We start from the raw sequence: 56068 nt of genomic DNA on the forward strand, positions 1-56068 counted from the left end.
ATTCGATGTGCTGAAAGCGTGTGGGTATCGTTGATCATCCATGGCCAACGAACGACTGTCATTGACCCGTGATTTCAACGGCCCATTCGTTCACGGTGCGGACCGGTTGGAGCATAGCGCCAAGCAGCAAGCAGATAGCGCCGATCGGCGCACGGAGCTTGCTGCCGATCGAACAGTCATGGCAGCGGAGCGCACCTACGCAGCCTGGGTCCGTACCGGGCTTGCCGCTCTAGCCGCAGGAATTGGCGCCCGCGCATTGCTTGAGAACATCGTGCCCGGCTGGCTTGCCGGTGCGACCGCAACCGTCCTGATCCTGTTCAGCGGCTTCTGCTTCGTTGCAGCGGTCTGGCGTGAAATGATTCCTATCGCCCCACCGCGGCCCGACACTCAGCGACTGCCGGCTTGGTTGCTGATCTCTGTGAACGGCTTCCTAGCGATTGCCGTCTTGGCGGCACTCGTCGGGATTTGGCTGCAATAACCGGCGTGACTATCGCCATTTTACGGATTCTGCTTGCATGACCACGCCGCAACTTATGTCGATTGGCCTGCTGATTGGCATGATGGGCCTCTTTCTTTGGGGCCGATTTCGCTATGATGTCACGGCCATCATCGCCCTGCTTGCCGGGCTGTCGCTGGGATTGGTGAAGCCCAAAGCGGCATTTACTGGCTTTTCCGATGACATCGTTATCATCGTTGGATCGGCGCTGGTGATCTCATCGGCAATGCAGCGTTCCGGCCTAATCGAGAGCGCGCTCGGGATACTGGCGCGGCGCGTGACACGCGTCCGGTCGCAACTCGTGGTGCTGACTACGGCAGTCGGGGTATCGTCCGGGCTCGTAAAGAACGTCGGTGCCTTGGCTATGCTGATGCCGGCAGCCGTGCAGACGGCGAAGAAATCGGACACTAGCCCCTCGGTGTTCCTGATGCCGATGTCGTTCGCTTCGCTCCTTGGCGGGTTGATGACCCTCGTTGGTACGTCGCCGAATATTATTGTCAGCAGAGTACGAGAGCAGATGACCGGTGAGCCGTTCGGCATGTTCGATTATCTGCCAACGGGGCTGGGCCTGCTTGTGGTCGGCCTCATTTTCCTGCGTTTCGGCTACCGCCTCCTGCCCAGGGAACGCCGCGCAGCGCCGACAATGGGCGAAGCTCTAAACATCACGGACTATGTCACTGAGGCGACCATCCAAGACGGATCGCCCGCTGTCGGCGAAACGGTTGAGTCCTTCATCGACCGTCATGATAATGAGGTGACGATCGCCAATGTTGTCCGTGACGATGTGCGCACGAGCATTACGGCCGAGTTCCTTCTGGCTGCCGGCGACACGCTGATCTTGGGCGGTGACCCGGATACGCTTGAGCGTGTCATTGCGGGTGACCACCTAGCACTTGCCGGACAGCATCGTGACCTACCGGAAGGCAGCGAAGATGATGAGGTTGGCGTCATTGAGGCGGTCATCACCACCGGCTCCGTGTTGGTCCGCCAGTCCGCTGGACGACTGCGGCTTCAGCAACGCTATGGCGTCAATCTCATCGCGGTATCGCGCGCCGGCAAACGGCTGACCAAGCAGCTCAGCGAGACCGTCTTGCGCGCCGGCGATGTCATTGTTCTTCAAGGACCCCTCACACTCTTGCCGGAACGCATGCGTGACCTCGGTACGCTGCCGCTGGCAGAGCGTGCCCTGCGTCTGGGAAGTTCGAAGCGTCGCTTCCTACCACTTATCATCCTCGCGGTGGCGATGACCGTAACCGCGACCGGCTATGTGCCTGTGGCCGTCGCCTTCTTCGCCGCTGCCGGTCTAATGATGGCGACCGGAGCGCTACCGCTGCGAGATGCCTATGATGGCGTCGAATGGCCAATTCTCATCATGCTGGGCGCGCTCATTCCGGTCAGTGAAACCCTGCGCACCACCGGCGCGTCGGATGTACTCGCGACCTCGCTTGCCCATCTGGCGGCCTCCTTGCCGCCATGGGGCGCGGTCGCCCTGATCCTCGTAGCGGCGATGGCTGTGACGCCGTTTCTCAACAATGCCGCGACGGTCTTGGTGATGGCGCCAATCGCGGCGGTGTTCGCGCATGACCTCGGATATCGCCCCGAAGCCTTCCTCATCGGGACCGCTATCGGGGCAGGATGCGATTTCCTGACGCCGATTGGGCATCAGTGTAACACCTTGGTTTTTGGTCCTGGGGGCTACCGCTTCAGCGATTACGCCCGGCTGGGCGCACCACTATCGGTTCTGGTGGTCTTGGTTGGTACGCCTCTAGTGATGTGGACTTGGCCACTGCACTGATCGCCGGGTACTGTTGATGGGCAGCATGGCCAAGCCGCAGGCGTTCGAAGATACTGAATGGCGTCCGTGGCGAGGAAGCGTACCGGGCGGCTCGGAAGGTTGTGGCACCGCAGATGTAGCAGGCGTAGGCGGCTTCATGCGTTTTTTCCACTCGCGGGCAGCCATGCCCGTTCTCATCGTCCTACTGCTTGCAACAATCACGGCAGCTGGACTGGCGACGTCTTGGACGCTGTCGATTGTGATGTGGCTTTCGAGCGCCGTTCTCGCCGCAGCCCTGTTTGCAACCTTGATGCAGGACGCCGACTGACATGGCTTCAGCGCCACTGATCGATAGCGCAGCTAGTCCACCTGGATCTGGTCGGGTGGCGCCATCGTGGCTCCGTAAAGCTTTTCGATCCAGCGAAGCTGCACTCATCGTGCTGGCCATCATGATCGGCAGTGCAGCCGGATTGCTCAGTGTCGTCCAGGGTACGCTCGCACAGGCGATGCAGCATCTGCTTTATGCCTTGTCGCCGGATGAAAGGCTGAGTGCGGCCACGACGATCCCTTACCTTGCTCTACTTGCCCTGCCGGCTGGTGGAGCCGTCCTCGCACTCTTCTCTTGGGTTACTCATGCTCGCCGGCGCCGGATGGTCGACGCTGTAGAGGCGAACGCCCTTCATGGTGGTCGCATGTCATGGTCCGACAGCCTCGTTATCTCCGGGCAAACGATCCTTTCCAACGGCTTCGGTGCGTCTGTGGGGCTTGAGGCGGCGTATGCGCAGTTGGGAGGGCTCGTCGCCTCGCTCAGCGGCAACTGGTTTGCGTTACGCAGGTCCGATCTGCGCATCTTGGTCGGCGCCGGAACGGGCGCCGCCATCGCAGGTGCATTCGGGGCTCCATTAGCTGGGGCCTTCTATGCCTTTGAGATCGTAATCGGGGCCTATACGATATCAGCGCTGGCACCTGTCGCTGCGGCGTGCCTGGCGAGTGTCCTTGTGGCGCAGGCGTTTGGTGCTCAACCGTATCTGGTTGCGGCTAATGCAGGCGAACAGATCGAGACGTTCCACTACCTTCTCTACGCCGGTCTTGGGGCCTGTGCCGCTGGCGCTGGTATACTGCTGATGCGGGCTGTTGCGGAGATGGAAGCAGCTACACGCAAACTGCCGATACCCTCGATTTGCCGGCCGATATTGGGCGGTCTTCTGCTCATCCCTCTGGCGATGCTCACGCCGCAAATTCTCTCTGCTGGTCACGGCGCCCTCCACCTCAATCTTGAAGCCGAGGTATCGCTGCGCTTCCTCGCCGCCATCTTCGTCGTCAAGTGCGCGGCCTCCATCATCTCACTTGGCTTTGGCTTCCGCGGTGGCCTGTTCTTCGCATCCTTGTTCTTGGGCAGCCTGCTGGGTCACCTGTTTGCTGGTTCACTCGAATGGATTGTCGGATCGCCTGTGATCGACCCGCACAATGCGGCCCTGGTGGGGATGGCCGCATTAGCGGTCGCCGTAGTTGGCGGGCCGATGACGATGGCGATGCTAGTCCTTGAGGCGACCCACGACTTCTCCCTTGCCGGCGCGGCCATTGCAGCATCGCTGGTCTCGTCCACCATCGTCCGCGAGCTGTTCGGCTATTCCTTTTCTACGTGGCGCCTGCATCTCCGGGGCGAAACCATCAAAAGCGCCCGCGATGTCGGCTGGGTCAGAACGCTTACAGCGGGCAAGATGATGCGACGTGTCGAAAGGGCTACGCCGTGCAACACGACGATCGCCGAGTTTCGTCGGGCGTTTCCGCTTGGTTCCACAAGTCGGGTCCTACTAGTCGATGACCACGAAAATTATGGCGGTATCGTACAGACTGCCAGTGCATTTGCCGAAGAGGTCGATCAGAAGGCACCGATCGGGTCGCTGGCGATCCACACGGGTCTCGCCCTTACGCCGGATTCAGACATCAGAAGCGTCATGACTACGTTCGATACCGAAGGTGCGGACGAACTGGCGGTAGTTGGAAGCGACGGGGCAGTTCTCGGCATCCTCTCCGAGAGCTATGCGCGACGCCGCTACGCAGAGGAATTGGACAAGGCGCAACGTGAGTTGTTTGGAGAAAGCTGACCAGCCGGCACGCAGCAAACGCTTCGTCCTACCGGTCTCGCTTAAGCCGGGCTTCGATTTTGACCCAGAACATGCCGCATCGCAGACCCATTCCGGCGAGTTGGGCGCCATGTACTGACATCAGCTCCGCACCGCGGCGAAACTGTTCAACCGGCACGGATATGGCGACGAACAGCCCGGCGTAGAGCAGCTGCGACATGATCGAGTGGATCACGACGGCGACCCCCAGCACTATCAGGCGGGCAGGCACGGAAGGCCGATGCGGCGCCGGATCGGGGCCTGTAATGAGCTAGGCGTAAAGGCATCCTGCTGCGACGAAATGGAAGTGCACCAGGTAGTGGAGCGCACCTGCCCTCTCTAAAGCAGCCAGTCCGCTTTCCTTCCCATTGTCGGCATTCAGCGGCCCGATATGTAGAAAACCCAGTCGTAATCACCATTGTGCGACAAACAAGTGCTTTCCGACACTCTCGAGACGTCGTGTCGACCTAGCCCAGCGTCATGCCGAATATACCGGACACGGACAGCGGGGCGCAGGTTTCACCGGAATCCTCATTTTTGCACCTGAACGACAGCGCCCGGCATCATCGGGTCGCCCGGAGCAATGACGAGGTAACGGCGCATGTCGCCTTTCGCGTCGCTGACGATCTGGCGGAGCGGTCCGAGCGTGTTTACTATCGCGCCGCCCGCCGGATTGGTCATGAACTTCGCCAGAGGCTGGATCACGCCGCTGCCGTCAGCGTGGGAGGATAATCCAAGGACATAGGGCATCTTTGGGCTGAGGCCCGCAACCGCCGCCTGCAAAATCTGGACCTGGCCTTGATCGAATAGCGTGACCTGGCTGCGCCCAGTCCCGGATAGAGTCAGCTGGATCTTCATGCCGGCCTGCGCGAGCGGCACCAGGTTTGCACGGCCATCGCCTACCGGCACCGCGCCGGGAACATATGCCACGCCTTGCGGCCCCTGACCGATTGGAATCGTCGCGATGACGGTGTTGCTTGCTGTGTCGATCGCCGCGACCGCATCGGCGTTCTCCAGCCCGACATACATCCGCGTGCCGTCGCCCGACGGCCATAGGCCGTGCGGGAGCGCGCCGACCGGGATGCTCGCCACCTGCACGAAGTCAGTGGTGCGGAACACCTTCACGACATTCTCGGTGCCGACCGTCACAAAGGCGAACTGGCCATTCTTATTGCGGGCGATATTGACGTGGTTGGTGATCGCGCCGGTATCGAACGTCTTGAGCACTGCGAAGGGTGGCTTGGCGTCGAACACCATGACCTTGCCGACGTCCTTGAGCGTCAACCAGACCTGCTTACCGTCGGGCGTCGCGGCGATGTCAGGGCAGAACGGGCTCGCCTGCTTGACGCGACCGACGATCTTCTTCGAGGCGGTGTCGATCACAACTGTCTCGGGCGAGAAGCTCGAACAGACGTAACCGTATTTCCCGTTTGGCGAAAAGATCGTCATGCCGGGGCCATTAGGAACGGGGATGCGCGTGGTCGGCGCGAAGGTCTTACCGTCGAGCACCTGGATATAATCCTCGCCGCGCACCGCGACCCAGACTTCGCGACCGTCGGGGCGGAAGAACGCTTCGTGCGGCGATCGGCCCACATAGGTCGTGTGCTTCACGGCATTGGTCGCAGTGTCGATGAACGTCACCGAGTTCGAGCCGATCGATATTACCGCCAGCGTCTTGCGATCGGGCGAGAAGCCCATGCCGTGCACGAGCAGCTGCCCCTTGTAGAGCGGGCTGAGATTGGCCGGGGTCTGGTCGCCGAGCTTGATGACGCCGAGCAGCGTGTTGGTCGACGGATCGATCACCGACACGGTGTTGGAGAACTGGTCCGAAGTGTAGAACCGGTCGTGCGCGCTAACAGGGATGTCGGGGGTCGCGTTCGGTACCTGCTGCGCAAATGCCGGGGCCGAAAAAGACAGGGCAGCACAGGCGGTTAAGGTAAAACGCTTCATGGACGGTCTCCGTGATGGGGGTGACCGGTCGCGGTCGGTTCGGTGTGAGGCAGCAACGCGCCGCCTTCGGATAGGATGCCCTGCATCACCGCGATTTCCTGACGCTGTTTGACGATGATTCCCTGGGCGAGCCGGCGCAGGCGTTCATCCTTGCCGAACCGCAGTTCGACTTCGGCCATGTCGATCGCGCCCTGATGATGCGGGATCATCATTTTGGCGAAGTCGCGATCGGGATCGCTCGAATAACCGGTCATCATCGCGCCGTGCATCCGCGCCATCGCCGCATCCATTGCGGACGCGAAACCGTCCGTTTGCGCTAAAGCACCCGTCGATACGGACACGGCTATCGCCGTTAGCAAAGCCGTGCGAAATTTCATCGTCATGCCTTTAGTGTTCCCATTTATGACACGCGAGCGATCAACGCCGAGCGTGACAGCGTAATGATCGCGGCGCAGCCGTCGATCCAACGCATAAGCATGGTTGTTCTGATCATCTAACAAGAACGGTAGGCGATCTATGATCGCGTTTTCGTATTGAAACCATCGCGACCATGCGTTGGACGCAGGGGACATATCGGTCGATCTAACGGCATCGGACTGGCACGATCACCCGCCGGATCCGCGATAAGGATCAAACGATGAAAGCTGCGATCGTTTTGGTTGCCGCGATGTTGGCCTCCGTAGCGCCAGTCCCGGTGATCGCTCAGGCCTATTGGGCTGCACCTGCGGCGGACGACTTTCCCTACGATATCAAGGCGGTTCAGGCACCGTGGTCGAAGGCTGATATCGACCTCAGCCATCATGACCGGATCTATGTGTCTGACCCTACATCGACGAAGATCGTTGTCATCGATCCTGCAGCGGGCAACGAACTGGGACGCATCGACCTCGCCAAAAGCGCGATAGCTGAGCCCAGCTTTTCCAGCCCCAGAGTCCAGCACCTGGCTGCAACGCGTGACGGGCGGACCCTGGCGGTATCGGCATCAGCGCAGCACAGTGTGACGCTCGTAGATCTGGCCACGAACACGGAACGAGGCCGGACCGTGTTCCAGACGTCGCCTACCGCCGTCGCGTTTACGCCCAATGGGCACGAACTCTGGGTTTCGCTCGGCGATGAACATGCCATCGCGGTCGTGGATCCTAAGACCGCGCGGGAGATCACCCGCGTACCAGCAAGTGGCGGAGCGGGCGCGACCATCCTGTCGCCAAACGGACGCTATGCCTTTGTATCGCTTACTGAAAGGCCGTCCATCCTGGTTGTCGACGTCGAGGATCGGCGCGTCGTCGGACACGTTGCCAGCAACGGTGCAGGTGCGGGAGCAATCGCGGTCTCGCCAGATGGCAAACAGATCTGGGCAACACGCCGCGAGAGCGGCACGACCACGGTCTTTGCTGCCAAACCGCCGTTTGCGGTACACGAAGTGATAAACACTGGTCCAGCGACGGGCGCGGTCAACTTCGCCCAGCGCGCAGACGATTCCTTTGCCTATGTCAGCGTTGGCGGCGATCAACCTGCAATCAAGGTCTATAGAACCGACAGCCTGGAGGCTGTGGCAACCGTCCCGCTACAAGCGGCTCCGAGTGCGGTTTGGCCGTCGGGCGATGGTACGAGGATCTATGCCAGCCTGGCCGGAACCAACAAGGTCGCTGGGATCGACACGCTGACGTACACCACCGTGTCGACGATCCCGATCAGTACGGATGCGCAAAGCCTGATCTACGTTCCTGGTGCCGTAAGATCAGGAAAAGGTCTCGCCAATCTGGTGCCATCCGGGCGCGATGCGGCGCTTGCCCTGGCGGCGCGTTAATCGGTCTCACACCGTCTGTAATCTTCCAACGAAAGCCCTTTCCAAAATGACCAAGCCCCCCGTCAGGATCGCGATCAGCGGTGCCGCAGGACAAATTTGCTATTCGCTGCTCTTCCGGGTCGCGCAGGGTGACGTGTTCGGACCGGACCAGCCCGTTATCCTTCAACTGCTCGACGTGCCGCAGGCGCTGGACGCAGTACGCGGCGTGGTCATGGAACTGGAGGATTGCGCGTTTCCGCTGCTGGCAGATGTGATCATTACTGATGATCCGATGGTGGCTTTCAAGGACATCGATGCGGCCATGCTGGTCGGGTCTCGTCCCCGCTCGAAGGGCATGGAGCGCCGTGATTTGCTCGCTGCCAACGCAGCGATCTTCAAGACGCAGGGCGCAGCGCTGGACGCAGTGGCCAAACGCGACGCCAAGATCCTGGTCGTCGGCAATCCCGCCAACACAAATGCCTGGATCCTTGCGCAAAGCGCGCCGGGTTTCCCTGCCGAAAACATCACGTCGATGATCCGCCTCGATCACAATCGCGCGCAGGGACAGCTTGCGGCCAAAGCGGGTGTCGGTGTCGATGCGATTACAAAGCTCGTCGTCTGGGGAAACCATTCGCCGACGATGTTTGCCGACTGGGGGAATGCCGAACTCGATGGCCAAAAGCTTGCCGACCGTATCGGAAACGAGGCCTGGTACCGCGAGACCCTGATCCCCACCGTTGCGCAGCGCGGCACCGCGATCATCGAAGCACGGGGTGCGTCCTCGGCCGCATCGGCCGCAAATGCGGCGATCGACCATCTGCGCGATTGGGTGCACGGCGCAGGCGACAATTGGGTGTCGATGGGCGTGGTGTCAGACGGCTCCTACGGTATCCCGCAAGGGCTGGTGTGCGGCGTGCCGGTGCTCTGCAAAAGCGGTGGCTATGTGCGTATCGAAGGACTGATCCTCGATCCATTCCAGCGAACGATGCTCGATCGCACGATTGCCGAACTGGTCGATGAACGTGAGGCGGTTATCGACATTCTGAAATGACCAATCTGTAATTATGATTGAAACGACCATAATATTTGGTTGGTGCGATTGATCTCCTTTCCCTATCATTGGGGCAAGGAGATCGGGCATGACCCTGGAACAACTCAGGATTTTCGTCGGTGTCGCAGAGCGCGAGCACATGACGCGCGCTGCCGAAGCGCTCAATGTGACGCAGTCGGCCGCAAGCGCTGCCATCGCCGCGCTAGAAGCGCGGCACGGCGTGCCGCTGTTCCACCGGGTCGGCCGTGGGATCGAACTGTCCGAAGCGGGCCGTATGTTTCTGGTCGACGCACGCGCAGTGCTTGGCCGTGCTGCCAGTGCAGAACTTGCATTGGCCGAATATGCCGGACTGGAGCGCGGCACACTGCGGCTGGTCGCGAGCCAGACGATCGCGGGCTATTGGCTACCCCGCCAGCTGGCGGCGTTTCATGCGCGCTACCCGTCCATCACGATAGAACTGGCGATCGACAACACGGAAGGGGCCGCGGCGCGCGTGCTCGACGGTGCAGTCGAGCTTGGCTTCGTCGAGGGTGTGATCGACGAGCCCGCGCTCGCGCATTGGACCGTCGCGAACGACCGCATGGTGCTGGTGAGTGACCGCGCTGCCGACACGATCGACGAGGACTGGATCCGGACCGCGCGCTGGATCGTCCGCGAGCAGGGATCGGGCACGCGCTCGTCGTTCGAGGAGGTGTTGCGCCAGCGCGGCGTCGATCCGTCGGACCTTACCATAGCGCTGACCCTGCCATCGAACGAGGCGGTCCGCAGCGCGGTCGAGGCCGGCGCGGGCGTCGCGGTGCTGTCGCAGCATGTCGTCGCACCTGCAATCGCGGCCGGCACGTTGCACGATCTGCCGCTCGGTCTGCCGCGGCGTCCATTCTACGCGCTGCGGCACAAGGAGCGCTATCGTACCCGGGCGGCCGACGCGCTGACCGATCTCATCAAGGAGACTGGGAAGTGACTGCCGATCTGAAACCCGTTCTCGATGGTCTGAAGCCGCTCAGCCGGCTTGATTCTCCGCGCGAGATGATCCGCCAGTTCACCCCCAACTGGTTCGCCGCTACGATGGGCACGGGCATCCTCGCGCTGGCCTTGCCGCAGGTGCCGGGCGTCGGCGCATCGCTGCACCCGGTCGGCGAGGCGTTGTGGTATTTCAACATCGCGCTCTTCACGCTGTTCGCCGGGCTCTACACCGCGCGCTGGACGATGTTCGGGCACGAGGCGCGTCGGATCTTCGGGCACAATACCGTGTCGATGTTCATCGGCACGATCCCGATGGGCCTCGCGACGATCATCAACGGGTTCCTGGCGTTCGGCCTGCCGCGGTTCGGCGCCGGCGTTATCCCGATCGCCGAGACATTGTGGTGGATCGACGTCGCGATGTCGCTCGCCTGCGGTGTAGCGATCCCCTACCTCATGTTTACCCGGCACGAACATTCGCTCGACGGCATGACCGCGGTGTGGCTCCTGCCAGTGGTCGCGGCCGAGGTCGCAGGCGCGAGCGGAGGCCTGCTCGCACCGCATCTGGCGGACGCGCACCACCAGTTCGTGGTGCTGGCGACCTCCTTTGTCCTCTGGGCGTATTCGGTGCCGGTCGCGTTCGGCATCCTCGCGATCCTCATCCTGCGGATGGCGCTGCACAAGCTGCCGCACGAGAGCATGGCCGCATCGAGTTGGCTCGCACTAGGCCCGATCGGCACCGGTGCGCTCGGGATGCTGGTGCTCGGCAGCGACGCGCCCGCGATCCTCGCCGCCAACGGCCTCGGCCAGATCGGCGCGGTAGCGCAGGGGATCGGCACGATCGCCGGGCTGCTGCTCTGGGGCTTCGGCCTGTGGTGGCTGGCGCTCGCGACGCTGATCACGATCCGCTACTGGCGCGCGGGCATTCCGTTCAACCTCGGGTGGTGGGGCTACACCTTCCCGCTCGGCGTCTACACGGTCGCCACCTTCAAGCTCGGCACGACGCTCCAGCTCGGCTTTTTCGGGATCGTCGGCACCGTCCTTACCATCGCGCTCGCAGCGATGTGGCTGCTGGTCGGCGCCAAGACGGTCACAGGCGGCTGGCGCGGAAACCTGTTCGTGTCGCCCTGCATCGCCCAAGCCAATTGATGGGCCGAACTGATCGTCCTGCCGGATCGAACCGGCGCATCCGATCGACCCGTACCGGGCAGACCGTCGGACGGATCGCGCATAAGAGCATGACATCGAAGGGAGAATGCTGGTGGACAGCCTGGATATGAAACTGGCGCAGGCGACGAACCGCCGTCGCTTTCTCGCAGAGGCTGCGATCGGCAGCGGCGCGTTGATCGCCGCACCCGCGCTGGCGCAGAGCATTGTCGATCTGCACCTGCCTGGCGGTCCGTCGGAACGACCGATGACCAGTGCGTTCCCTGGCAAGGGCAACATGATCCTCCAGCGTATCCACCCGCCTTTGCTGGAAACGCCGATGAGCGTGTTCAATGGTGACGTCTTCACGCCAAACGACCAGTTCTTCGTCCGCTGGCACTGGGCTGACATCCCCACCGCGATCGATGTCGAGGCGTTCCGGATCAAGGTGCACGGCGCGGTCACGCGGCCGCTGTCAATCTCGCTCGCGCAACTGCTGAAGTTGCCACGCGTCGAGCTGGCGGCGATCAACCAATGCTCGGGCAATTCGCGTGCGCTGTTCCAGCCGCCCGTTGCCGGTGCGCAGTGGCGTCACGGGGCCATGGGCAACGCCAAATGGCTCGGCGTGCGCCTGCGCGACGTGCTCGACATCGCCGGCGTGAAGCCGGGCGCGGTTGCAGTGCGGTTCGGTGCGCTCGACCAGCCGGTGGTCGCGGGTGGACCGGATTTCGCCAAGTCGCTGTCGATCGACCACGCACGCGACGGCGAAGTGATGCTCGCCTTCGGGATGAACGGCGAACAGATGCCGCTCCTCAACGGCTTCCCGGTCCGGCTGATCGTACCCGGCTGGTATTCGACCTATTGGGTCAAGATGCTGAACGACATCGAGGTGCTCGCCGCGCCCGACGACGGTTACTGGATGGCCAAGGCGTACAAAATCCCTGACACTCCAGGCGCGAACGTGCGGCCGGGCCAGAAGGATTTCCCGGCCGTTCCGATCAACAAGATGATCCCGCGCAGTTGGGTCACGAGCCTCGACGAAGGGCAGGCGATCGCGTTCGACCGGTCGATCCCGCTGGGCGGCATTGCGATGGGGGGCGATTGCGGCGTCGCCAAGGTCGATGTGTCGACCGACAACGGCAAGACCTGGTACAAGACGACGCTCGGCCCCGATCACGGCAAATACAGTTTCCGCCGCTGGGACGCGCAGGTGCCGCTCACGCATGCGGGCCCGACCAGGCTGATGTCGCGCTGCTGGAACACCGCCGGCATCGCGCAGCCGATGACGCCGATCTGGAACCCGGGCGGGTTCATGCGCGGCAACATTGAAACCACCAACATCGTCGTCGGCTGAGGAGCGCTCCCCCATGAAAACGCCTTCCATCGGCACGCTGTCGTTTGGGTTCGTCGGCGCGACCGTCGTTCTGCTACTTGCGATCGGTGCCCCGAACAGCCGCATAGCCCCGCCGCCTGCCGCCCCGGCCGCACCACCGCCGCCAAGCGTTTCGGCGCGCGGCTTCTCGCTGGCGTCCACCTCGGTCGATCTCCCGACCGACGAAGGGCAATATCCGGCTGGTCCGCATGCGGACGTCATCAACGCCAACTGCACCTCGTGTCATTCGGCGAGCATGGCGCTGAACCAGCCGCCACTCTCTTCCGACCAGTGGACCGCGGAGGTCACCAAGATGCGCGAGGTCTACAAGGCTCCCGTTGCACAGGCTGACGTGCCGGCGATCGTCGCTTATCTGACCGCCATGAGCGCAAAGCAGCCGGGTGCCGCGAAGGGCAAGGCGCAAGACCCCGATCCGAAGGCTGCGCCCGACGTATCGGGGGGATCAGGCTAAGCCCATCAACTCACGACACGCGGTTCTGCGCGCGAAGTGCTGTGCGGCGTGGCCTCCGGGGGAGGGCGTCGACGCCAATCGAAACACTGCTCGCGCCCTGCGCGTTCGCAGGTGTGCCATGTGGCACACCTTACGCGAGAATCGTCACCGGCAGGGCCGAGACGCCGGCACGATGGCTCGGTCGGCACGCCCAGCGGGCCGATAGAGCCGTGCCCGCGGGGTCCCGCCCCACTCGTTGGGGACTTCGGAAAAGAGCGTAGGGTGCCGACTGCCTGCCTACTTGGTGCTATCAACGTCTGGACCGAAACCATATAGCTGCTATCCTGGATATATGGAAAACAACACGGCAATTTCAGCGCTCGGCGCGCTCGCACAAGGAACACGCCTCGACGTGTTCCGCCTGTTGGTGCGGCACGAACCGCATGGCTTGGCTGCCGGCGAAATCGCCCGTCAGCTCGACGTACCGCAAAACACGATGTCCGCACACCTCGGCATCCTCGCCCGTGGCGGGCTGGTGCGATCCGAACGTCATAGCCGCTCGATCATCTATCGTGCCGATCTCGACGGCCTGCGCGCGCTAACGCTCTTTCTCGTCAAGGATTGCTGCGCCGGCAACGCGGAGCTGTGCGCCCCGCTGATCGCCGAACTCACCCCATGCTGCTGAAAGGACGCCCGTGGCCGTCGATATCGTGATCTATCACAACCCCGTGTGCGGCACGTCGCGCAACACGCTAGGCCTGATCCGCAATGCCGGCATCGAACCGCACGTGGTCGAATATCTGAAAACCCCGCCCTCGCGCGCGCTGCTGGTCGAGCTGATCGACCGCGCCGGCATAACGCCCCGCGAGCTGCTACGCGAAAAGGGTACGCCCTATGCGGAGCTCGGCCTGGGCGACACATCGCTGTCCGACGACGCGCTGGTGGATACGATGATGACGCACCCGATCCTCATCAACCGGCCGATAGTCGTCTCACCGCTCGGCGTGAAGCTCTGCCGGCCGTCCGAAGCCGTGCTTGATCTGCTGCCGGGCGATCAGCGCGGCGCGTTCGCGAAGGAAGACGGACAACAGGTGGTAAACGCCTCGGGCCAGCGCATCGCCTGATGCTTCTTGCCGTCCTGATCTTCGTCGTCACGATCGTGCTCGTCATCTGGCAACCCAAGGGGCTCGGAATCGGGTGGAGCGCGATCGCCGGGGCCGTCTTGGCGCTGCTCGCGGGCGTCGTCACGCTGTCCGACGTCCCGGTCGTTTGGGGCATCGTCTGGAACGCGACGGCTGCATTCGTCGCGATCATTGTCATAAGCCTGTTGCTCGATGAAGCTGGATCCTTCGAATGGGCGGCGCTCCACGTTGCGCGCTGGGGCAGGGGACATGGGCGCCGACTCTTCGTCCTGATCGTGCTGCTCGGCGCGGCGGTGTCGGCGTTGTTCGCCAATGATGGTGCGGCGCTGATCCTCACGCCGATCGTCATCGCCATGCTGCGCGCGCTGGGGTTCAAGGACAAGGCGACGCTGGCGTTCGTCATGGCGGCCGGGTTCATCGCCGACACGGCCAGCCTGCCGCTGGTGGTCTCGAACCTCGTCAACATCGTGTCAGCCGACTTCTTCAAGATCGGGTTCGGCACATATGCGTCCGTGATGGTCCCGGTCGATCTGGTGTCGATCGCCGCCACGCTGGGCGTGCTGCTGCTGTTCTTCCGGCGCGACCTCCCAGAAGACTATGACGTGGGGGCGCTCCGCGCGCCGCGCGATGTCATCCGAGACCCCGCGACCTTCCGTGCCGGCTGGATCGTCCTCGCGCTGCTGCTCGCTGGCTTCTTCCTGCTCGAACCGATCGGCGTGCCGGTCAGCGCCGTTGCCGCTGCCGGCGCGATCCTGCTGCTGGTAATTGCGGGACGGGGCCATGTGATCCAGACCGGCAAGGTGCTGCGCGGCGCACCGTGGCAGGTCGTGATCTTCTCTCTCGGCATGTACCTGGTCGTCTACGGGCTGCGAAACGCGGGCCTGACCGACCATCTCGCCGCGCTGCTCGATCGCACCGCTCAGGGCGGCGTGTGGGGGGCGGCGTTCGGGACAGGCGTGATCGCGGCCATCCTGTCGTCCGTGATGAACAACATGCCGACCGTACTGGTGGGCGCGCTGTCGATCGACGCGACCCATGCCACTGGCGCCGTGCAAGAAGCAATGATCTACGCCAATGTCATCGGCTGCGATCTTGGCCCCAAGCTGACGCCGATCGGCTCGCTCGCAACGCTGTTATGGCTCCACGTCCTCGGCCAGAAAGGTGTTCGGATCGGATGGGGCTATTATTTCCGTGTCGGTATCACGCTGACTGTGCCGGTATTGCTGGTCACGCTTGCCGCCTTGGCATTGAGGATCACGATCGGATGACAGCCCTGATCTACATCGGCGCGGCGCTTGCTGAAATTGGCGGATGCTTTGCCTTCTGGGCCTGGCTTCGCATGGCGAAGTCACCCTTGTGGCTTGCTCCGGGCGTCGTCTCATTGATCCTGTTCGCATGGCTCCTCACCCGCGTGGACAGCGATGCCGCGGGACGAGCGTATGCCGCTTACGGCGGCATTTACATCTGTGCATCGCTTGCTTGGCTCTGGACCGTCGAAGGCGTGCGGCCCGATCGCTGGGATGTGAGCGGCGCGGCGCTCTGTCTGATCGGCACCTGTATCATCCTCTTGGGACCACGAACCGCCTGATGCCTGTTCGAACGCTCTCCGACCCCGACCATCTGCCCGCGCTCGATCGAAGCTATGCGATCGAACGACCTGCTCATGGCCTCGGCGCGGGTGCTCCGCCGCCACGAATCCTTCTGCTCTACGGTTCCTTGCGCGAGCGGTCATTCTCGCGGCTGTGTGTCGAGGAAGCGGCGCGACTACTGCAATTCTTCGGATGCGAAACGCGCATTTACGATCCCTCGGCGCTGCCGTTGCCCGATCAGGTCGTCGGCGACGACCATCCGGCCGTCCACGAGCTGCGTGAACTGTCGTTGTGGTCGGAAGGTCAGGTGTGGTGCAGCCCTGAACGGCACGGCCAGATCACCGGCATCATGAAGCTCCAAATCGATCATCTGCCGCTCTCGATGGGCGGGATGCGACCGACGCAGGGACGCACGCTGGCAGTCATGCAGGTATCGGCGGGTTCGCAGTCGTTCAACAGCGTCAACACGCTGCGCGTGCTCGGCCGCTGGATGCGAATGGTGACGATACCGAACCAGTCGAGCGTCGCCAAGGCGTTCGCCGAATTCGGCGAGGACGATCGCATGAAGCCGTCGAGCTATTATGACCGCATCGTAGACGTAATGGAGGAACTGGTGCGGTTCACGGTGCTGCTGCGCCCGCACGCGGCACAACTCGTCGACCGCTATTCCGAGCGCAAGGAAGTTCGCGTAGGGATCGACCTGACGACAGACTTGTCGACTATCGCGACCACGGCACCCCCTCGAGGTGTTTGACCTCGCCCCGACGCGATGGAAGATCAGAGCGGCTACTGTGCAATACCAGCCAATGGCCTGCTGGGCTGTTAGTCGTCGACCGTCGAAACCGACTACGTGATCAGTCTTCGCGACGTTCGATGTTGTCCCCTAGCCCCGGCGCTTCTGGAGACGATCGGTCGTCTTTACGCTTCTCCGAGGCGACCATTTCGCCAACTTCGACCATCTCCGCGGTTTCCTGCGTGGTCGGCTCATCCTTGTCCGTCTCGGCCATATGCGTCTCCTTTAAAGCATCAACGCCAAAGGCTCGCTATTAGATGCGAGGAGACGCGCAGGCGTCGGATCAGTCGTCGTCGCGGTCCTGCTTTTCGCGGGAAACGACCTTGAAGTTGCGGTTTAGCTTGATGTCATAGCGGCCGCCACGGCAGCGTGCGTCGTCGACCTCGAAGCCACCATCGTCGCGCTCGATCGAGCGTGGCGCAGTGCAGCCGATCCGCTTCAAGGCGGTAAGCGTCGAGGCCCGCTGGCGCGGGGTCACCCGATCGTCGTCAGCGAGGGCGGGGGAAGCGATGACGAGTGCCAGCGCGCCGGCAGCGAGATATTTGAGCATGGAAAAGACGTCCGATTAAAGGTCCATGGAAACTCTGAATCCAATGCGGCCCGCGCGCCGATCGTTCCGAAATCATCCCCACCGTCGGGTGATAACGAGAGCAATCGCCAGAACGACGACCGAGAGAACAAGACTTGCCAGCACATAGCCGATCGCGGCGCCGGTCTCGCCGCGCTCCCATAATGTCACGGCATCGAGCGAGAAGGTCGACCAGGTCGTAAATCCGCCGATAAGTCCCGTCGTCACGAACAGGCGCAACTCCGCATTTTCGATGCTCTTGGCGGCAAACAGGCCGATCATCATGCCCATCAGCGCCGAGCCGACCACGTTGATGGCCAAGGTTCCCCAAGGGAAGGTTGGCCCCATAAGACGTAGTGCCACGATGCCGACGCCGTGACGCAGCATGCCGCCCACGCCCGAGCCCAGGAACACGACCAGAAAGCCAAGCCAGATCGGCATCGTTCACCCCGTCACTATCATCTGAACTGCCGTCACCGAGAGGAGAGCGGCGACCAACAATTGGAAACGGTGCACCGAAAGGCGCTTGATGAAATCATGCGCCAACGCGCCGACCACGACCGAGGGAAGGAAGGCGACCAGCACGTTTCTCGAGAAGCGGCGGGCGTCGGCATCGGACGACAAGCCGGAGACGACCGACCAGAGCCGCGCGCGGTACAACCAGCAGATCGCGAGGATCGCCCCGACCTGAATGACGACATCGCTGATCCCGGCTTGCCGCCCTTCGTAGCCGATCAGTCGTTCGGTCAAAATGAGATGGCCGGTAGAGGAAACCGGGATGAACTCGGTCGATCCCTCGACGATGCCGAGGACGATCGGAGCGATCAGCGAGGGTAGATCCGTCACGTCCGGGGCTTCGGTCGCGACACGAAGGGATTGGTGAAACGTGCTTTGGCGCCGAGCTCGGCTTCGATCTCGATCAGTCGGTTGTATTTGGCCAAACGCTCACCCCGGCAGGGTGCGCCGGATTTGATTTGCCCGGCGCCGACCGCAACCGCGAGATCGGCGATAAAGGCGTCCGTGGTCTCGCCCGACCGGTGCGACACCATCGTTCCCCATCCCGCAGCGTGGCAGATGCGAACCGCCTCGATCGTCTCCGTGACGGTGCCGATCTGATTGGGTTTGATGAGGGCTGCGTTGGCAGCTTTTCGAGCGATGCCTTCCCGGATGATCCGGGGATTGGTGACCAGGAGATCGTCGCCGACGATCTGGATCCGGCTACCCTGGCTTACGGTCTGGTCGATGAACCCTTGCCAGTCCTCCTCACCGAACCCGTCCTCGATCGAAACGATCGGATACGCATCGATCCAGCGCCCGTAGAGCGCGAGCAAGCCTGCGCGGTCGAGCAGGCCCGTTCCCGACCGCGCAAGATCGTATTGCTCCCCATCCGATAAGGACGATGCGGCTGGATCGAGCGCGATGGCGATGTCTGTACCCGGTCGATAACCCGCGGCTTCGATCGCATCGACGATCAACTCGCAGGCGGCCTCGTTGCTTTTGAGGTTCGGGGCAAATCCGCCTTCGTCGCCGACTGCCGTCTTGAGGCCGCGACCATGGAGGAGGTCGCGCAATGCGGCATAGGTTTCCGCACCATAGCGCATCGCTTCGGCGAAGCTGGAGGCTCCCACCGGAACGATCATGAATTCCTGAAAGTCGAGGCTGCTATCGGCATGCTTGCCACCATTCAGGACGTTCATGCACGGCATCGGAAGGAGGTAGTCGGTCGTACCGGCGAGCGTCTCGTAAAGCGGCTGCCCGAGCACCGATGATGCGGCGCGCGCGACCGCCATCGAAACACCCAGAATCGCATTGCCGCCAAGCCGCGCCTTGTTCGGCGTGGCATCGCGTTCGATCATCACCCGGTCGATGTCCGGCTGCGCGCAGACATCCATTCCGATGATCGCGCTGCCGATCTCGCCTTCGACGTTCTGCAGGGCTTGCCGAACACCCTTTCCGGCGAAACGATCGGGGTTGTTGTCGCGGAGCTCGACGGCCTCATGTGCGCCTGTCGACGCACCCGACGGCACCGATGCCGATGCTGTGATGCCGTTGTCCAAGGTCACGGTGACGGACAAAGTCGGATAGCCTCGGGAGTCGAGGATCTCGAGGGCACGGAGGCTGGTGATGTGGCTGCTGGCCGGCATGGTCGGAGTCCTTGTCACTGAAGGATAGCGCGACCGATGATCGCGGTCGTGTAACTGAAATCGTAGAGGATCGCCCCTCCGGTCGGGATATCGAGGGTCTCGACCCGGGCGGCATCAAGGCCGTCGAGCGCCATAACCAGCGCCCGCAACGCGTTGCCGTGGGAGACGACGAGTGTCGTGCCGCCACTCATCACGGCAGGCAGCATCGTCCGAACGTAATAGGCGAGCACGCGCGCGACGGTGTCGCGCAGGCTCTCGCCGTGTGGCGGGGCAGCCGCATAGGAGCGTCGCCATTGGCGGACCTGATCTTTACCGTAGCGATCCGACGCCTCGGTCTTGTTGAGACCAGTGAGCGCACCGTAATCGCGCTCGTTGAGCGACCGGTCTACCGTGATAGGGACATCTGGTGCCCCCATCACGGCAGTGACGATAGCCGTCGTGTCCGCGCAACGCCGAAGGGTAGAGCGGAAAATCCGTGCAGGCCGAATGCCTTGCGCGATCAGGCGGTGTGCGATCGCCTCGGCCTGACGGTGCCCCAGAGGCGTTAGCGCCGGATCCGCAGAACCAGTAAATCGGTTGGCTGCGTTGGCTTCGCTTTCGCCGTGTCGAACGAGGACCAGACGCGCGTGCGGGAGCATCGTCACCCCTCAGTGCGCCATCAGCAGGGGTATATCGGCAGCGGCGAGGATGTGGCGCGTCGTGCCGCCCATGAACCACTCGATGATCTGGTTGTGCCGATAGGCGCCGGTCACGAGAAGCTCGGCGCCGATCGCTTTCGCTTCGGCGACGAGCTGGGCACCCAGATTCTCGCTGGAGCGCGGCACCACATGCAATTCGTGACGAACACAGATTTCGTCGAGCAAGGCTTCCAAGCCCAGCGCCGGATCGGTTTCTTCACCGATGCGGATTGCCGTGACACGCTTGGCGACACGAAGCCACGGGGCTGCCTCCTCAATGGCGTGGCACGCCGTGTCACTGTCGCTGAGCCCGACGGCCATGTGTTCGAAGCCGGTTCGCGCGCCGGCTCTCCACCCAGCCGGGACGATGAGGACGGGCTTGTCGGTCGAAAAAATTGCGGCGTGCAGGGCGTCGCCGCCGTCCATCGTCTGCTCGCGCGCGATGACGATCAGCGCATCGACATTTGCCGCCTCCTGTTTGACCGTCGCTTCTTCGGTGCCGACGATCGAGCGCCAGGCGACCTCGGGTGTGTCATCGCTGGTAGCTGCGGTCCAGGCAACGAAGGCGGCCCGCGCCGCATCCGCGCGCTCTTGGGCTGTCCCCTCGTCGCGCGCGCGTAGGCGTTGAAAGTCGATCTCCTCGCTCGCAACCGCGATCTGCTCGGGATCGACGACAACATTGAGGGCCTCGATCGATGACTCGCCAAGAGATCTGGCGGCGAGAACCGCCGCATCGAGGCAGGCGGCAGCGCTGTCGGCACCGACAATCACGGCAAGCAGTTTCATGGCATCGTCTCCCGGGCGGGGGTGAAGGCGTGTGTGAAGTTTCCGGAATGCTGGGCACCGGATCGTTTGAACCCTTGCGACGGCGCAGGATGGCTCTTCCCCGCCCATCCCATCCAGGCACCCTCATTTGGATACGCGAAGTACCGCGTCACAAGGCGCATCATGACTGGTTCCACGACCGAATGACCGGCTCGTCGCCATCATGTTCGTACCCGAGGACGCTGATGCTGGCCGTATCGAGCAGGAAATGGGCAGCGGCCCCGACGGGTAAGCCGAGCCAGCGCGCTGTCAGCACGCGGAGAATATGAGCGCTCGAGAAGATCAGGACATCGGCGTTGCGCCCACGCAGCGATGCGATGACGCGATCGGCTCGGGCTGCGACCGCCTCCGGAGTCTCTCCTTGCGGGCAGCCGTCGCGGAACAGGTTCCAGTCCGGGCGGTCGGCGAGGATCTCCTTCCTGGTTCGTCCCTCGTAGGCGGCGTAATCCCATTCCGCGAGATCGTCGGCAGGCACCAGGCGGGTCGCGAAACCGGTCAATTCCCCGGTCCGGCGCGCCCGTATCGAAGGGCTCGACCAGACGGCGGTAAAGTCCAAGCTTGGCAGACGTTCGGCTATTCGTTTCGCCGCGGCTTCTCCTGCCTCGGTCAGCGAGATGTCAGTCCGTCCCGTATGCTGCCGCGAAACGCTCCAAGCGGTTTCACCGTGACGGACGAGCCAAATCTGTGGGAGCCGGTTCATCGCCGCATCGCCTTTTCACCCGATGGGACGGATGCTGTTCCTATACCGAGCGTCCGATCGGGGAAGCCGCCGGCATCGAGATAGCGGATGCCGCCCAGCTGCTGATATTGCAGGACGGTCGCGAGGCCGTTGGCAGCAGGCTGCGAGCGCTCTTCGCGACCCTCGTAGCGCGGCACCGTTCCACCCGGCATCGCCTCGCGCAGTACCCGGCCGGTCAGATGGCCGCGCGGGGTGGGGAGGAGATTCAGCAATGCCATCATGGTGCGGCCCACGTCGACATTGCTGACCGGTGCTGGATCGACAAAGCCGCGCTTGAAGTCCGGGCCGGTCGCTGCGGTAAAGTTCAATGTGTCACCGCGGCCGAAGCTGCCGTGCATGCCCTGCCCCTGCTGGAGGGTCGTATCGGAGACTTCGATCTGGCAGTTTGTCGCAATCGCACACCCGGTGTTGGCGGATCGGAAGTTGACGACGATCGACGGCACCGGCGGGAGTGCCTCGCCCTTCAAATTGATCGCGGAAAGCGGCAGTGTTCCGGCGATTGCTCCCAGGCGGTCATCGACGAAGATACCGCTGACATAGTCCTGATCCAGCAGTGCGGAAACGACCCGTGCCGCTAGGGCAGGATCGCGGGTCGGTAGATAGAGGAGGTCGGACCCGCCATTTGCCGCCACCACTACGTCAGGTCTCGTCGCATCGGCACCGAGCACCGCGTTGCCGCGGCTCGGATGCTTGCCGTCCGCGACCCGCGTGTTGCCCGCTTCTGGATCGAATACGGGCATGTTCAAGGCGGACGCCAGATCAAGCGCAAGGAAGCCGGGCGGTAGGAAACCTTCGGGAACATCGACATAGCGCCCGCGTGCTGCGGAGCTGGTCCGGCTTTCTTTGGAGATCGTAGAGAAGCCGTGATCCGACGTGACGATGATGTCGGTCGTCTTCGCAAGACCCAAGCGATCGAGTGCTGCGCGCAGCTTCGCTAGATCATAGTCGGCATTGCGGATCGCGGCGAAGGTCGTGGGACCGTTGATGCCCGGCGTCAGCTGATTGAGGCTGTCGCCCTGATTGTGCTGCGTGCCATCGGGATCGCGCGACCAGAACACCATGGCGAACGGCCGGTGCTGCTTTCGGAAGACCGGCAAAGCGACCCGGGTCGCGACGTCGATGAGATAGTCCTGCTGCACGCGGTTGGCACTCGTCGTTCCGGGGATTCGGGCATCCCCGGACCGTCCGTTACTGCCGCGGTCCGGTGCTTGCAGCGCAAGCCCTGCCTGCGTGAGGCGAGCGGCAACGTCGGCAGACAGCGGAATCCCGCCGGGACGCCCGGTTGAATCGTCGATGATGAGTGTGGTGGCTCCGTCGCGTGCACGATGGTCCTGGATCAATGCGGGACCGAGCTTGCCGATCGCGGCCGTGCCGTACCCTGCTTGCCGCGCCGCTTCGAGAACGGTGGTCTCGTTGAGGTAATTGCCCCCGAAATGCTCGTCGACCTCGCCCAGAACAGCATCGTTCTCGAGGAAGGGCGTCACGCTGCCGGCAGCTGCAGCAATCGGCGCACGAGTCCATATCGTGTTGCTGAAGTCTCCGGTGTCGCCGAGCTGGTGACCGGTTGCGAGCGCCGACGCATTGGCGGTGGTGAACGTCGGGAAGACCGAGTGGCTGTTGGAAAAATAGGTGCCGGTGTCCCGCAATTGCGCGAGCGTCGGCGCGCTCTGGGATGTGACGATCTTGCCTCGCAGGCCGTCGATCACGACAAGAATGACATTGTGGGGCGCCGGGTGGCGCTTTGGCGTGCGCGCCTGAACCGTGGGCGAGACCGTGAGGACCAGGGTCGCAGAGAGTGTCGCAAGGAGGCGCATCGTTGGGTTCCGGTTTCGAGGTTCAGGCAAGGGCGACGAGCACGGCTCCCGCACCGATCAGGACGATCCCAAGCCAGCCGCGGGTGGAAAGATGCTCACCGAGAAACGCCACGCCGAGCACCGCGACGAAGACGACGCTCAGCTTATCGATCGGTGCGACGCGGGCGGCATCGCCGATCTTCAAGGCGCGGAAGTAGCAAATCCAGGAGGCACCCGTCGCAAGGCCCGAAAGGGCAAGGAACAGCCAGCTTCGCGGACTGATCGCATCGAGTGGCTGAAATTTGCCCGTGACCGCAAGAAGGATGGTCAGCACGGCAACTATCACCAGCGTCCGAAAGAGCGTGGCCAAATCGGAGTCGATCCCTTCGACGCCGATCTTCGCGAAAATCGCGGTCATCGCGGCGAAGCCGGCGGAGCCCAATGCCCAGACGAGCCAGGACGCTGAAGCGGTGCTTCTCATCCTCGCGCTCACTCCGGCTCTGCCGCGAGGATCGCGGGCGCGGCATCTTCGTGACGGATACCGGCAGAGCCAATGCTCCAGTGTTCGAGATGCTTGTAGACGATAACCTTGCCACCAAGGATCTCGCCATGTGCTTCGCAGAAGCGTTCCAGTTCGTGGCGCTGCCCGATCAACTCGACACACATGGTCAGGTGCGGATCGGCGATTTCGGAACCATTTTCGCGCACCGGGCCGTGATTGCTGTAGCCGTAGTGCGTGTTGTGAGCGACCGCGTTCATGATGCCGTCGCGCTTCGCTTGCGCGACAAGCTCACGGTAGAGCGGCTTGCGCGACCAGAAGCTGCGCGATCCGGTCGCGATCTTGTCGGATGGCTTTAGATAGATGCGGATCATACCGATCTCGCTCGGCGTCACCTTATGCTGTTGAGACATCAGTCATGCTCCTTGGTGATGACGGGGGTCGGGGATGGACGGGGGCCGCGCCGTGACGCACGAGCATCGCGCAGGGTCGCAGCCCCGGTATGCGCGCGAGACGCGCGCTTTGGCACCGCGATCCGCTGCGACAGGTAGATGCCGTTATGGCCCGAGCAGATGTAGGCGATGAAACAAGCGACTGCGATTGGGACGGCGTGGGCCGCTCCGAACAGCTCGATCCCCATGATCGTGCAGGCGAGCGGCGTATTGGCCGCGCCAGCGAACACCGCAATGAAGCCTAGTCCCGCGAACAGATCGAGCGGTGCGCCAAGCAGCCAACCGAGCGCATTACCGAGCGCTGCGCCGATGAAAAATAGTGGGGTCACCTCGCCGCCCTTGAAGCCGGCGCTAAGCGTCACGACCGTGAACAGCATCTTGAGCGCCCAGCTCCACCGATCGGCAGGGCCGGTGAAAAAGCCGGCGATCGTGGGATCACCGGGAATGGCCGACCATACGCCTAGGCCGAGATAAGCGCGTGTACCAACGATCCAGACCAGCGCGATGACCAGCACCCCGCCCAGCGCCGCACGCGCAGGGCCGTAAGGGATATGGCGCTTCAAAACTCCGCCGAAGGCGTGGTTGGCTTCTGCAAACACAAGTCCGGCGAGACCAAACGCTACGCCGGCTATTGCCGCCTTGAAGAGCAACACCGGCTCGACGAACAAGGCACCGCTCGCGGAGGCCACATAGGTGATGTGGTAAGGCGTATGATGGATGCCCCAGGCGTGACATGCCCAGTCGCCGACCAGCGCGGCTAGCAGACAGGGGATGATGCCGCCGTATTCGATACGTCCGACGGCCAGCACCTCGAGTGCGAACACCGCCCCGGCGAGCGGGGTCCCGAAGACCGCACCGAAGCCGGCTGCGACACCTGCCATAAGCAGAATGCGGACGCTGGCAGGATCGAGCCGGAAGAGGCCGGCAACGGCGCTGGCGAGACTGCCGCCGAGCTGGACCGCAGTGCCCTCACGCCCTGCGGAACCGCCAAAGAGATGAGTGGCGATCGTGCCGATGAAGACCAACGGTGCCATGCGCAGCGGAACGCCGCCTCCGGGCTCGTGTATCTGCTCGACGATGAGATTATTGCCCGCTTCGACCGAACGGCCGGTCAGGTGATAGAGCAACGCGACCGCCGCTCCGCCTAAGGGCAGGAGGTAAAGCAGCCAGGGATAGTCGAACCGCGCCTGTGTCGCGGCGTCGAGGCTCCAGAGGAAAGCCGCGCAGAGTGTTCCCACCAGCGCCGCCATCGGCACGAGGATCAGCGTCCAGCGCAACACCGACAGGGCATGGTCATGGCGATCGCGAAAAAAAGCGGCCAAATTTAATTCGTTATAGAGATTGCGAAACGTCGCGCGCACAATTCCTCCTTGCTGCCTTGCGGCGCCCGGTAGGAATCATCGGCCCTTGCGAGGGCGGTTCGGCCAACATAGCCAGGCGGAAATCCATCGCCTTCGGCCGCTATATGTCGCCGCGGTGCGGCAACGTCAATCCGATGTAGAAATGAAACTGTATGGTTGCCGGATGACAGGCCCGAAACGGCAGGATAACTGACGGACCGATACTGTTGCTCGCAGCCATCCGATTGCTGTGGCCGGCGGAGCAGGCGAAGAGCCGCCGCCCAAGGGCGGCGAGGTCACGCCGCTGTTCTTCATCGGCGCGGTGCTGGGTCATGCGCTCGCCGGCCCGATCGGTGTCCCCGTCGACCTCCTTGCCGCGCTCGGTTTCGTGGCGGTGTTCGCGGGCGCGGCCAATACGCCGCTCGCCTGCACGATCATGGGCGTCGAGCTGTTCGGCGCCGAGACCGCAGTGCCGGTCGCGGTCGCCTGTTTCGTCGCTTACGCCTGCTCCGGGCATAACGGCATCTACCTGTCGCAACGGGTGGCGGTGCCGAAGCGGGCGGGCAGCACCCTGCCGCCGGACCTGACGCTGCGCGATGCGCGCGCGCTCCGTCCCGTGTCCGACCTTTCAGACCTGTTCGCTCCTTACCTCACGGAAGGCTTATCCATGTCCGACGCCCACCACGTGTCGCAGACCGAGATCGGCTGGTCCGCATCTACATGAAGCTAGCCGATAAGGCGGTAAAGCCGGGCACGCGCTCACGCTGGGCTGCCAAGCCGCTCGACCGAACGCTCGTCGCGCAGGCCAAGGCGGACGGAATCATGAACGCTGTCGCCCACTATACCCACTACGGCTACAGCAACCACGGCCCGGTGCATGAGAACGGCGCCGAGATCGCCGATCCACACCTCACCATGTGTGTCGAACTGATCGGCCAGCGCGAGCAGCTCGAAGGCTTCTGCCGGGCGCATGGCGACCTGCTTGCGAACAAGGTCATCGTCTACAAGCACCTGGAGCATTGGACGGTCAGCCCGGCGGGCTTGCGCCAGGAAGATGCGGATACGGCCGAGCTGGTTGGCTGAGGCATGGGGCCATACCTGATTGTGTTCGCCGGGGCTGGTTCCGACGGCATGCTGCGGTATGGGCTGAACGGCCTCAGCCTGCGCCTGTTCGGCCCCGACCTGTCGATCGGAACGCCCATCATCAACGTGCTCGGCTCATTCCTTATGAGTCTGCTGGGGGGCTGGTTCTTGTTGCGAAGCGGATCGAGCCCGGGATGGCGATTGTTCCTCACCACCGGCGGGCTGGACGGCGTCACGACCTTCTCGACCTTCTCGCTGGAAGCGGCCTTGCATTAGGAGAGAGCCGAAGTCGGGCAAGCTGCCCTTTATGTTGTCGGATCGGTTGGGCTGGGCGTGCTCGCGCTGTTCGGCGGCCTCGCTCTCGTTCGCTCCTTCAGCCCGGCTTAGCGGCGCCAACCGGCTCAGAAGCGATCATCTTCCTTGACGTTGTCAACCTTCGCCTTGTGTTTGGCGCGGACCGACTCCTCCAGCTCCAGAATCTCGGCCGATTCTTGCGTGGTGGGCTTCTTCTTGTCGATATCGCTCATGAAGTCCTCCGTCTGCAAAACTACTGGTACACCGTTTCGCGCCAAGGATTATTCAGGGTTTCTGCTCGGCGTCCCGCCGGTCCGCTTCGGCCGGGGTCTGCCGGGCGCGTTCGCGGATACGGCGTTCGAGCGGTGCGCCGACGAACAGCACGAGCATCGCCAGCAGCAGACCGCCCACAAGCAGTGGCCACACCGCCAATCCCGCTGCCGCTCCGAGCGTCGCTGACACCCAGATGCACGCCGCCGTTGCCAGCCCATGCACCTCCTGCCCGCTGCCGACGCGCAGGACCGCGCCCGCGCCGATGAAGCCGACGCCGGATAGGATGCCCTGCATCACCCGACCTGCTGCATCGGCGTTCACGTTCGGCAAGCCGCTGTGGACGATCGCCTGGACGGCGATGCAACTCGCGAGCCCGACCAGCCCTAGCGTCCGCAGACCCATGATCTGTCGGTTCTCGCGTGACCGTTCCCAGCCGAGCGTCATGCCGGCCGCCGTCGCCACGATCATCCTGCCGATCGCGTCGACCCAGAAGGCGAGATCGACCGACAAAGGCGGCGGATTCACTCGACCAGCACGTGGACGTGGTGCCAGGCCGTGCAGAGGTATCCGGCGAAGTTCCACATCGTATCGGGTAGTTCGGGCTGACCCTGGCCCGCATCGTCGAACGCGCGCACCACAAGGTGCTGGCGCCCCTTGGGCAGTTCCGCATCTAGCGACCAGCGCTGCCAGCTCCACTGCCCGTCCGGATCGTCGGAGAAATCGACCTGCCGCCAGTCTCGACCGCCGTTCAGCGACACCTCTACCCGCGACACGCCGCGCTCATAGGCGACGGCATAGCCCTCGATCCGGACCTTGCCCGCGGGCAGGCTCTCGCCCGAACCAGGCGAGCAGATCGCGGCGTTGAGCGGCATGGCGTTGATCGTCAGCCCTTGCGTCCAGTCCGCCGTCTCGCTGGTCACGTCGGCCGGAAAAAGCTTGTAATCGTGCGCCTGGATCGGCGCCTCGGAGGGCGTGTCCTTGACCTCGATCCGGGTCAGCCACTTGGCGCTACGCACGCCAGCATAGCCTGGCACGACCAGACGCAACGGCGCACCGTGCTCGGGTGCCAGCGGTTCGCCGTTCATCGCCCAGGCGAGCAGCACGTCGGGCGCCCGCGCCTTGGTCATAGCGATCGAGACGCCGAACGGTGCCACCTCGCCTTCCACATCCACCTCGTCAGCGCCGGTGAAGCAGACGAACAGGTTGGACGCGTCCGATGCTCCAACTGCATCCAACAGGTCTGCGAGCCGCACGCCCGTCCACTCGGCATTGCCGATCGCGCCTATGTCCCATGGATCGCCTGAAGTCTTGCCCACCTGTTGGAGATCGGTCCGGCGGTTGCCGGCGCATTGAAGCACAGCCGTGACAGTCCGGACCGGAAAGCGCGCCTTCAACTCCGCAATCGAGATGGAGCACTCGCCCACACTGATCCCGCCCACCTCAATCCGGTGATCGGCCGGCAGGTCCGGCACGGGCCCATGGCTGCGCACATAGAACAGGTTCTGTGGCGTCAAAAACCGCTCGATCAAGGCGCCGGGCACCGGCTCGGCGTTGTAGGGCTCGGGGTTCCGCTCTATCATCAGCTCGCTCATGCTATTGTAACGCCTGACAATCGGTTTGGCCTCGGCCTCATCCTCACTATCTTGCCCGATCATGCGATGTGCAGCGCGGCCAGCAGCGTCAGGCTGATCGCGGCCAAGCCGAGCAACGACAACACGACGGCCATGGTCACGCGGCCCCCGGCCTTGGCGACGGTGCGGACGTCCACGCCGAGCCCGAGCGCCGCCATGGAAACGACGGTCAGCAGCGTGGCGCTCCGGCCGATCGGCGCGATGGCGACGGTCGGCACCAGACCTAGCGAGCGGCAGGCGACCAGTGCGAGGAAGCCGATGATGAACCAGGGCACGAGGTGGGCGAGGTCCATCCGCTTGGCCGTAGGCGCACCGGCGACGAACTCGCCTTCGGGAACCGACTGCGGCGCGAGACGAGGCGCCACCAGCGACAGAACAAGGCACACCGGCCCGAGCATCAGCACGCGCACCAGCTTGACGAGCGTACCCATCTGCACGGCGGTGGCGCCCAACGGCGAGGCGGCTGCGATCACCTGCGGCACGGCATAGACAGTGAGCCCGGCGAGCGCCCCGAAGGCGAGCCCGCCCATGCCGAGCGCAATCGCGAGCAGTGGCAGGCCAAGCACTACCACCACACCCAGTACCGCCGTGAACGCGATCGAGGCAGCTACGTCGTCGCTGTCGGCGCCGATTACCGGTGCCACGGCCGCGATGGCGGAGTTGCCGCAGATTGAATTGCCGCAAGCCACCAGCAGCGCCATCCGCGTTGGCAAGCCGAGCAATCGGCCGATCCCAAAGCTGAGCAGGATTGCGCTCACGACCACGCCGGCGATACCGGCGAGGAGCGGCAGCCCGGCCGCCAAGATGGTCGCGGCACTGACCGAAGCACCGAGCAGGACGACCGCCACCTCCAGTAAGTATTTGGCGCTGAATGCGATGCCTTCGTGCCACCTTTCATCCGGGGTCCACAGGCTGCGCACGGCGGTGCCGATCAGGATGGCGAGCACCAGCGCCTCCAGCCACGCCTTGCCGGCCAGTGCGCGCTCGCCCACCTCCAGCGCGTAGGCCGAGCCGGTGACGGCGAGGCAGAGGCCGACGCCGGGCAGCAGCGCGGGCAATCTGCTAGTCTGGACGGTCGGGAATATACGATCGGGATAGGCAAAACTGGCCACGGCGGTGTTCCTTCCGTCGCACGATCTAAACCCTGCCTACCGATCGCTCCAACTTAGCCTTGTTGTCATTCCGATCGTCAATCGTGATCGGTTTCTATATCAGGTGCGGTGTGACACTGGAGCAACTGCGCATCTTCGTCGGCGTGGCCGAGCGCAAGCATATGACCGTCGCGGCGCGGCCTTAAACGTCACGCAGTCAGAGGCTTCCGCAGCCATCGCCTCGCTTGAGGAGCGACACGCAACCAAGCTCTTCCACCGCGTCGGGCGCGGCATCGCTCTGACAGAGGCCGGACGGCTGTTCCTGACCGAGGCTCGCGGAGTTCTTGCGCGGGCCGACGCGGCCGAGACGGTGCTGGAGGAGCTTGGCGGACTGAAGCGGGGCACGCTGCGCCTCGTCGCCAGCCAGACCATCGCCGTCTGCTGGTTGCCGCCCATCCTTTCAACTTTCCATGAGCGCTATCCGGCGATCAGTATCGAACTGTCGATCGGCAACACCGGGCAGGCCGCGGTACACGTCAATGACGGCAAGGCCGATCTGGGTATTGTCGAGGGCGAGATCGAAGATCCAGCGTTGGCGCATTGGCCGATCGGCGAAGACCAGCTGTTGCTCGTCGGAGCACAACCTTTCGCCGACATCGACATCGACGCGACATGGCTGCGACGAGCGCGCTGGGTGCAACGGGAGCCTGGATCAGGCACGCGATCGACGTTGAATAGCGAGTTGCGCGGCTTGGGGGTCGATCCGGCTGCCCTCGACGTGGCGCTGACGATGCCGTCTAATGAAAGCGTCCGAACGGCCGTGGAGGCTGGGGTGGACGTTGCTGTCCTGTCGGCGCTGGTGGTCGACCCGGCCATCAAGGCAGGTCTGTTGCACGTCGCACCGATCACATTCGCTCCTCGCCCCTTCTTCGGGCTGCGGCATAAGGAACGCTATCGCACGAAAGCCGCGGATGCGCTGTTGGACGTGATCGGGTTGCAGCGGCGGTAGGTACGCATCGGCATTCTCAAAACGCCATCCTTTGTGGGACCGCCCGCGATCGCCATCTCCTTGCTGAAACCTGTCTGACCGCACTCCACCAGATTTGCGCCATAGTAGGACGGGACATCGCCCACGAGCGGCCGGATCTGGCAGTAGCTGTTGTTCAGCAGACCGTGCCGGGACGACGCCTTTGTCCCTGAAGGCATCGATTACGGCGGAAAACCCTGTCGCCATCCTGGATGCACGACAAACGGGTGTTTTCCGACATGGCAGGTCAATCGCCTCTCACTCAACAGGGGGATGGCTGGGAGGGGTCGCGAAGCCGAACATCGTGTTCGCGTAGGGTGAGTGGCAGGTTTTGAGAGAAGCCGCCATTTACCCCTTTGCTGAGGAACGGCGTGAGTTGGTCGGAACCCGCCGATCCGCTTTAACGTACTTCGTCTAACGATCCTTGGTGAGCTCGACCGCAGTCGCACGGTCGTTGCTGGAAGCCCTGCGACTGTCACCGATGTCCGGTCGATCGCCTGCCTCGATGCGGCTGGCTAGATCGCTGTGAAGCGAGACCAGCTCGGGTAGAGAATGCTCCCCAGCCGCAGGCCCCAGCCTGCGCTCTGCATCGTCGAAGATATCTATGGCGCCCGCCAGTTCGGGTTCGCCGTAAAGCGCTGCGCTTTCCCCTGCACGCCATAGCTCGGCGAGTTCGTGGGACCTTATCAGGCAAGCCGAGGCTGTACGATCGACCGCCACGGTGGTGCCCGGTGGTGCCGGCGGCGCAGCCCCCCTCCCCTTGATCTCGGCTCGCGTTAGTGCCGCCAGGCGGTAGCGCAGGACCCGGGTCTCCGGGGTATCCGTTGGTGAGGGCTGATACTGCCGGTTCAGGAGAACAATAAGCTCGGCTGTGCTGGCGGCCGACGCGGCGTTGCGCCAGTCCGTCAAGGACCGCTCGTCCGATAACAGATCCGCGGGTTGAGTCAGGATAAAGCGCTCGAGGAGCGGATCGCTGGCTACTGCGACAGGCAGGGGTGCTCGGTTACCGTTAGCGGCGGCATGGGCGAAGCCGATCGCCGCCGCAATCGTACCGAGTTGCGTCTTCATGATTTCACGATCGCCGATCGATCGCCCTAGGATCATCTCGAGGATCGGCGTTAGATCCGTCACGGCGGCCTGGCCCGCATCGATCGTGTCGAGCCTATGGACGATCTCTTTGTGTGTCGCCTCGATGCGCTGGGTGCTCGCGGTCAGCGCATCGAGCTGCTCCTGCACGAACGTCAACGCATCCAGAACGCCTGCAAGAGCAACGCTTACCTTGTCCGTGCTCATCGTTCTGGCCCACCCTTATCCGGCGAACGCACTCGGTCCCGAGTGGCGCGGTCGCGATCCAATATCTCGCGAAGGACCTCCTCCGGCTTGCTTGGCGTCGGTGCCGTGGCCTGCCGTTCGGCCTCGTCCATAAGCGAGCGAAGGCGCTCGGATACCCCCGAAGGTCGGCGTTCATGCGGCGTGTCTTCGGTCCGCTCGGGTCTCTCCCGAAGTGCTTGCTTGGCCTCCAGCTTTCCACGCAAGACGCGAGAACGTTCCAGTGCTGCGGCGATCGGATCGGGCCCGGGATCCGCAACAGCGGGGCGCGTCCGAGCATCGACAATCGCGCCGCGCGTGCGGGACGGTGAACCGGCACGCATCGCCCGAGCGGAGTTGGGCTCGGGCGGCGGCAATGCCGCGACGAACCGCCCGAGGCTCTGTGCCACCACCTGATCGGCGAGGGAGGGCGAAGCCGACAGCTCCGCGACGGATCGCATATAGGTCGCGCGAACGATGGCCTGCCGACTTGCAATAATGGCCTCGACCGGGTCGGATATACCCTGGTCGCGGAGGCGCATGGCGCGCTCCGCCCGGCTCCTATCGAGCCGCGGAACCTGCCCCTTGTCGCGCATCTTTTGTACCGCAATGTGCTCATGCGCGGGGTCAATACCGCGCGCCCTGGTCGGCGTGGCGTTGGCCTCGATGCCGCGTTCGCGGAGCTTCTCGGCGAAGCGTTGCCGCCATCGAAACAGATCATCCCGGTCCGGATGAAAGCGGCGCCCGTCAAAATCGCGACGCGCGATCGTGATGTGAACGTGCGGATGGTCGCGATCGACGTGAAGGCCGGCAACCCACGACCGGTTCGCAAACTCCTCGCGTGCGAAGTCCAGGGCCGCCGCTTTCAAACGCTCCGGATCGGTCCCCGTCGGCATCGAGAGGATCATCGAAATGGACGTCGCACCCTTGCGTCTGGCGTCCCCGTCCATCTCGAAGCTATGCCAATCCGTCGCGAGAATCTGCATGTCCCGTCCGTCACGCAGCATGACGCCCTCGCTCGTTTCAAGACCGAGTTCCTCGTCGGAACCGTGACCCAGCCGGCTGATGTAGGCGAAGTTGGCCATGACGTGTCCGCCGCCATGCTGTCGCCCCGTGATCCGCACCATGACCTCGGGGACGCGACGCGATGTGCGATCCGCAGCCATGGTCGCCTGGCCGCTCATTCGGGCCTGCGTTCCGCCCCCGAAAGCGTGCTTAGCCTGCGCACTGGCACGCGACGTCCCCGACGAGGATGCGGCTTTCGGGAACATCGACGCAACGGCAAGACCGAGCATCGTGCCCCCCGTTCTCGGGCCCTTTGCGTTGCCGCCTCCAGTCCCGAGGCGGTACTTCTTCGGCGGCGCGAAGACGCCCGCCATGGAGTCCATCGTTCCAGAAGAGAAGCGGAAGCTCACGCTCCTGACGCTCGGTAGGTTTCGGTCCAGTACCCGACCTCTGCCCCGATCGAAGCAGATAGGCCCAGCCGGGTCGTAAACAGCAGCGTCTTCAGTTCCTCACATTTCTCGATGAGGGGACCGGCGACGCGGGCGATGTCGAGCGAGCTTTCGGGCTGGTTGGCGGCGTTCATCGCATGGACCGCCTGGTTGATGTTCCGGCCGATCAGAAGCACCTGCTTGCGCAACGCGACGATCTCAGCCTGGGTGGCTGGCGCCAGCCTCAGCACGCCCGCCTTGTCCCAAAGCTGCCAGCGAAGCGTGCGTTTGATCCATTCGTTTCGCGTCATCTTCATCGGCGCCGCTACGGTGTCGATGCCTTCGACCTCGCTCCGGTCGAGGCGGACGGTGACGCGAATGAGATCGTCGGGATCCCCCCTACCCTGAATCGGCATCACCGGAATGTCATCGTTCTCCGGAGCCAGCACTGCGTTGGCCAATACGTTTGCCATCCAGCGACTTCGGGTCTGCCCATTCGCCGCGGCAACGCGGTCGATCTCGGCGACCAAATCGTCCTTCAACCGCAGGCCTACATTCATCTCAAAAGCCCCGTGCAGCGGCGCCCCACAAACCAATGTTAAACATTGGTGCCGTGAGGCATATCCTGCCATCCCTAGTAATTGCCTGTTCTCATGAAACAACGACCTTTTTGGAGCTAAATCACTCCAAACGCGGAGGTGAAAAGTGATTGACTGTATGCTTGCTACAAGTAACTTTCGTTCTTGTGGCGCCGGCGCAAGGCGTTTGTACGATTAGGTACGCCTACCTGCTATCTCCCGGATTGCCCGCAACATGGTAAGTTGTTCTCTATTGGAACCGGATTCAAAGAATGGCTCGATCAAGAAACGCCGTCGATCTCGCAACAATCGAGGCTCGGCGGGAAGCTCTAAAAGCGGAACTTGCTCATCTGGACGAACAGGCAAAGGCGGCGGAGCAGACGGCTCGAGACGCTGGTCGTCCGGTTCTAACCGCAGCGCTCGAGCGGGTTAAAATTGCAGCGATCGACAAAGCGGATGCCCGGGCAATCGCGACGGCTATTTCGAAACACGGCGGCAAAGCGGTGGCAAGCCAGCTTGCGTCGCTAGGCTAGGCTTCCAGGTCCACCATCCAGACGAGAAGCCGGCGTTGGCCTAGTATCCAGATTAGGGCAGCCTCATCGGATGCCTCAACGCTTGAACCTGACCGCTCTCCTTGTCGACGAATATGACACCGCGCTCTCTTCTTCGTCGAGAAGCTTGGCTTCGAACTGCGTGAAGATACCGTGCTGACCGATGACAAGCGGTGGGTGGTGGTCGCGCCGCATGGTGCGGCAAACGGACTGTTACTAGCGCGAGCGGTTGGCGACCGGCCACGTGAGGCGATCGGCGATCAAAGCGGCGGTCGCGTGTTCCTGTTTCTCGAAGCAGACGACTTTGCCCGTGACCACCTCGCTTACACGCAGCGGGGCATCCGTTTTGTTGAAGCGCCTCGCCATGAACCATATGGCACGGCGGCGGTCTTCGAAGACCTCTACGGAAACCGATGGGATTTGATCGAACCTAGCGTGGGCAAGGGATGACCTTCGATCCGCCATTCTATGCGGTAAGCGCATTGGCTGGGATCGAACGCAGCGGTTCCCCAATCTTGGCAGCCACGGCCTGTCTGGGTGTTGCGCCGACGGAGGCTGACGGCCGGCGCTCGCTTCAGCGCGGCCTAGCAGGATACCCGAAAGCAGATTGACGGCGCCAGATCAGGCTGCCCCCTCCCCTGCCGGCCTGCCACAGACTGCGTCGTGTTGGTGGTTGGCGATCGCCCGTGCGCCTGTGCACGCGAGCGCCGCTCGTATGGTGTTTCGGGCGCTGTCGCGGTCCTGCCAAGCGAGGTATCACGCCCTATTTATTCGATCGTGGGGCCGCCTTTAACGAGGTTCTGCGGCGCGCGGGCGGTCAACCAAGATTGCGTTGCGTCGCCGCGCTAACGGCCATGCAAGCCCCCTGCCCTGCCTATGAAGCAGCCCCGCCAATCTCGCGCTCGTAAAGCAAAAGCGCCGCATCAGCGACGACGTCGGCGAGCACGCGTTTGCGTGCCGGGTCCGCGTCACGAAGAGCATAGAGTCGCGCAGCGGTCTCGGGATCTACCCTCACGTTGATCGCGATATTGCGATTGCCGGTTACGCGTGGCGGCCGTTGGAATGTCCCGGCTTGGGGACGCTCTTGAGGCACGGGCGCCGCTACAGGCGGAGCAGCTACAGCTGGGACAGCCGGACGCGACGGAAAGCCCGCCCCGTCGCTGATCTCGCGTAGCTTGGCTGGATCCTTGTTCGGGGGCGTATCATCGAACTCCGAGAGATCGAGCCGGGTCCGGGTCATGCTGCCTCCTTCACGGTACGCGCCTTACGCAGCCTCGCGATCACCGCTGCCGCGTAGGCCTCGGCGTTCTCGAGCGCTGCCTTCATGTTGCCGACGCCTTTGTCGTTGATGGTGCGAAGCGTTCCACCAGCGGCGAACATCGCGCGGTAGGCCTCGCGATTATAGATCATGACCGGAAGGACTGGAATTTCAGCATCGTTGAACTGCTCCGCGATGTCCTTCTGATTGTTCGAGCGCAGCGCCGGCGGGATTTGGCTGAACAGGATCGCATAATCGATCTCTGTCCTGGTGCCGCGCGCCGTCTGCTTGACGAGCTTGATAGCGCGGGCAGCCTGGGTGGCATCCAGATGCGACCCCTTGCAAGGAATGATCACCAAATCGCTTTGCGCGATTGCGAACGTGACGGTCGCGGTCGCCGCGCCTTCGAGGTCGACGAGTGTGAAGCGCGCCTCCGACGCGCCCCTCTCGATCTCGTCGATGATCGCGTTTTCGTCGCGGCACCCGACGACAGTTATCGCATCCGGTCGTCCCGGTAACTGGCCCCAGTCGACCAGCGGAAGGTTCGGGTCAGCATCGATCAGGCGCACGGTACCCCCCGCCTCCGCCAACTCTCCGGCGAGCAACAATGTCGCGGTGGTCTTGCCCACCCCGCCTTTCGGCGACACGAAGCTGATGACTGGCATGCTGCTCTCCCGTTGCGGCCAGGTTGCTACCATGTAGCAGCCAGCGTTCATGAAGCTGCTATATCGCAACCTAGCAGCTAGCGTCTAGCGACTTTGACGCAATCTGACAGCGAGCAGCTTGCGATATGGTTGCGATTTGATCGCAAATAGACCGCGAGGTGGTAGCGAGTTTATCGCGAGCCTGTTGCAGCTTAGGTGCGACAATGTTGCGGTTAAGAAGCTACATGCTCGCGGCCTGGTTGGTAGCCGGTTGCTACTTGCTACCAACTAGCGATACGCACCCTTGCGATACCGTCGAGACGCGGTTGTATAGGCGCGAGGAGCAGGGCCACACCGTGTATGAACATGCTACGTCATAGCTATCGGGTTGCTACCCGAACGCAAACCGCGATCAGATCGCTACAATGTCGCTAGCTCGTTGCTACCAAGCAGCTACCAGACGAAGGAACAATCACCCTCAGTTCGCGTGTCGCCAAAGCAATTGATGAATCCGCAGTGCCAAGCCACAAATCGACAAGAGATTGAGACGCCGAACGCGACGAACGCGATCGGCGTTCACCAAAGCGCAAAATGGCGAAATCGATCGTGAAGTACCCACGGCCCGATCTCGTTCGACACGACCTGCACCACACCGGATATAACGACGCTCAAGACGAAGACCCGATCCTCTAATCGGGCGGCCGAGGCCGCCCGGACGATGTTCATTCCTCCCAGAGCGGCTTGAGCTTGCGGGTCCGCTTTACTGCGGGGAGGGGTGCCCGCTCGGGCATCCCGTGTGCTGCGATCTCCGCTCGGACGTTTGCAAGTTCAGCGAGCCATGCCTGGGTGCGTGCGGTTTGGACGTGCATGTGAACCTCCGTCTGTTCGTTGAGACGGATGCCGGCTGACGATCGGGTGGGGTCAGGGTCACAGGACCGCGCAGCGGCCGCGCAAGCGGGGCGTGGGGGTGCCGATTTTGTCGTGGTCGGAGCGAAGCGAAGGCCGCGTCAAAATCGGGGGAACCGCGCATCCTTGACGCTGGCTCCGCCCGGTCGTCACGATGGACAGAGTCGACGACAGAGCCTTTCCGACGTTGGTAGGGCAGGGGAGGCGGCGACCCACGCGACGGTCTTGCCTCCCACGCGCGCCAATCACCCTTCCCGTACAACCGTCGTTGCCCAAATCGCGACCGTCAGCCGGTCGCTATCGAATTCCGCGGCAAGTCACGGGCATTGAGCCACTCGATCTCATCGGGAAGAAGGCCGCTTCATGCGGACGTTGCCACGTGGGAAGTCGATCTCGCGTTTCCGTCGCACGCGCTCGGTTGCGCTCATCGCAGGGCGTTGAGTGGGGAGGGGGGACTCGACATTCGCGATCCGATCCTCTCGGCAGAACGAAGAGCCCCGACGCCATCACGCCGGGGCGGTGCATCATCGTTCGTCGACGCGCATGATCGTCAGGACGCGCGTGGTCTTGAAAGGATCTGCCGGATCCTCCGAGCCCGCGCTCAGGTAGTGATTGTAATAGTCGATCTTCCAGTAGCAGTCGGCGCCTTCAAACCGGAACCGGCCCAGATCGTGCTCGCCGTACGTGTCGATCGCTTCGTCGAAGGCAGCGAAGTCGCGAACCGCGCGGAGCAGCTCCGCCCGCTTGCGGAAGTTTCGGAAGAGGCTGACGTCGCCTATCAGGTCTGCGATCCCGCTGGTCATCACGACACGGTTGTTGCCCGGGGCGGTGAGATGCTCGCGCAGCCAGTCGTTGAGGCGGGCGATCTCCGCTGCGCCACCCTTGGCGTGGTTCGATTGAGGCGTTTGCTCGGCCATGATGGTCTCCTGCCAATGACCCCGACGATCGGGGCCTTTCGACAGGCGACAGGACGGCCGGGGCATAGATCGCTCGCGCACCCGTAGGGTCGCAACGGAGTGGAGAAGCCCGCTGGCGGGCTTGCGCGGGAGGGCGCCCCGGCCAGGACGTAGGAGCCCGAAATGCCGCGCGGATCGTCGACCTGGAAGAGACTTCAGGTCGAGGCTGATGCTGGACGACCACGCCGATCGGGGCGTATCGTTCGACCATGGAAACGGCTGCCAACATCGTTGCCCTGTGGCCCCGCTGGATGGACAGCGCCGGCGATATGCTCAGGATGAAGGCGTTGGTCCGGACCCGGTGCTGCAAATGCGGAACGCTGATGCGGGCCGAGCTGGAAGACATCGTGGCACGCCACGGCTCTAACTATTCGCTCGTCGACAAACTGGAGCGCTGCCGGATGGTCGAGTGCGAAGGGTCTACCTTCTATCTGGCGTCGCGAACCTATGGCCGCGAATGGGTGACGCTCCTGCGCGACCCGCGACTGATGAAGGTGTTCGAGGCACTGACGCCTGTCCGGACGGCGTGGAGCTGATCGCCAGCCTCCGGAAGAGATTCCGTCTGAATTTGGATCCCGCACCCAAGCGGTGGACAGAAAGAAGCAGAAGCCCTTCGTCTCACGGCGCTGCTGTGCTTGCGCAGCAGGGCCGGGGCGGGCTCGATGCCCGCTCCGGCGCCTTCATGACGAGCGGAAAGGGGAGGGGGGCCGAAGCCCCCCGGGAGGCTCAGGCGTAAGGGTCGTACTCGTTGACGATCGTGAGCGAGCCGTCGTGATCTTCGGCGGTGATGACGGAATATTGGGTGCCGACGGCGATGACCATGGTTGCCACCATCAAGGTTCTTGCGAGGCCCATGGCGTTTTTGCGGGCGATCCAGATATCGTTGAACATGTCCGAGGCTCCTGTGAAGCCGGCGGGGTTCATCCCCGCTCGACAGGCGCCCGACAGGACGGGGAAGGGCCGCGATCACTTTTTTCGCTTGCGAAAAAAGCCGTAGCGAAGCGCCCGGACCCCTGGCGGGTTGATCGTACAAGGCCCTGAGCCGGCCCAAGGATTGCGCCTCAAGAGCGGGGTGAAGCCCGCCTGCCCGGAACGTCGTGCTCAGCGTTGGTTTGCCGGTAACGCGCGCCCTCGCAGGCGCGGTGGACACCTGCCCAGTCCGTGCCCCCTCTCTGCGCCCCGATGTCGACGGGGACAGTGCGCTGCGCGGCGGTGCAGCCCCGGCCGGGCTAGGATGGAAGGAAGTTGCCGCTTTCCGGAAAGAAGTTTCCGCGCTGCGCGTCCGTCAGTCGATCGTCACCCGAACGGGCCGAGACCGGCTACGGGCTCGGTGCAGCGAAGCGGAATAGAGCGACGGTCCCGGCTTCGCCGGGAGACGCCAACTCGGTTCGAGACACCAACAAAGACAACCCGGTTTCATAACAAGGGTTTAGACGGGATGGCGAGCTCTACCGTCCCTTATGCCGTGGTCGTCGACGACGATCCGTTTATCCTCATGCACGCCTGCGACATTCTAGAGGAGGGCGGGGTTTCGTTTTCACGAGGCGAGTACGGGCAAGGAGGCTAAAACCCTTCTAGCCGATCACGCCGACGATGTGACGCTACTGTTCTCCGACGTGGAGATGCCTGGCGACACTGACGGGTTCGCGCTGGCCCATTACGTTGCCGAGCATTGGCCCTGGATCGAGATCGTGATCGCAAGCGGCAACGTGAAGCCGGGTCCGGGGGACATGCCCGACAAAGCGACGTTCATCGGCAAGCCGTTCAACGATCGTATGGTTCACCGACATTCAGGGAGAAGCTGCCGCACAACAAGCAACCCGAGCAGCTCAAGCAGGCGGTTTAGCTGCTTTTTGCAGAATTTGTGACCTTGCGGTCCTGATTGCCGGTGAACGCGAGAAGATGCCCGGAGCGTCAGCTCCGGGCCCGTACTGCCTCCCTCAGAAGGGGACGTCATCCGCCTCATCGTCCTGGGCGGCGCCTTGGCGTTCCTGGCGGCTTTTGCCGTAGGAAAGGAAGGTCACTTCGTCGGCGATGATCTCGACACCGTAGCGCTCGATGTTCTGATCGTCGGTCCAGCGGGTGTAGTGGATGCGGCCCCGGACCATGACCTTCTGGCCCTTCTCGACATACTGCGCGACGGTCTTGCCGACCCCGTTGAAGCAGGTGATCCGATGCCATTCGGTGTCCTCGACCCGGCGACCTTCGCCATCCTTCATGGTCTTGCCATCCTGGTCGCGCTTGGGCCGCGAGGTGGCGAGGGAGAAGTTGGTGATCTTGGTGCCGCCCTGGGTGGTACGGACTTCAGGCGTGGCGCCGACGTTGCCGGCGAGGATGACGAGGTTCTGCATTTCGAGGTTCCTTTTTTGCTCGCCGGGGGGTCCGTCCCCTCGACTGAACACCAAAAAAGACGGCCAGGACGCCCTCTCCACCGAAAGCGCGAAGACGCGAAGGGGAACCCCGATCGAAGGGGTGGTGCGGGCAGCCGTGGCACACGGCAACTCGGCCCGAATGATCGCGGGTTGGAGGGGGTGGACGGCCGGATTAGGTCGTTCAGGAAAGAGAGGGGATGGACCCCCACCGGCGGGCAACGGACATGGAACCGTGAGGCAGGACGCCCTTGTCGCGTCGCTCGTCCGGCAGTGTCACTGTTCCTGGTTCCGCTATCCAGGCGCTCTCTGACACCCTCCCTCGCCGGTGCTCGCGCCCTGCGCCGGTGCCTGTCGTGAAGGATGATGGTTGCGGCGTGGACCTTGGTGCCGCCTTTCGCCGTCACGGCGCGCGCGCGTCGTGCGTGTCGAGATGACGATGGGGGGTTCGTGCTGCGCAGCGTCCCGCCTGGACGGCAGGAACCAAGCGCGGCTGACGTGCCTGCCGGCAGTGCATCCCACCTGGCACAACGCGGCGAAGCCGGCGCAGAGACCAACGCGGTGGAGGTGGCGTGCCCCCTGTCCGGGAGGAACACGGCCCCGGGGCAGGCTCCGGCCTCGCCCCAAGGAACCGCTCCGCGTCGGAATCGCGATTTGGGCGCGATAAGTCCCCGTCAGTCGAGCGTCACCCGAACAGGCCAAGACCGGCTAGGGGCTCGGCGGAATAGCGCGCTGGTCGCGAGACTATTCACCCGAACCTTCGCAAGATTGCCCTTAGGAACCAGTCATCAACGCTCGGCTGTTCGCCTTGGAAAGCCTGCACGACCGATCATGGCATCGACAGCGCGATCCGCTTCCTCACCACTCAGGCGGGAGGCCGGGGCCGGAGTCTGCGACGGTGTCGAAAAGCCTCGTTCCGCGCGCGCGAGGAGCGCTGTGGTTGTCCGTCATGACGACGTGGTAGGTGTCGCCGTCAGCGGAAGCGCGAAGCGCCAGCTTTGCGCAGCCGTCTGTAACCGTTTGGGCGAGGCATCGGTTTGCTCCTCAACGGGGTGGAAGTAAGTGGATTTCCGCGGGGAGGCCGCAAAGGGCGAGGCCGCTGGCTTTGCCAGCGGCCGAGCCGAAGCTCAGGCGACCTCTCGGTCGCGCTGAGCGTTCTGAGCTGCGGGCGGGGTGCCGAGCGGGCCGCGGCGGTCGACCACGCGGATACCGGCCTTCTTGGCGTCGATTACCAAGCGCTCGGTCACGCCGTTACCCTGGAAGGCGATGACGTAGCGAGGTTTCAGCGAGAGCATCTGCTCGTTGCGACGGAAGCCGGCACGATCACCCAGCTTGCGATCGAGACCGAAGCGGACTTGCTGGATGCCGTTTTGCTCGGCCCACGACGCCGCAATGCGCTCGATCCCCTTCATGTCGCCGCCATGGACGAGATACATGTCGCCGACGCGCTCCCGAACCGCACCCAGGGTGCGCAGCAGATTGTCGCCAAACGCCTTCATGTCCTCGTCGGTCCGGAAGGTCAGCCGTCCCCCGGCAAACACGACCGGGGTGCCCTGAGCCGTGTTGGCGTCACGGACGCGCTCGCGGCGAGCCTGAAGGAAGGCGCGTCCGTCAACGATTGCCGACGTAACCCCGAGCGAAATGCGGTTGCCGGTCGACGGGATCCAGGAACGGCCGGTCTCGCGGATATAGTGAGCCGCTGCGGTGTCGCGCATGTGTTCGTAGCAGGTGGCGGCTTCCTCGATCTTCTTCGCAAGGTCGATCTTGTCCTCGAGGTTAGCGGTGTTGATCTCCGAACCGTCCTGCTCGGCCAGGAGGAGCCTGATCTCGTCGGTGAGACGGTCGATGGTCGCGTGCTTCTTCGCCGCGGCCCGGTGGAAGAGGTTGACTAGGCCCCAGCCCATCTCCTCGATGTCGCGCTCGAGCGACGTGTTCTGGAGGGTTGCGAACAGGTCGCTCCAGATGGCGGTGGTGGTCTGCTCCAGTGCTTCGGTCGAGGGCGGGCACATGCCTGAAATGTCTTCGGCGCGGGGTTCGAGGTGTCCAAGCTCCAGATCGGAGAGTGCGGCAGCGAGGGAAGTGGTCATGGGGTCAAGCCCTTCATCTGATCGAGGCCGGCGGCCTATCCGCCGGATGCGCACCTCCTGGGCGGCCGAATAAGAGGCGCCCGCACCGGAGCGCAGCGGAGGGAAACCGCAAAAACCGGGGTGGTGCGGGCAGCCGCAAAGCGGCAACTCGGCCCGGATTTTTGCGGTTGCGGGGGTCTCGCGGCCGCCCATGTGTCGCATCTCTCTGGCGGAGGGCTGTCGGGCGTCAGGTGGCGTCGGGCGCAGACGTGACCACGCTTGCTGCTACGGTTGACGTGGGGCTCAACTCGAACGTCGCGATGTCGTTGAGAAGCGCCTGCCACGTTGCACACAAGCGGACCATCGCCGCTGGGGTGATCCGTGGGCGCTCTATCGGCGCCGATCGCATCGACCATGGTGCGCAAGCGGGTCGACCAGATCCTCGCTCCGGGTCGCGGCATAGCCCACGCACGCCGTAGCTTGCGAGAACAGGCCCGGGACGGGCAGGGCGAAGCAGCGCCGCCAATCGAGGTCAAGGCGCCAAGGCGCGACGTCCGCACCTCCAGCGACAAGCGCTGCCGACGTGGGATGCCCCGTACCGAGGCTCTTCCACCCGTCGGTCGTATGCGACGTATCGACAAGCGGAGCGGCAGGCGCTGACGACATCTTCCGCCTCGACCGTGATTTCCGCACGGTAATGGGCAGGGTATTCGAAAGGGGTCGGTGAAGGTCTTCATGAGACCGGACTCCTGAAGGCTGGCAAAATGGGAGACACAAGCGGCTCGGGTCATTCGTAGCGGGGACGCCCGGCCGGAAAGGCGAGAGCGGGCCAGCCTTCGTGGGCGTGGGTCCCGAAGCGACCAGCGGAGAGGATGCTGCTGATCTCGCGCGCGTGATCGCCGACGTTCCAATCGCGATTGAGATGCGCCTGAAACTCCAGCGCCATCGTCCACCCGTGGTCCTTGTGACCCTCGGCAAAGGTGACGCCACAGGCAGTCAGTGCCGGTTCGGTACAGAGTTCGCCGGAATCTCAGTACGATGGTGATGGTCTTTGGCCAGCGCGTCGGACGCGCGATGAAAGTCGTCGAGCCAGCGCCCCATCGGGACGCGTTGCTCAGGGAGAAGTGCGGCCTGCGCGGCCTGAAAATCGAGTAGCGCCAAGGGCGCCGTCTCGATGATGCGGTCGACTTCGGCCGATGATAGGAGGCCGCGTTCGCGGATGAACTCGGTGATGCTGCCGGGACGCGGCGTCGCACCGCGACGGCCAAGCACCGGCTTGCGCCACAGGCCCTCGACATTGCGAAGGCGAGGCTTGGCTCGCGCTTCCATCAACACAATGATGCGCAGCTCCTCGGTTGAAAGCTCCAGCACCTCGTCGGGCTTGATGCTGCCACAAAAATAGCAGCTCGATTTGGGCGGGACGGGGAGTCCGGCGCGCGCGATGCGCGCCTCGCAGTCGGCGCGCGACCATTCCCATTCCCGCAAGGGGTAGCGGTAGGCGTAGCGAGGATCCTCGCACCCGACCGCATGATGGTAACGCTGCGTGTCGCGTCCCGAGGCGTCGTAGCCGATCAGCTTTACCACGCGCCCGCCTGCGTCCCAGCAGCGGCGCGCGGGTTCCCACTGGGCGGTCCAGGCATCTTGCGGGGCCGCCTTCCATTTCTGGCTGCACGACCCGCCACCAAATACCACGGAGGGCAGGGTGGCGTTGGTCAGCATGTTCTCGGCGATGCCCGCATAAGGCGGCCAGTGTTTGAAGTTGCGGGGCTGGTAGCGGACGATCTCGGATGGGATGCCGCGTTCCGACATCCAGGCCCGGAACACGGGGATGAACGCATAGGTCGCCGATTTTTCGGCGCCGGGATCGGCGAAGAGAACCATGTCGACGGGCTCGCCGCGTTCGGCGAGCTCGACGATCATGGCGGTGGAGTCAACGCCGGCCCCCCAGGCCGCGATGACGGGCGGGCGATCAACCATTGGTCGTATCCCGGACGATGATCGCCGCATGAACGATGCGGTAGGCGCGCTTGCGAAACGCCGGGATGCGGCAGATCGCGCGGCTTTCCGGGTCGCGGAACAGCGGCGTCTTGCCCTTGGGGTTGGCAACCACCTCGAAGCGGCTGCGGTCGCTGCCGTCGCTGAAGCGCATGGGCTCATCGAAGATGATGATCTGCCCAGGCTTCGGGGTCGGCTTGGCCCGGTCGAGCTTCTTCGCGAGCAGGTTGGCGCGGCACCGCGCGCGCCAGGCCAAGGCATATTTGCTGTCCGTAGCGGTCAGCTCGTCGAGGATCGCGGCCGGGCACTCGCTCTCGTTCGGCCCGACCGTTTCATCCATATCCTTGTACCCGAACGTGCAGCCGTCGCGCGCGCCGGTGCTGGTCTTGGTGAGGCAGACGATGCCGAACACAATCCGTTCGACGTCGTCCGCGAGACGCTCGCAAGCGGCGTAATAGGTCGATCCGACCATGGCCGATGCCAGCACGGTCAGGCGATGCGTGTCTCGCTGGTAGGTGAACTGGTTGTCGAGATAGGAGCGCGAGGTGGCGTGGCCGCCCAAATCGCGCATGAAGAGCCAACCCATGATAAGTCTCCGATGACGTGAGGATCAGGCGGCAGCGGCGAGGCGCGGAGTGCCTACGTCACCAACCGTCGCCGTGAGCCGGCGCTGGAACGTGGCTGCATCCAGCAGCTCGGCGATCGGTGCGCGCTGAACGGGGCCGGCGTGTTCGCCGCCCCGGCAGCGATTGAAAGTGATTTCGCTGTCGGGGAGGAAGCTGTGCGGCCGCACCCGGATCGACAGATCGGCGTGGCGCAGCTCGGTTGTTCCGTCGTCCGCGATCCCGCCCATGTCCGTGTCGATGCGGACGTCATGCGCCTCGAGGCCGATCGCCGCAGCAAGCGAAGCGAGCGCGACGCGTGCCTGTCGATGGAAGGTCCGTTTCGCCGCGCCATCGCCGGCGACGGTATTGCCGGCGATGGCGAGCAGCGCGGATCCGGCGATGACGGTGCCCCGACCGTCCGCACAGCGCAGGCGCAGTTCGTTGGTGCTGGGCGCACCAAATTCGGCGACGGACGCCAGGTTGCGGATCAGCAGCAGGATCGACGCATCACGGTCGATCGGATTGCCGGCACGCCGGCAGTCGTCAACGCCCGCGTTCAGGGCATGGAGCGCAGCGGGCAGGGTGCCCAGCGCGGCAGGGGAGAGCGCCTCGTTGTGGCGGTAATGGGTGTCGTAGAGCATGACCGAACCTCCTGAGCGCACACGCGCGCTCAAAAGGCCGAAGGCTCCCTCTCCTCCGTGGACGGTGCCTTGGTCAGAGCATAAAGCGTACAGGATCGGCAGATCGTGAGGCCGCGTCATAGCCGGACTGCCAAGCCGTACGGAGCTTGCTCCCTCGGCGGTAATGGCAACGGTCGTTGCCCATGACAAAGCAGCGCCATCCCGATTTCTCGGCTTCCCACAGCGGGTCTTCCCGCGTGGGAGCGAGCAGGTCCATGAGATCGACGCGCGTGGCGGCGTTCATGGCGGGCCTGCATGGTCGCCGAATGCGCCGGCAGGGAGCGTCCAGCGATCCGCCAGGATCGAGAGACGCCAGACCGGATCATCGGCTTGCGCCAATTCGTCGGGATGGAGCGTCGCAGCCGGGAACGCCGTGCCGCGGTCAGCGAGCTGCGTGACGGTGAGCGAGCGATGGATCGTCTTCCCGCTCGCGGCTTCGCGAGCCGCAACCCGTCGGAAGGCGGCGGGGAAGACGAGCCGGAGCGTCGCCCATTGGTCCGGTGAGCCGAAGATGCAGGCTCGGCACGACAGACGTCCCCATCCCAGGACGTAGGCCGGGTGGGGGCGGATGCGCGCTTGCGAGATCGCGTCCCAGGTCAGGCGCTCGGTCCAGTCATGGACCGGGCGCCAATGATCGACTGCACGCGCGAGGGTGGAGGTGCGATGCGGCTCAAACGTCGCATAGCGCGCACGCGAGGGACTTTCCTCGGCGCGCTCGCCGGTGATGACGAGCGTGCGGCCGTCGAGGAAGCGCGGCTGATTCCGGATCGCGGCGGCGAGGACGTCGATCTTCAGCGCGGGGCTGCACCAGCGCACCCGAAGATCGGGAGACGTCTGGGGAAAAAGCCCGCGCGTGCCAGCAGGGCCGTTGCCCCCGGCACGGCCGATGCCGGTCGGTGTCTCGAACGCGATCGGGGCGGTCGGCGCGTCGTCGCGCGCCAGCTCGCGCGCGAAGCCGCCCTCGCGCCACGAGACGTAGAGAGCGATCCCTAACTGCTCGGCGATCGCGCGGACATAGGCGGGGGTGCACGGCCAATCCATGAAGGTCGGGCCGTGGCCATCGACATCATGGTGATGCAGCTCGATCGCGTGTGCCGGCACGCCGAGGCTGAGGAGGTGGAGCAGGGCGGCAAGGCTGTCCTTGCCGCCACTGAATGCCACGACGAAGCGCCGGTAGGCGCCGAGGTCGGGGAGGGCGGCCGGAGCGGTCATGCTGCTTCACGGATCTGTTCCTCGGGTTCGGCCGAGGCGTCGAGGCCGGTCGCGCGGAGCAGATACCCGGCTGCCGCTTCTGCCTTCGCCGCGGCGGTCATGATCGCGCGGCTGTCCTTGCGCAGCACCTTCAACCACGAGCCGATATAGGCGGCGTGGTCGTCCATATGCGACGTCGGCAGACCGAGATCGGCACCGAGCAGCGCTGAGGTCATCTCGGCACAAAGCTCCTCGAACGCATAGGCGTCGTCGCCGAAGCGCTTGCCGAACGTGCGATCGAGCCGGTCGGGATGGCCGCTCCAGTGGCCTGCCTCATGGGCGAGTGTTGCCGCAAAGTAGGCGCGCGTCGAGAATAGCGCGACGGGCGGCATGGTGATGGTGTCGGCGGTGCGGTCGTAGAACGCGCGATCGCCGCGCGTGTGGACCGTAGCCGGCAGGGCATCGAGGAAGCGCTGCGCGCGCTCGGGCAGCGCATCGGCCGGGGGCACGATGCTGACAGGGCTCGGGTAGAAGTCAGGAGACAGCCCGTCGATCTGGTCGCAATTGAACACGGCGTAGGAGCGCAGCACGCGCCGCATCTCGTCGGTCGTGTCGCCGGTGACGACGGATTCGACGGTTTTGCTGTAGGATTTGTAGAAGATCGCAATCTGCGAGCGCTCGCCCTGGCGGACCTGGCCGCCAAGGGCCTGCGCCTGTTTGTATGTCATCCAGGTGCGCGAGTTGTAGCCCGCGCCCTCGGCACACAGCCACAGCCAGAAGCAGTTGATGCCTTTGTAGGGGTCGCCGGTCGCGCGCAGCGGACGGCCGCCAAGGCCGGGGCGCCATGGCTTGACCCAGGGACGCACCCCGGATTCGAGCTTGTCGATGATCGTGTTGGTGATGATGTCAGCAGGCGAGGGCTTGTCGGTGGTCTGTGCCACGATCGTTCTCCTGATTGAGGTGAGGCGAACCCGCGTGAGCATCCTCCCCTCTTTCGGGAGGCGGTGCCGGGTCACAGAAAGAGGGGCGGCACTCCGTGAAAAGTGCCGCCCCCAGGTGCCTCGAAATGTGCAAGCCGGCGTCAGGCCGCTTGGCTGAAATCCTCCTCTTCCTCGTGATCGATCACTGCGTCGTCACCGGTGTCGAGGTCGGTATCGTCGTCCTCGTCCGGATCGGTGCCGGTCTCGTCATCGGCGAAGCTCGAGCGCAGCGGCGTGCGCGCCGCCTTCTCTTGTGCCTCGAAGCGCATGGCTTCCGGCAACCAGGCGGTCGCCTTCTCGCGGATCTCGGCTTCGACGATGCCCTGGCCGTTGCACAGCGAGGCACAGGTGCCGGCAAGGTCGCCCTTCTTGGCGTCCTTGTAGCGGCCGCGCAGGATCGGCCCGCCAATCTCCTCGAGCGCGTCGAGCATGACGGTCTTCTTGACCCGGCCGAAGAAGTTCTCGGCCGTCGGGCGCCACCAATTCTCGACCTGGATGTCGAGGAGGCGACCGAGATGGTCGTGGAAGCCGTTACTCCGATAGCCCTCGGCGACGTTGAGCGTCGGTTCGAGAGTTCGTGCTATCGAGTATGCAACCCAAGCGCCCCGGGCCTCGTCGTCGAGCGCCCGGAAGGCGTCGAAGCGGGCGGTCATGGTCGGCAGACCCGCCCAGCTCGTGTCGAGCCGCTGGCGCTGGTCGTCGATCGTCTGCGACGCCATCGATCCCTCGTCGCGGAACCCGAAGATCGGGAAGCCCGCGGCGCTCGACTTCAAGGTCGAGTGGTTCGGGATGTGCGCCTGCTCGAACACCACGTTCTGCGCCATCAGGAAGATGGTCAGGTCGAGTGCGAGTCCCGGGTCGCTGGCGACGTGGGCGGCGAGGATCTGGCGGCGCTGCGTCGCCAGTTCATCAATCAGCGTGGCGCTGAGCTTCGGACCCTGCTCGCCGTCACCGGCATCGCCGTCCCCGGTCGCGCCGCCCGACTCCTTGGGCGGGGCGTTCGGATCCACGACCGGCTTTTCGCTGAAGAGGCGGGTGTGGACGCGGGGTTCACCGTCACCGCCGATATAGACGAACGTCCCGATCTGCGCCTTCAGCGCCGGATCGATCTCATGACGGGCGTCCTCGATCGTCTCCAGCTCGCGCTCGATCGCCTCGATACGCGCGTTCGCTGCCTCGGCTTCGGCGCTGCCGTCGGGCAGTTCCTGCTCAAGCTGGTCGATCAGCGCGTCGTTCTCGGCCGACAGAACCTCGACACGCGCGGTCTCGTCCTCGGTGAGGGCGCGGGCGGGAGCGTGATACTCGTGAAGCTGGCGCTCGAGGTCGTAGGGAACGTGCGTCGCCGCGATCGGCGTGACGAACGCGAGGCCCTGGTCTCGCGCCAGTTCGGCCGCTGCGGCTTCGAGCTTCGAGGCGGCAAGCGTCTCGATCAGGTCGACGTCGATCCAGTTCTCATCGCCTTCCGTGGCGAACAGGTCGCCCTCGATGCGGCCGCCCGCGGCGACATAGGCTTCGCGACCGACGAAGCGGGCCTTGGCGTCGTTCGCCTTGACCGTGCCGTTGAGGATCGCGCGACGGATATTGTCGGGGTTGTCGCCGTAGTATGAGGTTTTCATCTGGGCGAACACACGCGTCTGGCGGTCGACGTCGGTGGTGACGGCGTAAGCCTGCGCAACGCCGAGCGTGATCTCGCCGGCTGCGAGCGCCTCGAATACTGGCGGGGCCAGCTCGGCAAGGCGCACGCGTTGCTCGACGAAGCGGGTGGTCACGCCTTGGCGCTTGGCGACGTCCTCGGCGGTCATGCCCTTCTGGATCAGGAAGTTGAACGCGGTGCATTCATCGGCCGGATTCATCGGCACGCGCTGGAAGTTCTCGGCGAGGCTCGCCTCGATCGAGTTGTCGTCGTCGCTCAGCACGAGGACCGGGACGGTGTGATCGGCGGGGAGGGTGCCCTGCTGGATCAGGAGCTGGAGCGCGCGCAAGCGCCGACCGCCCGCCTTCACGGTGAACGTACCCGCCTTCTTGAGCGGGGTGACGATCAGGTTCTGCAACAGCCCCTGGGCTGCGATGTTCGCGGCGAGGGTGTCGATCCCTGCGTCACGGTTGGATTTGCGCACATTGTCCTTCGACAGCGTCAGGTTCTTGACCTTCACGGACTGGATCATCGGTCGTCTCCGTTTGGAAATGGCGCGCCGCGTCCCGCGGTCACGCGAGCCTGGTCCTCCAAGCTCACAAAGCCGAAGGCTCCCTCCCCTCCCTTTGATGACCCGGGAAGAGAGCCTCGATCGTGTTAAGCGGTGATACGGTCGATTACGGTCGCGGCCGTCGCGACAGGAATGAACATCCGTGTCTTGTGCTGGATGATTTCGGTGAAGCACCCGGCTGCCTTCAGTTCGGGCAATCGCGTGTGCGGCCAGTCGAGCAGCTCAAGGCGCTGCTGGCCTGCGACCAGGCTGCGCTTCAGCCGGTATGCGCCGAGCGCGGTGATTTCAGCCGTCCCCATGACGTGCTTGGCGGTTTCGGCACCCGACACCGTGATGGTGGCGGCGATGCCGAAGGCGTCCGCGAGCTTGCTCACAAGTGGGGCGGGAACGATGCGACCAAGGAAAGACTGGCCGTCATCGGTGTTGAGCCGCCAGACCTGGACGTGATCGTCGGGCAGGCGGTCCCAGACCGGAAGAAGCAGGCCGGTGACGAGGTAGAGCGTATTGGTGCGGGTCTTGCCCGTAATCTCCTCGACCTCGGCCTGCCAGAGCGCGGAAAACTCCGCCTCGCTCGCATCTTCCCACATCGTTTCGAGAAGAAGATCCTGGCGCATCCGTTCGGTGCGCGTCGGGCGGACCAGCTCGTAGCGGCGCACGATCTCGCCATCATCGTCGGTCAGCGAATAGGTGCTGCACCGGATCGCGGCCTTCCCCGACTTGCGGTTGACGATCGGACGGGCGTCGTCGCCGATCCGCAAGGCGCGATCCAGCGCGAGCGGCTTGTAGCGTTCTTCGGTTTCCAATCGAAGGATCTCGGTCTCGGCGCCGCTTGTCTGGTCGCGCCGGATGACGGTGCGATCGAGGATCGTGATGCGCTCGGCGTTGATGCTCTCGACACCAAGATCAAGCGTGCCGGCTTCTCTCGCCGCTTCGATGCGCGCCTCGATCAGCCCGAGATATTCGTCGAAGATCGCGTTCTGCATGGAGATGCGCAGCGCGAGGATACGGTTGAGCCAGCGCTGGATCGGGGGCATCTCTTCCTTGAGGCCGCCACCTTCGCCCTCCAGCTCGAGGCCGGTCAGTTTCTGGAACTCGTCCAGCGTGGTCGAGCGCAGCTTGCCATTGGCGAGCAGGCGGAACCACTGTTCGAGCGACTCCTTGGCATAGTCGCTTTCGAGGTTATCGCGCGGGTCGAACAGGCCCTGACCGCCAGTCTGTCGCTGGCCGCGGGTGAGCGCGCCCAGGCTGTCGAGCCGGCGCGCGATCGTCGAGATGAAGCGACGTTCGCCCCGACAGTTGGTCGACACCGGCCGGAACAGCGGCGCGGTTGCCTGATGCGTGCGGTGCGTGCGGCCAAGCCCCTGGATGGCGGCGTCAGCACGCCAGCCCGGCTCGAGGAGGTAATGATTGCGGCGCGACTGGTTTTCGCAACGGAGACTCGCATGATAGCTGCGGCCGGTGCCGCCAGCGTCGGAGAAGATCAGGATCTTCTTTGCACCGCGCATGAAAGCGTCGGTCTCGGCGAGATTGGTGCGGGGCGAGCGGCTTTCGACGCGCTGGCGGCCGTGGGCGTCCATGATGACGCGCCGGCTACGCCCCGTGACCTCGGCGACCGCATCGGTGCCGAAATGCCCGATGATATGGTCGAGCGCGGACCCGACGATGGGTAGTGCACAGAGCTGCTCGAGGAGGTTGTCGCGCATCTCGAGCGCCTCTCGGGCGAAGACGGGGCGGCCGTCTTCGTCCGACATTGGTTCGGAACGGGTTTTGCCGGTCTCGTCGACAAAGGTTTTCATCTGCCGGACCGGGAAGGCGGCCGTGAGGTACGACATGAGAAACTCCCTCGGCGAAAGTTCAATGTCGAGATTGGCGCGTTCTTCGACGGTCAGCGCGGCCAGTGCCCGGTTGAGCATCGCCTCGGACGTCGAGACGAGCTGGATCACCACGCTCTCGCCGCGCGCGAGATCGGCGCGGATCGCGGGAACGAGTGAGGGCAGCTTCATGCCGATCAGGAGTTGGCAGAAGAAACGCTGCTTGGTGGACTCGAAGATCGACAGCGCGGCCGCCTTGGCGCCGCTGTTATAGGTGTCGTTCGAGAAGCTGTCCGTCACGCGGGTCGCGTCCAGCGCCGCGCGCAGGTTGCTGTGGATGATCGCCCACGCATCGGCATAGGCGTCATAGACCTCGATCTGGTCTGGTGTGAGGTTGTGCTGGAGGATATCGTATTCGACACCGGCGAAGCTCAGCGCGCGCGAGACGTAGAGGCCCTGCATTTTCAGGTCGCGCGCGATCAGCTCCAGCGCGGCGATACCGCCCCGGCGCAGGGAGTCGACGAAGGTCCGGCGATCGGCGAACGCCGTGACCGGACCCCACAGGCCAAGCCGCGTTGCATAGGCAAGATTGTTGACGTCGGATGCGCCGGTCGCGGACACGTAGAGGACGCGGGCGCGCGGCAGAAGGTTCTGGAGACGGACGCCGGCGATGCCCTGATCGGAGCCTTGTTTGGTGCCGAAACTGCCTTCGCCTCCTGCGACACCAGCCATCTCGTGCGCCTCGTCGAACACGATCATGCCGTCGTAGTCGTCGCCGACCCATTCGAGGATCTGCTGGAGCCGGGTGCCCTTGTCACCGCGATTGGAGCGTAACGTCGCATAGGTGAGGAACAGCACGCCTTCGGCCGCGCCTACGGGCGAGCCCAGCTTCCACTGGTTGAGATGCTGGATGTCGAGCGCGAGACCGCCAACGGCGGTCCAGTCGCGACGCGCATCTTCGAGCAACGTCTCGGTCTTGGAGACCCAGATGTGTTTTCGGCGTCCGCGCAGCCACTGGTCGAGGATGATCGCGGCAACCTGACGGCCCTTGCCGGCCCCGGTGCCGTCACCGAGGAAGAAGCCGGTCCGATACGGACGGCCATCCTCGGATGGTGCGATCGAGAGTCCCTCCTCGACAGGTTTGAACAGGCCGGGGATGTCACGCTCGAAAGCGTCGCCGGCATAGATCAGCGTCTCGAGCTGTGCGTCGGAGAGCGTCTTCGCGTCGACGACGGCTTGCGGGAGCGTGGGGACGTAAGTCGGCCGCGGTGCGGTGATCGAGCCCATGGCAATCGATTCCACCAGCGCGGTTGGATGCGCCGTTGCGCAGCCGATCGCGATCCGGCTGGGCCGGTATGGCAGGTACACACCGACAGACTCGCCGGTCGGGAGTGGCTCGGCGAACACGGTGTAATCGATCGGCGTCGCTGTCTGCGACTGCGCCGCTTTTCCCGGGGGTGCGTTGAGGCGCGGTTTGCTCGCCAAGCCGCCAAGAAGCGAGCTACGCCCGGTGGGGCGGGTGAGCAGCGACGCCGTGCGCGGGACAGGCGCGCACACAGGCGGAGCGGTCTTGGCGGTGATCGCCGCAAGCGCATCGGCGAGCGTCGCGCAGCGGATCAGCTCGGCAGGCGTGCCAGTGCCCTTTTCCAGCACCATGATTTTCACCGTCTGGCTGGTGCCATGCTTCGCATAGGCATTCGCCGGCAATTCGAGGTGCAGCGTCAGCGTGCAACCCTCGGTCGCCTTCGCCCAGGCGCGGCTCGAGGTATCGACGCGGTCGGGCAGGATGGCGGCGCAGCGGCCTCCGGTGCCGAGACGCATCAAGGCGGCGCGAAGATGTCGGAACGCTGCCAGCGGGTCGGCATGGCGACCGGTGCTGCGCGAGAAGGGAGGATTGATGAGGACGGCCGTTGGCCGGATCGTTGGTTCGAGTAGATCGTGGATCAGCTCGCCGTCGTGCCGCGTGACAGCAACGCCCAGGAACGCGGCAGCGAGCATCTCAGCGCGCGCCGGATCGATCTCGTTAAGGACCAGGCGGGCACCGACGCGGTGCGCGAAGACGGCGAGCAGGCCGGTCCCGGCAGACGGTTCGAGGACCAGATCCGTGGCCGCGATCCTGCCGGCGAGCGCAGCAAGGTAGGCGACCGGGGCCGGGGTCGAGAATTGCTGAAGCTCAATCTGCTCCTCGCTGCGAACGGTATGCGTCGGCAGGCCGGCGACCAGCTCGGTCAGCGCGGCAAGGCAATTGCCGGGTGTGGACGGCAGGTCGGCCTTCGCCAGGTGCATGACCTCGGCGAGTTCGAGCATGTCGTAAGCGTCGCGTAGCGACCAACGACCGTCGGCCGAGGATCCGCCATAGGCTTGCTCCATGACCCACAGCAGCGTGTCGCGCTGGAGCGAACCGTTCCTGGCGATGGTGTCGGCGACGGCCTTGGCGGCCGTGATCGAGGGTTCGGTGAAGTCGAGTTCGAGAGCTGCGGCTGAGGTGCGCATCGAGGGCTTCCTTCTTGTCGCCCGGTGCTCATCACCGGATCAACAAGCCGAAGGCTCCCTCTCCTCTGCACGCCTTGCGCCCGACGAAGCATCGCTACCGCGAAGCCATCTCCCAAAGCCGGTTGGGACGCGTCGGCCGCAGCTAGTTGCGCAGGATGTCAGGCATATGGATCGATATCAGGCGGCCAACGCGGCTCGAGTTCCTGTCAAACGATCCTTGGGCTTCATCACGACGACCGTCTCGGGCTTCCCGACCCGTCGGCCTAGTTTATCCCGCGCAGGGACTTCCGGAACAACTTCCCGCACTTCGATGGAGTAGCTCGGCATTTTATTCTCGGCTGCGATCTTCTTCAGCTGACTTTTCAACGTGCGGAGCGGCGACGTTGAGCCGATCTTCGCACCCAGCATTTCCAGAGGCATTTCATATTCTTCATCACGACAGTAGCAGTGCGCCAATTCATAAAGGCGTCGTTCAATCGAGCCGAGACGGAAATAGTCGTTGTGGTAGTCATAGATACGGCTGTCGCGCGAGACCGCGCGGACGAGCCAATCACAGAGCTGGACGCGGACAGGCATGAGTTGATCGACGCCGCTCGCCGTTTCGCGAGTGGTCGCCTGCGCTTCCGCGAACCAGGAGAAGAAGCCCTTCGTCCCCACGGTGCCGGTTTTGATATTCGTGCGGATCTGCGTGCCCTGCAGGCGACCGAGCGCTTCGATGAAGCGATCGTAATCACGCTTCGATGGGCGTCCGACGCCGGTCGCCCGGAAGAAGTCGTGTGCATTGAAGGTGAAGACGTTTTGTACTTCACCCCCGGTCCGACCAATATGCTGCACCATCAACGACAGGACGTAGATCAGGACTTCTTTATCCCACATCGTCGCGATACCGCTCGAACTAGGCTTGATCTCGATTTTGACGCCGTCCATCTCGTAGGTCATGGCCTCCATCTGAGGCCGCTTCGCTAACG

57 protein-coding genes, 3 pseudogenes and 1 riboswitch (1 of these 61 cut by a window edge) are annotated in these 56068 nt (G+C 63.9%); of the genes and pseudogenes, 22 read left to right on the forward strand and 38 right to left on the reverse strand.

The features are described from left to right. Positions 1–40 precede the first annotated feature (40 nt). From L8F97_RS16660 to L8F97_RS16675, 4 genes are read left to right on the forward strand one after another with little or no spacing between them, the layout of a single operon-like run. On the forward strand, positions 41–478 hold the full coding sequence (locus tag L8F97_RS16660) for a DUF202 domain-containing protein (protein WP_056019268.1): 438 nt from the start codon (positions 41–43) through the stop codon (positions 476–478). A 37-nt stretch (positions 479–515) separates the two neighbouring features. Beyond that, positions 516–2291: an SLC13 family permease gene (locus L8F97_RS16665; protein ID WP_056019265.1), complete on the forward strand. Its 1776-nt coding sequence runs from the start codon at positions 516–518 to the stop codon at positions 2289–2291. Positions 2292–2316: 25 nt separating this feature from the next. After that, positions 2317–2598 (forward strand): hypothetical protein, encoded by a 282-nt coding sequence (locus L8F97_RS16670; protein WP_132833781.1) that lies wholly within the window; start codon positions 2317–2319, stop codon positions 2596–2598. Between the two features lies 1 nt (position 2599). Then, a complete protein-coding gene (locus tag L8F97_RS16675; RefSeq protein ID WP_082445489.1) occupies positions 2600–4378 on the forward strand; it encodes a chloride channel protein in 1779 nt (592 codons plus the stop codon). Between the two features lie 28 nt (positions 4379–4406). Here L8F97_RS16675 and L8F97_RS16680 read toward each other — a convergent pair whose 3' ends face one another. From L8F97_RS16680 to L8F97_RS16690, 3 genes are all read right to left on the reverse strand, one after another. Beyond that, positions 4407–4592 (reverse strand): hypothetical protein, encoded by a 186-nt coding sequence (locus L8F97_RS16680; RefSeq protein ID WP_132898276.1) that lies wholly within the window; start codon positions 4590–4592, stop codon positions 4407–4409. Between the two features lie 335 nt (positions 4593–4927). Continuing rightward, positions 4928–6346, reverse strand: coding sequence for a YncE family protein (locus L8F97_RS16685; protein WP_056056390.1), 1419 nt, complete (start codon positions 6344–6346; stop codon positions 4928–4930). Beyond that, complete coding sequence (locus L8F97_RS16690; RefSeq protein WP_242152851.1) at positions 6343–6918, reverse strand: DUF305 domain-containing protein; 576 nt, start codon at positions 6916–6918, stop codon at positions 6343–6345. Before L8F97_RS16690 ends, L8F97_RS16685 begins: the two co-directional genes overlap by 4 nt. 65 nt (positions 6919–6983) lie before the next feature. On the opposite strand from L8F97_RS16690, the gene L8F97_RS16695 reads away from it, so the two are divergent. The 11 genes from L8F97_RS16695 to arsH all read left to right on the forward strand — a co-directional run bounded on the left by L8F97_RS16695 (position 6984) and on the right by arsH (position 16597). Next, entirely contained in the window at positions 6984–8153 is a 1170-nt protein-coding gene (locus L8F97_RS16695) for a YncE family protein (RefSeq protein WP_056056388.1), read from the forward strand. A gap of 46 nt (positions 8154–8199) precedes the next feature. Beyond that, positions 8200–9183: a malate dehydrogenase gene (locus L8F97_RS16700; protein WP_056056386.1), complete on the forward strand. Its 984-nt coding sequence runs from the start codon at positions 8200–8202 to the stop codon at positions 9181–9183. Positions 9184–9271: 88 nt separating this feature from the next. Then, positions 9272–10144 carry a LysR family transcriptional regulator gene (locus L8F97_RS16705; RefSeq protein WP_056056384.1) on the forward strand — a complete coding sequence of 291 codons (873 nt, stop codon included), beginning with the start codon at positions 9272–9274 and terminating at the stop codon, positions 10142–10144. Then, entirely contained in the window at positions 10141–11292 is a 1152-nt protein-coding gene (locus L8F97_RS16710) for a TDT family transporter (RefSeq protein ID WP_056056383.1), read from the forward strand. The genes L8F97_RS16705 and L8F97_RS16710 overlap by 4 nt, the downstream gene beginning before the upstream one ends. Before the next feature lie 106 nt (positions 11293–11398). Next, positions 11399–12643 (forward strand): molybdopterin-dependent oxidoreductase, encoded by a 1245-nt coding sequence (locus L8F97_RS16715; RefSeq protein WP_197983136.1) that lies wholly within the window; start codon positions 11399–11401, stop codon positions 12641–12643. Between the two features lie 13 nt (positions 12644–12656). Next, positions 12657–13133, forward strand: coding sequence for a hypothetical protein (locus L8F97_RS16720; RefSeq protein WP_031439129.1), 477 nt, complete (start codon positions 12657–12659; stop codon positions 13131–13133). A 331-nt stretch (positions 13134–13464) separates the two neighbouring features. Then, positions 13465–13797 (forward strand): ArsR/SmtB family transcription factor, encoded by a 333-nt coding sequence (locus tag L8F97_RS16725; protein ID WP_056056382.1) that lies wholly within the window; start codon positions 13465–13467, stop codon positions 13795–13797. A gap of 10 nt (positions 13798–13807) precedes the next feature. Beyond that, entirely contained in the window at positions 13808–14236 is a 429-nt protein-coding gene (gene arsC, locus L8F97_RS16730) for an arsenate reductase (glutaredoxin) (protein ID WP_056056381.1), read from the forward strand. Beyond that, on the forward strand, positions 14236–15522 hold the full coding sequence (locus tag L8F97_RS16735; RefSeq protein WP_056056380.1) for an arsenic transporter: 1287 nt from the start codon (positions 14236–14238) through the stop codon (positions 15520–15522). The genes arsC and L8F97_RS16735 overlap by 1 nt, the downstream gene beginning before the upstream one ends. Next, the gene (locus tag L8F97_RS16740) at positions 15519–15842 is read left to right on the forward strand and encodes a YnfA family protein (RefSeq protein WP_056056378.1); all 324 of its coding nucleotides are present in this window, start codon (positions 15519–15521) and stop codon (positions 15840–15842) included. Before L8F97_RS16735 ends, L8F97_RS16740 begins: the two co-directional genes overlap by 4 nt. Next, positions 15842–16597: an arsenical resistance protein ArsH gene (gene arsH / locus L8F97_RS16745; RefSeq protein ID WP_056056376.1), complete on the forward strand. Its 756-nt coding sequence runs from the start codon at positions 15842–15844 to the stop codon at positions 16595–16597. Before L8F97_RS16740 ends, arsH begins: the two co-directional genes overlap by 1 nt. 100 nt (positions 16598–16697) lie before the next feature. Here the strand turns inward: arsH and L8F97_RS16750 are convergent, their stop codons facing one another. From L8F97_RS16750 to L8F97_RS16805, 12 genes are all read right to left on the reverse strand, one after another. After that, positions 16698–16850 (reverse strand): hypothetical protein, encoded by a 153-nt coding sequence (locus L8F97_RS16750; RefSeq protein WP_156364448.1) that lies wholly within the window; start codon positions 16848–16850, stop codon positions 16698–16700. A gap of 69 nt (positions 16851–16919) precedes the next feature. After that, positions 16920–17186, reverse strand: coding sequence for a PepSY domain-containing protein (locus L8F97_RS16755; RefSeq protein ID WP_056056375.1), 267 nt, complete (start codon positions 17184–17186; stop codon positions 16920–16922). A gap of 72 nt (positions 17187–17258) precedes the next feature. Then, positions 17259–17645, reverse strand: a complete 387-nt coding sequence (crcB, locus tag L8F97_RS16760; protein WP_056056373.1) for a fluoride efflux transporter CrcB — start codon at positions 17643–17645, stop codon at positions 17259–17261. A 3-nt stretch (positions 17646–17648) separates the two neighbouring features. Beyond that, complete coding sequence (locus L8F97_RS16765) at positions 17649–18050, reverse strand: undecaprenyl-diphosphate phosphatase (protein WP_056056372.1); 402 nt, start codon at positions 18048–18050, stop codon at positions 17649–17651. Next, on the reverse strand, positions 18047–19348 hold the full coding sequence (gene eno / locus L8F97_RS16770; RefSeq protein WP_121883984.1) for a phosphopyruvate hydratase: 1302 nt from the start codon (positions 19346–19348) through the stop codon (positions 18047–18049). The genes L8F97_RS16765 and eno overlap by 4 nt, the downstream gene beginning before the upstream one ends. A 14-nt stretch (positions 19349–19362) precedes the next feature. Beyond that, positions 19363–19986 carry a 2,3-bisphosphoglycerate-dependent phosphoglycerate mutase gene (locus L8F97_RS16775; protein WP_056056401.1) on the reverse strand — a complete coding sequence of 208 codons (624 nt, stop codon included), beginning with the start codon at positions 19984–19986 and terminating at the stop codon, positions 19363–19365. Between the two features lie 9 nt (positions 19987–19995). After that, positions 19996–20811 carry a universal stress protein gene (locus tag L8F97_RS16780; protein WP_121905592.1) on the reverse strand — a complete coding sequence of 272 codons (816 nt, stop codon included), beginning with the start codon at positions 20809–20811 and terminating at the stop codon, positions 19996–19998. 160 nt (positions 20812–20971) lie between these two features. Beyond that, complete coding sequence (locus tag L8F97_RS16785) at positions 20972–21550, reverse strand: histidine phosphatase family protein (RefSeq protein ID WP_242152854.1); 579 nt, start codon at positions 21548–21550, stop codon at positions 20972–20974. Further along, positions 21547–23403: an alkaline phosphatase family protein gene (locus L8F97_RS16790; protein WP_107963383.1), complete on the reverse strand. Its 1857-nt coding sequence runs from the start codon at positions 23401–23403 to the stop codon at positions 21547–21549. The genes L8F97_RS16785 and L8F97_RS16790 overlap by 4 nt, the downstream gene beginning before the upstream one ends. A 22-nt stretch (positions 23404–23425) precedes the next feature. Further along, the gene (locus L8F97_RS16795) at positions 23426–23863 is read right to left on the reverse strand and encodes an EamA family transporter (RefSeq protein WP_242152857.1); all 438 of its coding nucleotides are present in this window, start codon (positions 23861–23863) and stop codon (positions 23426–23428) included. Between the two features lie 8 nt (positions 23864–23871). After that, positions 23872–24294: a DUF190 domain-containing protein gene (locus L8F97_RS16800; RefSeq protein ID WP_056056363.1), complete on the reverse strand. Its 423-nt coding sequence runs from the start codon at positions 24292–24294 to the stop codon at positions 23872–23874. After that, on the reverse strand, positions 24294–25694 hold the full coding sequence (locus L8F97_RS16805) for a voltage-gated chloride channel family protein (protein WP_056056360.1): 1401 nt from the start codon (positions 25692–25694) through the stop codon (positions 24294–24296). The genes L8F97_RS16800 and L8F97_RS16805 overlap by 1 nt, the downstream gene beginning before the upstream one ends. 23 nt (positions 25695–25717) lie before the next feature. Continuing rightward, a riboswitch (Fluoride riboswitch) is annotated at positions 25718–25795 on the reverse strand. 161 nt (positions 25796–25956) lie between these two features. Between L8F97_RS16805 and L8F97_RS16810 the strand changes: the two are divergent. The 3 genes and pseudogenes from L8F97_RS16810 to L8F97_RS16820 form a co-directional block, all read left to right on the forward strand. Then, positions 25957–26289: pseudogene (locus tag L8F97_RS16810) on the forward strand (chloride channel protein); the annotation flags it as partial. A gap of 104 nt (positions 26290–26393) precedes the next feature. Continuing rightward, the gene (locus tag L8F97_RS16815) at positions 26394–26756 is read left to right on the forward strand and encodes a DUF190 domain-containing protein (RefSeq protein WP_082471096.1); all 363 of its coding nucleotides are present in this window, start codon (positions 26394–26396) and stop codon (positions 26754–26756) included. Positions 26757–26759: 3 nt separating this feature from the next. Next, positions 26760–27032, forward strand: coding sequence for a CrcB family protein (locus L8F97_RS16820; protein WP_201780755.1), 273 nt, complete (start codon positions 26760–26762; stop codon positions 27030–27032). A gap of 125 nt (positions 27033–27157) precedes the next feature. Here the strand turns inward: L8F97_RS16820 and L8F97_RS22670 are convergent, their stop codons facing one another. The 4 genes from L8F97_RS22670 to L8F97_RS16835 are packed head-to-tail and all read right to left on the reverse strand — an operon-like array spanning position 27158 to position 30066. Next, the gene (locus tag L8F97_RS22670; RefSeq protein ID WP_258191424.1) at positions 27158–27283 is read right to left on the reverse strand and encodes a hypothetical protein; all 126 of its coding nucleotides are present in this window, start codon (positions 27281–27283) and stop codon (positions 27158–27160) included. A gap of 52 nt (positions 27284–27335) precedes the next feature. Then, positions 27336–27848 carry an MgtC/SapB family protein gene (locus L8F97_RS16825; protein WP_107963382.1) on the reverse strand — a complete coding sequence of 171 codons (513 nt, stop codon included), beginning with the start codon at positions 27846–27848 and terminating at the stop codon, positions 27336–27338. Continuing rightward, the gene (locus L8F97_RS16830) at positions 27845–28915 is read right to left on the reverse strand and encodes a sulfite oxidase (protein WP_031440360.1); all 1071 of its coding nucleotides are present in this window, start codon (positions 28913–28915) and stop codon (positions 27845–27847) included. Before L8F97_RS16830 ends, L8F97_RS16825 begins: the two co-directional genes overlap by 4 nt. A gap of 59 nt (positions 28916–28974) precedes the next feature. Continuing rightward, entirely contained in the window at positions 28975–30066 is a 1092-nt protein-coding gene (locus L8F97_RS16835) for a YeiH family protein (protein WP_181321202.1), read from the reverse strand. Positions 30067–30176: 110 nt separating this feature from the next. Here L8F97_RS16835 and L8F97_RS16840 point away from each other — a divergent pair. Beyond that, positions 30177–31054, forward strand: a pseudogene (locus L8F97_RS16840) (LysR substrate-binding domain-containing protein). A gap of 432 nt (positions 31055–31486) precedes the next feature. Here the strand turns inward: L8F97_RS16840 and L8F97_RS16845 are convergent. Genes L8F97_RS16845 through L8F97_RS16855 form a run of 3 tightly spaced genes read right to left on the reverse strand, consistent with a single transcriptional unit; the run spans position 31487 to position 34343 of the window. Beyond that, entirely contained in the window at positions 31487–32365 is an 879-nt protein-coding gene (locus L8F97_RS16845; protein WP_121905590.1) for a hypothetical protein, read from the reverse strand. Beyond that, positions 32362–33759 (reverse strand): relaxase/mobilization nuclease domain-containing protein, encoded by a 1398-nt coding sequence (locus tag L8F97_RS16850; RefSeq protein WP_183128850.1) that lies wholly within the window; start codon positions 33757–33759, stop codon positions 32362–32364. The genes L8F97_RS16845 and L8F97_RS16850 overlap by 4 nt, the downstream gene beginning before the upstream one ends. A 32-nt stretch (positions 33760–33791) precedes the next feature. Then, positions 33792–34343, reverse strand: a complete 552-nt coding sequence (locus tag L8F97_RS16855) for a hypothetical protein (protein ID WP_313932034.1) — start codon at positions 34341–34343, stop codon at positions 33792–33794. 651 nt (positions 34344–34994) lie between these two features. On the opposite strand from L8F97_RS16855, the pseudogene L8F97_RS16860 reads away from it, so the two are divergent. Further along, positions 34995–35392 (forward strand): annotated as a pseudogene (locus L8F97_RS16860) (VOC family protein). A 424-nt stretch (positions 35393–35816) separates the two neighbouring features. On the opposite strand, the gene L8F97_RS16865 reads toward L8F97_RS16860, so the two are convergent. From L8F97_RS16865 to L8F97_RS16875, 3 genes are all read right to left on the reverse strand, one after another. Beyond that, the gene (locus L8F97_RS16865) at positions 35817–36182 is read right to left on the reverse strand and encodes a hypothetical protein (protein WP_147453227.1); all 366 of its coding nucleotides are present in this window, start codon (positions 36180–36182) and stop codon (positions 35817–35819) included. Then, positions 36179–36916 carry a ParA family protein gene (locus L8F97_RS16870; protein WP_230781735.1) on the reverse strand — a complete coding sequence of 246 codons (738 nt, stop codon included), beginning with the start codon at positions 36914–36916 and terminating at the stop codon, positions 36179–36181. Before L8F97_RS16870 ends, L8F97_RS16865 begins: the two co-directional genes overlap by 4 nt. A gap of 1358 nt (positions 36917–38274) precedes the next feature. Next, entirely contained in the window at positions 38275–38667 is a 393-nt protein-coding gene (locus L8F97_RS16875) for a DUF3768 domain-containing protein (protein ID WP_183128844.1), read from the reverse strand. 248 nt (positions 38668–38915) lie between these two features. On the opposite strand from L8F97_RS16875, the gene L8F97_RS16880 reads away from it, so the two are divergent. Then, complete coding sequence (locus tag L8F97_RS16880) at positions 38916–39242, forward strand: hypothetical protein (protein ID WP_121905586.1); 327 nt, start codon at positions 38916–38918, stop codon at positions 39240–39242. Between the two features lie 190 nt (positions 39243–39432). On the opposite strand, the gene L8F97_RS16885 is transcribed toward L8F97_RS16880, so the two are convergent. Beyond that, complete coding sequence (locus L8F97_RS16885; protein ID WP_242152865.1) at positions 39433–39597, reverse strand: hypothetical protein; 165 nt, start codon at positions 39595–39597, stop codon at positions 39433–39435. Between the two features lie 704 nt (positions 39598–40301). Between L8F97_RS16885 and L8F97_RS16890 the strand changes: the two genes are divergently transcribed. Beyond that, positions 40302–40574, forward strand: coding sequence for a hypothetical protein (locus tag L8F97_RS16890; protein WP_242152868.1), 273 nt, complete (start codon positions 40302–40304; stop codon positions 40572–40574). 72 nt (positions 40575–40646) lie between these two features. On the opposite strand, the gene L8F97_RS16895 is transcribed toward L8F97_RS16890, so the two are convergent. From L8F97_RS16895 to L8F97_RS16950, 12 genes are all read right to left on the reverse strand, one after another. After that, positions 40647–41057 carry a single-stranded DNA-binding protein gene (locus L8F97_RS16895; protein ID WP_037527256.1) on the reverse strand — a complete coding sequence of 137 codons (411 nt, stop codon included), beginning with the start codon at positions 41055–41057 and terminating at the stop codon, positions 40647–40649. Positions 41058–42202: 1145 nt separating this feature from the next. Continuing rightward, a complete protein-coding gene (locus L8F97_RS16900) occupies positions 42203–43162 on the reverse strand; it encodes a DUF2493 domain-containing protein (RefSeq protein WP_121905584.1) in 960 nt (319 codons plus the stop codon). Between the two features lie 766 nt (positions 43163–43928). Then, complete coding sequence (locus L8F97_RS16905) at positions 43929–44087, reverse strand: hypothetical protein (RefSeq protein ID WP_183128842.1); 159 nt, start codon at positions 44085–44087, stop codon at positions 43929–43931. 50 nt (positions 44088–44137) lie between these two features. Then, positions 44138–45118, reverse strand: coding sequence for a hypothetical protein (locus tag L8F97_RS16910; protein ID WP_121905583.1), 981 nt, complete (start codon positions 45116–45118; stop codon positions 44138–44140). Then, positions 45111–45722 carry a DUF6927 domain-containing protein gene (locus L8F97_RS16915; RefSeq protein ID WP_121905582.1) on the reverse strand — a complete coding sequence of 204 codons (612 nt, stop codon included), beginning with the start codon at positions 45720–45722 and terminating at the stop codon, positions 45111–45113. Before L8F97_RS16915 ends, L8F97_RS16910 begins: the two co-directional genes overlap by 8 nt. 24 nt (positions 45723–45746) lie before the next feature. Next, positions 45747–46382 carry a hypothetical protein gene (locus L8F97_RS16920; protein ID WP_121905581.1) on the reverse strand — a complete coding sequence of 212 codons (636 nt, stop codon included), beginning with the start codon at positions 46380–46382 and terminating at the stop codon, positions 45747–45749. Between the two features lie 73 nt (positions 46383–46455). Further along, on the reverse strand, positions 46456–46665 hold the full coding sequence (locus L8F97_RS16925; RefSeq protein WP_121905580.1) for a hypothetical protein: 210 nt from the start codon (positions 46663–46665) through the stop codon (positions 46456–46458). Further along, the gene (locus L8F97_RS16930) at positions 46662–47633 is read right to left on the reverse strand and encodes a phosphoadenosine phosphosulfate reductase family protein (protein WP_121905579.1); all 972 of its coding nucleotides are present in this window, start codon (positions 47631–47633) and stop codon (positions 46662–46664) included. The genes L8F97_RS16925 and L8F97_RS16930 overlap by 4 nt, the downstream gene beginning before the upstream one ends. Beyond that, positions 47630–48553: an ArdC family protein gene (locus L8F97_RS16935; protein ID WP_121905578.1), complete on the reverse strand. Its 924-nt coding sequence runs from the start codon at positions 48551–48553 to the stop codon at positions 47630–47632. The genes L8F97_RS16930 and L8F97_RS16935 overlap by 4 nt, the downstream gene beginning before the upstream one ends. A 140-nt stretch (positions 48554–48693) precedes the next feature. Beyond that, positions 48694–50757: a ParB/RepB/Spo0J family partition protein gene (locus L8F97_RS16940; protein ID WP_121905577.1), complete on the reverse strand. Its 2064-nt coding sequence runs from the start codon at positions 50755–50757 to the stop codon at positions 48694–48696. A 125-nt stretch (positions 50758–50882) separates the two neighbouring features. Further along, a complete protein-coding gene (locus L8F97_RS16945) occupies positions 50883–55100 on the reverse strand; it encodes a strawberry notch-like NTP hydrolase domain-containing protein (protein WP_242152871.1) in 4218 nt (1405 codons plus the stop codon). A gap of 177 nt (positions 55101–55277) precedes the next feature. Further along, a protein-coding gene (locus L8F97_RS16950) for a replication initiator protein A (RefSeq protein ID WP_121905575.1) crosses the window boundary here: on the reverse strand, positions 55278–56068 show its 3' portion. Its footprint extends 112 nt past the window's final position; only the last 791 of its 903 coding nucleotides appear in the window; its start codon lies off the right edge, out of view — the gene reads right to left on this strand; its stop codon occupies positions 55278–55280.

The sequence above is a fragment of the Sphingomonas sp. BAUL-RG-20F-R05-02 genome (assembly GCF_022662305.1).
Taxonomy (GTDB): Bacteria; Pseudomonadota; Alphaproteobacteria; order Sphingomonadales; family Sphingomonadaceae; genus Sphingomonas.

Coding starts and splice junctions, on each gene's coding strand:
- L8F97_RS16660 (WP_056019268.1), top strand. CDS start 41: ATGGCCAACGAACGACTGTCATTGACCCGTGATTTCAACGGCCCATTC.
- L8F97_RS16665 (WP_056019265.1), top strand. CDS start 516: ATGACCACGCCGCAACTTATGTCGATTGGCCTGCTGATTGGCATGATG.
- L8F97_RS16670 (WP_132833781.1), top strand. CDS start 2,317: ATGGCCAAGCCGCAGGCGTTCGAAGATACTGAATGGCGTCCGTGGCGA.
- L8F97_RS16675 (WP_082445489.1), top strand. CDS start 2,600: ATGGCTTCAGCGCCACTGATCGATAGCGCAGCTAGTCCACCTGGATCT.
- L8F97_RS16685 (WP_056056390.1), bottom strand. CDS start 6,346: ATGAAGCGTTTTACCTTAACCGCCTGTGCTGCCCTGTCTTTTTCGGCC.
- L8F97_RS16690 (WP_242152851.1), bottom strand. CDS start 6,918: ATGTCCCCTGCGTCCAACGCATGGTCGCGATGGTTTCAATACGAAAAC.
- L8F97_RS16695 (WP_056056388.1), top strand. CDS start 6,984: ATGAAAGCTGCGATCGTTTTGGTTGCCGCGATGTTGGCCTCCGTAGCG.
- L8F97_RS16700 (WP_056056386.1), top strand. CDS start 8,200: ATGACCAAGCCCCCCGTCAGGATCGCGATCAGCGGTGCCGCAGGACAA.
- L8F97_RS16705 (WP_056056384.1), top strand. CDS start 9,272: ATGACCCTGGAACAACTCAGGATTTTCGTCGGTGTCGCAGAGCGCGAG.
- L8F97_RS16715 (WP_197983136.1), top strand. CDS start 11,399: ATGCTGGTGGACAGCCTGGATATGAAACTGGCGCAGGCGACGAACCGC.
- L8F97_RS16720 (WP_031439129.1), top strand. CDS start 12,657: ATGAAAACGCCTTCCATCGGCACGCTGTCGTTTGGGTTCGTCGGCGCG.
- L8F97_RS16725 (WP_056056382.1), top strand. CDS start 13,465: ATGGAAAACAACACGGCAATTTCAGCGCTCGGCGCGCTCGCACAAGGA.
- L8F97_RS16735 (WP_056056380.1), top strand. CDS start 14,236: ATGCTTCTTGCCGTCCTGATCTTCGTCGTCACGATCGTGCTCGTCATC.
- L8F97_RS16740 (WP_056056378.1), top strand. CDS start 15,519: ATGACAGCCCTGATCTACATCGGCGCGGCGCTTGCTGAAATTGGCGGA.
- arsH (WP_056056376.1), top strand. CDS start 15,842: ATGCCTGTTCGAACGCTCTCCGACCCCGACCATCTGCCCGCGCTCGAT.
- L8F97_RS16750 (WP_156364448.1), bottom strand. CDS start 16,850: ATGGCCGAGACGGACAAGGATGAGCCGACCACGCAGGAAACCGCGGAG.
- L8F97_RS16755 (WP_056056375.1), bottom strand. CDS start 17,186: ATGCTCAAATATCTCGCTGCCGGCGCGCTGGCACTCGTCATCGCTTCC.
- crcB (WP_056056373.1), bottom strand. CDS start 17,645: ATGCCGATCTGGCTTGGCTTTCTGGTCGTGTTCCTGGGCTCGGGCGTG.
- eno (WP_121883984.1), bottom strand. CDS start 19,348: ATGCCGGCCAGCAGCCACATCACCAGCCTCCGTGCCCTCGAGATCCTC.
- L8F97_RS16775 (WP_056056401.1), bottom strand. CDS start 19,986: ATGCTCCCGCACGCGCGTCTGGTCCTCGTTCGACACGGCGAAAGCGAA.
- L8F97_RS16780 (WP_121905592.1), bottom strand. CDS start 20,811: ATGAAACTGCTTGCCGTGATTGTCGGTGCCGACAGCGCTGCCGCCTGC.
- L8F97_RS16785 (WP_242152854.1), bottom strand. CDS start 21,550: ATGAACCGGCTCCCACAGATTTGGCTCGTCCGTCACGGTGAAACCGCT.
- L8F97_RS16790 (WP_107963383.1), bottom strand. CDS start 23,403: ATGCGCCTCCTTGCGACACTCTCTGCGACCCTGGTCCTCACGGTCTCG.
- L8F97_RS16795 (WP_242152857.1), bottom strand. CDS start 23,863: ATGAGAAGCACCGCTTCAGCGTCCTGGCTCGTCTGGGCATTGGGCTCC.
- L8F97_RS16800 (WP_056056363.1), bottom strand. CDS start 24,294: ATGTCTCAACAGCATAAGGTGACGCCGAGCGAGATCGGTATGATCCGC.
- L8F97_RS16815 (WP_082471096.1), top strand. CDS start 26,394: ATGAAGCTAGCCGATAAGGCGGTAAAGCCGGGCACGCGCTCACGCTGG.
- L8F97_RS16820 (WP_201780755.1), top strand. CDS start 26,760: ATGGGGCCATACCTGATTGTGTTCGCCGGGGCTGGTTCCGACGGCATG.
- L8F97_RS22670 (WP_258191424.1), bottom strand. CDS start 27,283: ATGAGCGATATCGACAAGAAGAAGCCCACCACGCAAGAATCGGCCGAG.
- L8F97_RS16830 (WP_031440360.1), bottom strand. CDS start 28,915: ATGAGCGAGCTGATGATAGAGCGGAACCCCGAGCCCTACAACGCCGAG.
- L8F97_RS16845 (WP_121905590.1), bottom strand. CDS start 32,365: ATGAGCACGGACAAGGTAAGCGTTGCTCTTGCAGGCGTTCTGGATGCG.
- L8F97_RS16850 (WP_183128850.1), bottom strand. CDS start 33,759: ATGGCGGGCGTCTTCGCGCCGCCGAAGAAGTACCGCCTCGGGACTGGA.
- L8F97_RS16865 (WP_147453227.1), bottom strand. CDS start 36,182: ATGACCCGGACCCGGCTCGATCTCTCGGAGTTCGATGATACGCCCCCG.
- L8F97_RS16870 (WP_230781735.1), bottom strand. CDS start 36,916: ATGAACGCTGGCTGCTACATGGTAGCAACCTGGCCGCAACGGGAGAGC.
- L8F97_RS16875 (WP_183128844.1), bottom strand. CDS start 38,667: ATGGCCGAGCAAACGCCTCAATCGAACCACGCCAAGGGTGGCGCAGCG.
- L8F97_RS16880 (WP_121905586.1), top strand. CDS start 38,916: ATGGAAACGGCTGCCAACATCGTTGCCCTGTGGCCCCGCTGGATGGAC.
- L8F97_RS16885 (WP_242152865.1), bottom strand. CDS start 39,597: ATGTTCAACGATATCTGGATCGCCCGCAAAAACGCCATGGGCCTCGCA.
- L8F97_RS16895 (WP_037527256.1), bottom strand. CDS start 41,057: ATGCAGAACCTCGTCATCCTCGCCGGCAACGTCGGCGCCACGCCTGAA.
- L8F97_RS16900 (WP_121905584.1), bottom strand. CDS start 43,162: ATGACCACTTCCCTCGCTGCCGCACTCTCCGATCTGGAGCTTGGACAC.
- L8F97_RS16905 (WP_183128842.1), bottom strand. CDS start 44,087: ATGGCGCTGGAGTTTCAGGCGCATCTCAATCGCGATTGGAACGTCGGC.
- L8F97_RS16910 (WP_121905583.1), bottom strand. CDS start 45,118: ATGGTTGATCGCCCGCCCGTCATCGCGGCCTGGGGGGCCGGCGTTGAC.
- L8F97_RS16915 (WP_121905582.1), bottom strand. CDS start 45,722: ATGGGTTGGCTCTTCATGCGCGATTTGGGCGGCCACGCCACCTCGCGC.
- L8F97_RS16920 (WP_121905581.1), bottom strand. CDS start 46,382: ATGCTCTACGACACCCATTACCGCCACAACGAGGCGCTCTCCCCTGCC.
- L8F97_RS16925 (WP_121905580.1), bottom strand. CDS start 46,665: ATGAACGCCGCCACGCGCGTCGATCTCATGGACCTGCTCGCTCCCACG.
- L8F97_RS16930 (WP_121905579.1), bottom strand. CDS start 47,633: ATGACCGCTCCGGCCGCCCTCCCCGACCTCGGCGCCTACCGGCGCTTC.
- L8F97_RS16940 (WP_121905577.1), bottom strand. CDS start 50,757: ATGATCCAGTCCGTGAAGGTCAAGAACCTGACGCTGTCGAAGGACAAT.
- L8F97_RS16945 (WP_242152871.1), bottom strand. CDS start 55,100: ATGCGCACCTCAGCCGCAGCTCTCGAACTCGACTTCACCGAACCCTCG.